General features: G+C 63.0%; 60 protein-coding genes. 34 read left to right on the top strand and 26 right to left on the bottom strand.

From position 1 onward, the window contains the following. Positions 1–26 precede the first annotated feature (26 nt). From A8B82_RS20835 to A8B82_RS20805, 7 genes are all read left to right on the top strand, one after another. A complete protein-coding gene (locus tag A8B82_RS20835) occupies positions 27–587 on the top strand; it encodes a NifU family protein (RefSeq protein WP_067296907.1) in 561 nt (186 codons plus the stop codon). Next, complete coding sequence (gene tsaB, locus A8B82_RS20830) at positions 580–1206, top strand: tRNA (adenosine(37)-N6)-threonylcarbamoyltransferase complex dimerization subunit type 1 TsaB (RefSeq protein ID WP_067296905.1); 627 nt, start codon at positions 580–582, stop codon at positions 1204–1206. Before A8B82_RS20835 ends, tsaB begins: the two co-directional genes overlap by 8 nt. Then, a complete protein-coding gene (gene rimI / locus A8B82_RS20825; protein WP_082899411.1) occupies positions 1203–1631 on the top strand; it encodes a ribosomal protein S18-alanine N-acetyltransferase in 429 nt (142 codons plus the stop codon). The genes tsaB and rimI overlap by 4 nt, the downstream gene beginning before the upstream one ends. A gap of 127 nt (positions 1632–1758) precedes the next feature. Next, the gene (locus A8B82_RS20820; RefSeq protein ID WP_067296903.1) at positions 1759–2754 is read left to right on the top strand and encodes a BMP family lipoprotein; all 996 of its coding nucleotides are present in this window, start codon (positions 1759–1761) and stop codon (positions 2752–2754) included. A gap of 2 nt (positions 2755–2756) precedes the next feature. Next, positions 2757–4382, top strand: a complete 1626-nt coding sequence (locus A8B82_RS20815; protein WP_067296900.1) for an ABC transporter ATP-binding protein — start codon at positions 2757–2759, stop codon at positions 4380–4382. Between the two features lies 1 nt (position 4383). Then, the gene (locus A8B82_RS20810) at positions 4384–5514 is read left to right on the top strand and encodes an ABC transporter permease (RefSeq protein WP_067296899.1); all 1131 of its coding nucleotides are present in this window, start codon (positions 4384–4386) and stop codon (positions 5512–5514) included. After that, the gene (locus A8B82_RS20805) at positions 5514–6482 is read left to right on the top strand and encodes an ABC transporter permease (RefSeq protein ID WP_067296896.1); all 969 of its coding nucleotides are present in this window, start codon (positions 5514–5516) and stop codon (positions 6480–6482) included. The genes A8B82_RS20810 and A8B82_RS20805 overlap by 1 nt, the downstream gene beginning before the upstream one ends. A gap of 93 nt (positions 6483–6575) precedes the next feature. Here A8B82_RS20805 and A8B82_RS20800 read toward each other — a convergent pair whose 3' ends face one another. Further along, complete coding sequence (locus tag A8B82_RS20800; protein ID WP_067296893.1) at positions 6576–7715, bottom strand: endonuclease/exonuclease/phosphatase family protein; 1140 nt, start codon at positions 7713–7715, stop codon at positions 6576–6578. Between the two features lie 171 nt (positions 7716–7886). On the opposite strand from A8B82_RS20800, the gene A8B82_RS20795 reads away from it, so the two are divergent. After that, the gene (locus tag A8B82_RS20795; protein ID WP_067296997.1) at positions 7887–8801 is read left to right on the top strand and encodes a sulfite exporter TauE/SafE family protein; all 915 of its coding nucleotides are present in this window, start codon (positions 7887–7889) and stop codon (positions 8799–8801) included. Next, positions 8798–9565 carry a TIGR02186 family protein gene (locus tag A8B82_RS20790; RefSeq protein ID WP_082899410.1) on the top strand — a complete coding sequence of 256 codons (768 nt, stop codon included), beginning with the start codon at positions 8798–8800 and terminating at the stop codon, positions 9563–9565. The genes A8B82_RS20795 and A8B82_RS20790 overlap by 4 nt, the downstream gene beginning before the upstream one ends. Positions 9566–10082: 517 nt before the next feature. Here A8B82_RS20790 and A8B82_RS20785 read toward each other — a convergent pair. From A8B82_RS20785 to A8B82_RS20755, 7 genes are all read right to left on the bottom strand, one after another. Next, the gene (locus tag A8B82_RS20785) at positions 10083–10778 is read right to left on the bottom strand and encodes an SDR family oxidoreductase (RefSeq protein WP_067296891.1); all 696 of its coding nucleotides are present in this window, start codon (positions 10776–10778) and stop codon (positions 10083–10085) included. Then, on the bottom strand, positions 10775–12316 hold the full coding sequence (locus A8B82_RS20780) for an ATP-dependent DNA helicase (RefSeq protein WP_067296888.1): 1542 nt from the start codon (positions 12314–12316) through the stop codon (positions 10775–10777). The genes A8B82_RS20785 and A8B82_RS20780 overlap by 4 nt, the downstream gene beginning before the upstream one ends. A gap of 41 nt (positions 12317–12357) precedes the next feature. Further along, on the bottom strand, positions 12358–12993 hold the full coding sequence (locus tag A8B82_RS20775; protein WP_067296885.1) for an acyl-homoserine-lactone synthase: 636 nt from the start codon (positions 12991–12993) through the stop codon (positions 12358–12360). A gap of 249 nt (positions 12994–13242) precedes the next feature. Next, positions 13243–13944 (bottom strand): helix-turn-helix transcriptional regulator, encoded by a 702-nt coding sequence (locus tag A8B82_RS20770; RefSeq protein ID WP_235604759.1) that lies wholly within the window; start codon positions 13942–13944, stop codon positions 13243–13245. After that, on the bottom strand, positions 13910–14116 hold the full coding sequence (locus A8B82_RS20765; protein ID WP_067296880.1) for a hypothetical protein: 207 nt from the start codon (positions 14114–14116) through the stop codon (positions 13910–13912). Before A8B82_RS20765 ends, A8B82_RS20770 begins: the two co-directional genes overlap by 35 nt. A 215-nt stretch (positions 14117–14331) precedes the next feature. Next, a complete protein-coding gene (gene ccrA, locus A8B82_RS20760) occupies positions 14332–15612 on the bottom strand; it encodes a crotonyl-CoA carboxylase/reductase (RefSeq protein ID WP_067296877.1) in 1281 nt (426 codons plus the stop codon). Positions 15613–15726: 114 nt separating this feature from the next. Continuing rightward, on the bottom strand, positions 15727–17127 hold the full coding sequence (locus A8B82_RS20755) for a 1-acyl-sn-glycerol-3-phosphate acyltransferase (RefSeq protein WP_067296875.1): 1401 nt from the start codon (positions 17125–17127) through the stop codon (positions 15727–15729). A 193-nt stretch (positions 17128–17320) separates the two neighbouring features. Here A8B82_RS20755 and A8B82_RS20750 point away from each other — a divergent pair, with 193 nt between their 5' ends. From A8B82_RS20750 to deoD, 3 genes are all read left to right on the top strand, one after another. Then, entirely contained in the window at positions 17321–19288 is a 1968-nt protein-coding gene (locus A8B82_RS20750) for a protein meaA (protein ID WP_067296872.1), read from the top strand. Positions 19289–19369: 81 nt separating this feature from the next. Further along, complete coding sequence (locus A8B82_RS20745; protein ID WP_067296869.1) at positions 19370–19711, top strand: H-NS histone family protein; 342 nt, start codon at positions 19370–19372, stop codon at positions 19709–19711. A gap of 148 nt (positions 19712–19859) precedes the next feature. Further along, positions 19860–20570, top strand: a complete 711-nt coding sequence (deoD, locus tag A8B82_RS20740; RefSeq protein WP_067296866.1) for a purine-nucleoside phosphorylase — start codon at positions 19860–19862, stop codon at positions 20568–20570. Positions 20571–20835: 265 nt separating this feature from the next. Here the strand turns inward: deoD and A8B82_RS20735 are convergent, their stop codons facing one another. Continuing rightward, positions 20836–21552 (bottom strand): MBL fold metallo-hydrolase, encoded by a 717-nt coding sequence (locus A8B82_RS20735; protein ID WP_067296864.1) that lies wholly within the window; start codon positions 21550–21552, stop codon positions 20836–20838. Between the two features lie 91 nt (positions 21553–21643). Here A8B82_RS20735 and A8B82_RS20730 point away from each other — a divergent pair, with 91 nt between their 5' ends. Beyond that, on the top strand, positions 21644–21985 hold the full coding sequence (locus A8B82_RS20730) for a winged helix-turn-helix transcriptional regulator (RefSeq protein ID WP_067296861.1): 342 nt from the start codon (positions 21644–21646) through the stop codon (positions 21983–21985). 434 nt (positions 21986–22419) lie between these two features. Here the strand turns inward: A8B82_RS20730 and A8B82_RS20725 are convergent, their stop codons facing one another. Next, on the bottom strand, positions 22420–23265 hold the full coding sequence (locus tag A8B82_RS20725; RefSeq protein WP_067296859.1) for an urea carboxylase-associated family protein: 846 nt from the start codon (positions 23263–23265) through the stop codon (positions 22420–22422). A gap of 135 nt (positions 23266–23400) precedes the next feature. Between A8B82_RS20725 and A8B82_RS20720 the strand changes: the two genes are divergently transcribed. Beyond that, on the top strand, positions 23401–23841 hold the full coding sequence (locus A8B82_RS20720; RefSeq protein WP_067296856.1) for a hypothetical protein: 441 nt from the start codon (positions 23401–23403) through the stop codon (positions 23839–23841). Between the two features lie 2 nt (positions 23842–23843). Here A8B82_RS20720 and A8B82_RS20715 read toward each other — a convergent pair whose 3' ends face one another. From A8B82_RS20715 to A8B82_RS20665, 11 genes are all read right to left on the bottom strand, one after another. Continuing rightward, positions 23844–25496: an FAD-binding dehydrogenase gene (locus A8B82_RS20715; RefSeq protein WP_067296854.1), complete on the bottom strand. Its 1653-nt coding sequence runs from the start codon at positions 25494–25496 to the stop codon at positions 23844–23846. A 60-nt stretch (positions 25497–25556) separates the two neighbouring features. Next, complete coding sequence (locus tag A8B82_RS20710) at positions 25557–26276, bottom strand: hypothetical protein (RefSeq protein ID WP_067296852.1); 720 nt, start codon at positions 26274–26276, stop codon at positions 25557–25559. Positions 26277–26317: 41 nt separating this feature from the next. Beyond that, positions 26318–26533: a hypothetical protein gene (locus A8B82_RS20705; RefSeq protein WP_067296993.1), complete on the bottom strand. Its 216-nt coding sequence runs from the start codon at positions 26531–26533 to the stop codon at positions 26318–26320. Between the two features lie 69 nt (positions 26534–26602). Continuing rightward, a complete protein-coding gene (locus tag A8B82_RS20700; protein ID WP_067296849.1) occupies positions 26603–27382 on the bottom strand; it encodes a succinate dehydrogenase iron-sulfur subunit in 780 nt (259 codons plus the stop codon). Positions 27383–27456: 74 nt separating this feature from the next. Then, positions 27457–28257: an FkbM family methyltransferase gene (locus A8B82_RS20695; protein ID WP_067296846.1), complete on the bottom strand. Its 801-nt coding sequence runs from the start codon at positions 28255–28257 to the stop codon at positions 27457–27459. A gap of 3 nt (positions 28258–28260) precedes the next feature. Beyond that, on the bottom strand, positions 28261–28590 hold the full coding sequence (locus A8B82_RS20690) for a hypothetical protein (RefSeq protein WP_067296844.1): 330 nt from the start codon (positions 28588–28590) through the stop codon (positions 28261–28263). Position 28591: 1 nt separating this feature from the next. Beyond that, positions 28592–30397 carry a succinate dehydrogenase flavoprotein subunit gene (sdhA, locus tag A8B82_RS20685; protein ID WP_067296842.1) on the bottom strand — a complete coding sequence of 602 codons (1806 nt, stop codon included), beginning with the start codon at positions 30395–30397 and terminating at the stop codon, positions 28592–28594. 28 nt (positions 30398–30425) lie between these two features. Next, positions 30426–30797, bottom strand: a complete 372-nt coding sequence (gene sdhD / locus A8B82_RS20680) for a succinate dehydrogenase, hydrophobic membrane anchor protein (protein WP_067296840.1) — start codon at positions 30795–30797, stop codon at positions 30426–30428. A 10-nt stretch (positions 30798–30807) separates the two neighbouring features. Further along, complete coding sequence (gene sdhC / locus A8B82_RS20675; protein ID WP_067296837.1) at positions 30808–31191, bottom strand: succinate dehydrogenase, cytochrome b556 subunit; 384 nt, start codon at positions 31189–31191, stop codon at positions 30808–30810. Between the two features lie 685 nt (positions 31192–31876). Next, positions 31877–32839, bottom strand: a complete 963-nt coding sequence (gene mdh, locus A8B82_RS20670; protein ID WP_067296834.1) for a malate dehydrogenase — start codon at positions 32837–32839, stop codon at positions 31877–31879. A 169-nt stretch (positions 32840–33008) separates the two neighbouring features. Then, the gene (locus A8B82_RS20665; RefSeq protein ID WP_067296832.1) at positions 33009–33938 is read right to left on the bottom strand and encodes a PRC-barrel domain-containing protein; all 930 of its coding nucleotides are present in this window, start codon (positions 33936–33938) and stop codon (positions 33009–33011) included. A 115-nt stretch (positions 33939–34053) separates the two neighbouring features. Between A8B82_RS20665 and A8B82_RS20660 the strand changes: the two genes are divergently transcribed. Then, positions 34054–34809: a sulfite exporter TauE/SafE family protein gene (locus A8B82_RS20660; protein ID WP_067296830.1), complete on the top strand. Its 756-nt coding sequence runs from the start codon at positions 34054–34056 to the stop codon at positions 34807–34809. A 60-nt stretch (positions 34810–34869) separates the two neighbouring features. Here the strand turns inward: A8B82_RS20660 and A8B82_RS20655 are convergent, their stop codons facing one another. Then, the gene (locus A8B82_RS20655) at positions 34870–35190 is read right to left on the bottom strand and encodes a hypothetical protein (RefSeq protein ID WP_443069351.1); all 321 of its coding nucleotides are present in this window, start codon (positions 35188–35190) and stop codon (positions 34870–34872) included. Between the two features lie 350 nt (positions 35191–35540). Here A8B82_RS20655 and A8B82_RS20650 point away from each other — a divergent pair, with 350 nt between their 5' ends. From A8B82_RS20650 to lpdA, 18 genes are all read left to right on the top strand, one after another. Next, positions 35541–36398 carry an HpcH/HpaI aldolase/citrate lyase family protein gene (locus tag A8B82_RS20650; protein WP_067296991.1) on the top strand — a complete coding sequence of 286 codons (858 nt, stop codon included), beginning with the start codon at positions 35541–35543 and terminating at the stop codon, positions 36396–36398. A gap of 4 nt (positions 36399–36402) precedes the next feature. Next, positions 36403–36960, top strand: coding sequence for an NnrU family protein (locus A8B82_RS20645; protein ID WP_067296825.1), 558 nt, complete (start codon positions 36403–36405; stop codon positions 36958–36960). 16 nt (positions 36961–36976) lie between these two features. Next, complete coding sequence (locus A8B82_RS20640) at positions 36977–37180, top strand: DUF1737 domain-containing protein (protein ID WP_067296822.1); 204 nt, start codon at positions 36977–36979, stop codon at positions 37178–37180. After that, positions 37180–38211 carry a MaoC family dehydratase gene (locus tag A8B82_RS20635; protein ID WP_067296820.1) on the top strand — a complete coding sequence of 344 codons (1032 nt, stop codon included), beginning with the start codon at positions 37180–37182 and terminating at the stop codon, positions 38209–38211. The genes A8B82_RS20640 and A8B82_RS20635 overlap by 1 nt, the downstream gene beginning before the upstream one ends. Before the next feature lie 333 nt (positions 38212–38544). Beyond that, positions 38545–39432, top strand: a complete 888-nt coding sequence (locus A8B82_RS20630; RefSeq protein ID WP_067296818.1) for a sulfotransferase domain-containing protein — start codon at positions 38545–38547, stop codon at positions 39430–39432. Between the two features lie 274 nt (positions 39433–39706). Further along, a complete protein-coding gene (gene sucC / locus A8B82_RS20625) occupies positions 39707–40900 on the top strand; it encodes an ADP-forming succinate--CoA ligase subunit beta (protein WP_067296816.1) in 1194 nt (397 codons plus the stop codon). Positions 40901–40968: 68 nt separating this feature from the next. Next, a complete protein-coding gene (locus A8B82_RS24260) occupies positions 40969–41106 on the top strand; it encodes a hypothetical protein (RefSeq protein WP_161489490.1) in 138 nt (45 codons plus the stop codon). Then, entirely contained in the window at positions 41103–41609 is a 507-nt protein-coding gene (locus A8B82_RS20620) for a hypothetical protein (protein WP_235604758.1), read from the top strand. Before A8B82_RS24260 ends, A8B82_RS20620 begins: the two co-directional genes overlap by 4 nt. Next, positions 41606–42400: a class I SAM-dependent methyltransferase gene (locus A8B82_RS20615; RefSeq protein ID WP_067296813.1), complete on the top strand. Its 795-nt coding sequence runs from the start codon at positions 41606–41608 to the stop codon at positions 42398–42400. The genes A8B82_RS20620 and A8B82_RS20615 overlap by 4 nt, the downstream gene beginning before the upstream one ends. A 16-nt stretch (positions 42401–42416) precedes the next feature. Further along, positions 42417–42683, top strand: coding sequence for a hypothetical protein (locus A8B82_RS20610; RefSeq protein WP_067296811.1), 267 nt, complete (start codon positions 42417–42419; stop codon positions 42681–42683). A 59-nt stretch (positions 42684–42742) separates the two neighbouring features. Further along, positions 42743–43630 (top strand): succinate--CoA ligase subunit alpha, encoded by an 888-nt coding sequence (sucD, locus tag A8B82_RS20605; RefSeq protein WP_067296809.1) that lies wholly within the window; start codon positions 42743–42745, stop codon positions 43628–43630. 126 nt (positions 43631–43756) lie between these two features. Next, entirely contained in the window at positions 43757–45034 is a 1278-nt protein-coding gene (locus A8B82_RS20600) for a hypothetical protein (protein WP_235604757.1), read from the top strand. Beyond that, entirely contained in the window at positions 45031–47994 is a 2964-nt protein-coding gene (locus A8B82_RS20595; RefSeq protein ID WP_067296804.1) for a 2-oxoglutarate dehydrogenase E1 component, read from the top strand. Before A8B82_RS20600 ends, A8B82_RS20595 begins: the two co-directional genes overlap by 4 nt. Positions 47995–47997: 3 nt before the next feature. Continuing rightward, complete coding sequence (gene odhB / locus A8B82_RS20590) at positions 47998–49191, top strand: 2-oxoglutarate dehydrogenase complex dihydrolipoyllysine-residue succinyltransferase (RefSeq protein WP_235604756.1); 1194 nt, start codon at positions 47998–48000, stop codon at positions 49189–49191. A 92-nt stretch (positions 49192–49283) separates the two neighbouring features. Further along, complete coding sequence (locus A8B82_RS20585) at positions 49284–49667, top strand: MAPEG family protein (RefSeq protein ID WP_067296802.1); 384 nt, start codon at positions 49284–49286, stop codon at positions 49665–49667. Between the two features lie 13 nt (positions 49668–49680). Then, complete coding sequence (locus tag A8B82_RS20580; RefSeq protein ID WP_067296799.1) at positions 49681–49944, top strand: hypothetical protein; 264 nt, start codon at positions 49681–49683, stop codon at positions 49942–49944. Continuing rightward, positions 49941–50336, top strand: coding sequence for an MAPEG family protein (locus tag A8B82_RS20575; RefSeq protein ID WP_067296797.1), 396 nt, complete (start codon positions 49941–49943; stop codon positions 50334–50336). Before A8B82_RS20580 ends, A8B82_RS20575 begins: the two co-directional genes overlap by 4 nt. A gap of 101 nt (positions 50337–50437) precedes the next feature. Continuing rightward, positions 50438–51826, top strand: coding sequence for a dihydrolipoyl dehydrogenase (lpdA, locus tag A8B82_RS20570; RefSeq protein ID WP_067296794.1), 1389 nt, complete (start codon positions 50438–50440; stop codon positions 51824–51826). A 103-nt stretch (positions 51827–51929) separates the two neighbouring features. Here the strand turns inward: lpdA and A8B82_RS20565 are convergent, their stop codons facing one another. From A8B82_RS20565 to A8B82_RS20550, 4 genes are read right to left on the bottom strand one after another with little or no spacing between them, the layout of a single operon-like run. Further along, complete coding sequence (locus A8B82_RS20565; RefSeq protein ID WP_067296791.1) at positions 51930–52535, bottom strand: pyridoxamine 5'-phosphate oxidase family protein; 606 nt, start codon at positions 52533–52535, stop codon at positions 51930–51932. After that, entirely contained in the window at positions 52522–53247 is a 726-nt protein-coding gene (locus A8B82_RS24630) for a lysophospholipid acyltransferase family protein (RefSeq protein WP_067296986.1), read from the bottom strand. Before A8B82_RS24630 ends, A8B82_RS20565 begins: the two co-directional genes overlap by 14 nt. After that, complete coding sequence (locus A8B82_RS20555) at positions 53247–54119, bottom strand: FtsX-like permease family protein (protein WP_201120868.1); 873 nt, start codon at positions 54117–54119, stop codon at positions 53247–53249. Before A8B82_RS20555 ends, A8B82_RS24630 begins: the two co-directional genes overlap by 1 nt. Positions 54120–54148: 29 nt before the next feature. Continuing rightward, positions 54149–54826 carry a cell division ATP-binding protein FtsE gene (locus tag A8B82_RS20550; RefSeq protein ID WP_067296786.1) on the bottom strand — a complete coding sequence of 226 codons (678 nt, stop codon included), beginning with the start codon at positions 54824–54826 and terminating at the stop codon, positions 54149–54151. Between the two features lie 172 nt (positions 54827–54998). Between A8B82_RS20550 and A8B82_RS20545 the strand changes: the two genes are divergently transcribed. Continuing rightward, on the top strand, positions 54999–55278 hold a 280-nt coding region (locus A8B82_RS20545; RefSeq protein ID WP_201120863.1), incomplete at its 3' end, for a zinc-ribbon domain-containing protein.

The raw sequence follows: 55278 nt of genomic DNA, 5'->3' as shown, positions 1-55278 counted from the left end.
TACCAACCAGAGCTTAGGGGAAAACCATGTTCATCCAGACCGAATCCACGCCAAACCCCGCGACACTGAAATTCCTGCCGGGACAGTCCGTGCTTGACATGGGCACTGCCGATTTCCCAACCGCGGATACCGCGCAGACCTCGCCGCTGGCGACACGGCTGTTCGCGGTTGACGGTGTGACCGGTGTCTTTTTCGGCACCGACTTCGTGACCGTGACAAAGGACGACGCGGTGGAATGGGACCATGTGAAACCCGCCCTGCTGGGGGCGATCATGGAACATTTCCAATCCGGCGACAGCGTCATGGCCGAGGATCACAAAGCCACCTCCGGCCATGCCGAACACAGTGGTGAAGACGGTGAAATTGTCGGCCAGATCAAAGAGTTGCTGGACAGTCGCGTGCGCCCTGCCGTGGCACAGGACGGCGGCGACATCACCTTTCACGGGTTCGAGCGTGGCGTGGTCTATCTGCACATGCAGGGGGCCTGCGCGGGCTGCCCCTCCTCCACACTGACCCTCAAGATGGGGATCGAGAACCTGCTGCGCCACTACATCCCCGAAGTGACAGAGGTGCGTCCGGTTGCCTGACAGGCACGGCGCAGGGCCTTTGGTACTGGCATTCGACACATCGGCCGCGCATTGCGCGGCCGCTTTGCTGTCGGGCGACCGGATGCTGGCCAGCGCGCATGAGGACATGGCCAAGGGCCAGGCAGAGCGCCTGATGGGCCTCTGCGCCGAGGTGCTGGAAAGCGTCGGCAAGACCTACAGCGATCTGGACGCCATCGGCGTCGGCATCGGGCCGGGCAATTTTACCGGCATCCGCATCGGCGTTTCCGCCGCACGGGGCCTTGCGCTGGGTCTGGGCATTCCCGCCGTCGGCGTGTCGAACTTTGACGCCCTGCGCCATGGCACAAGTGGCCCCTGTGCCTGTGCCGTCGATGCGCGGCGCGGGCAGGTCTATCTGCAAGGTTTTGAAAACCCGTCTCTTTCAGACGCCCCGGCGTTGTTCGATAGCACCACCCTGCCCGCCTTCGACGGCCCCTTGATCGGCGCGGGCGGCCAACCGCCGGTCCATCCGGTGGCAGAGGCCATCGCCCATCTGGCAGCCCAGCGCCACGCCACCACCACCACACGTCCCGCACCGCTTTACCTGCGGCCCGCCGATGCCGCCCCGGCGCGCGACGCCCCGCCGACCATCCTGCCGTGACCCCGGCACGGCTGGCAGAATTGCACGCGGCGGCCTTTACCCATGAACGCCCCTGGACAGCCGATGAAATGGGCGGCCTTCTGGACAGCCCGCATGTCACCCTGCTGCCACATCCGCACGGCTTTGCCCTGACCCGCCTGATCCTGGACGAGGCGGAATTGCTGACACTGGCCGTGGACCCGGCACAGCAGCGCCAGGGCATCGGGGACAGCCTGATGCGAACCTGGCTCGATCAGCTTGAATCCCGCGCCGCAACCGCCTTTCTGGAAGTGGCCGCCGACAATACCCCGGCCCGCGCGCTCTATCACCGGCACGGCTTTGCGGTAATCAGCACGCGCCCGGCCTATTACCGCCGCACCCAGGGCCCGGATGCCGACGCCCTGATCATGCAGCGGTGCTTTCCGTATGGTAAGCCCCGCGATTAACCCCCCGGAGTCACAGAAAGCTGTTGACCCTCCCCCCTGCCTGCGCCCTAAATTGATCCTGATCATCTGATCTTGGGCCGGGTGCCACGCGCGCCTAGCCCCAACATGAAAAAACCGGGAGACTGATATGACCCTTATGACCAAATTCATGGGCGCCGCTGCCGCCACCGCGCTGTGCGCCGGTGCCGCACTGGCCGAACCCGCACTGATCTTTGACCTTGGCGGCAAATTCGACAAATCCTTCAACGAAGCCGCATTCGGCGGTGCACAGCGTTGGGCCGAGGAAACCGGCGAGACTTTCCGCGAAATCGAACTGCAATCCGAAGCGCAGCGCGAACAGGCCCTGCGCCGTTTCGCCGAAGCGGGCAACAACCCCATCGTCATGACCGGCTTTGCCTTTGGTGACGTTCTCAGCCAGGTCGCGCCCGATTATCCCGATACCGATTTCGCGATCATCGACATGGTTGTGGATCAGCCCAACGTCCGTTCCGTGGTGTTCAACGAACACGAAGGCTCCTATCTGGTTGGCATGATGGCGGCGATGGCGTCTGAATCGAACACGGTCGGCTTCATCGGCGGCATGGACATCCCGCTGATCCGCAAATTCGCCTGCGGCTATGCCCAGGGCGTCAAGGCGGCCAACCCCGACGCGACCGTCGTTGCCAATATGACCGGCACCACACCTGCGGCGTGGAACGACCCGGTGAAAGGCTCCGAACTGACCAAGGCGCAGATTTCCCAGGGGGCTGACGTGGTCTATGCCGCGGCTGGCGGCACCGGCGTGGGTGTTCTGCAAACCGCCGCCGACGAGGGCATCCTGTCGATCGGCGTGGACAGCAACCAGAACCACCTGCACCCCGGCAAGGTCCTGACCTCCATGCTCAAGCGCGTCGATAACGCTGTCTATCAGGCGTTCACCGACGGCCCCGGCATGGAAAAGGGCTTTAACGTCATGGGCGTCGCCAATGGCGGCATCGGCTATGCGATGGACGAAAACAATGCCGACCTGGTCAGCGCCGACATGCAGGCCGCAGTCGACGATGCCGCGGCCAAGATCGCGGACGGCTCGCTTCAGGTGCATGACTATATGTCCGACGACAGCTGCCCGGCGCTGAGCTTCTAAGCGTGAACGCGGACAAGACCACGGGGCAGCCGGACACGGCTGCCCCGGCCATTGAGCTGAAAGGCATTTCCAAGGCTTTCGGCCCGGTTCAGGCCAACAAGGACATTTCCATCCGCGTGATGCCCGGCACGATCCACGGCGTCATCGGCGAAAACGGCGCGGGCAAATCCACGCTGATGTCGATCCTCTATGGCTTCTACAAGGCCGACAAGGGCGAGATTTTCGTCTCCGGCCGCAAGGCCAATATCACCGACAGCCAGGCCGCCATCGCCAGCGGCATCGGCATGGTGTTCCAGCACTTCAAACTGGTCGAGAATTTTACCGTCCTCGAAAATATCATCCTCGGGGCCGAAGACGGGCGGATGCTCAAACCCTCGCTGGCCAAGGCGCGCCGTTCTCTGGTGGAACTGGCGGCGGATTACGGGCTGAACGTGGACCCGGACGCGCGGATCGAAGACATCGGCGTCGGCATGCAGCAGCGGGTGGAAATCCTCAAGGCGCTTTACCGGCAGGCCGATATCCTGATTCTGGACGAGCCCACAGGCGTGCTGACCCCGGCAGAGGCGGATCAGCTGTTCCGCATCCTTGCGCGCCTGCGCGAAGAGGGTAAGACCATCATCCTGATCACCCACAAGCTGCGCGAGATCATGGAGATCACCGATACCGTCAGCGTGATGCGGCGCGGCGAAATGACCGCCACGGTCAAGACGGCAGAAACTTCCCCCGCCGAACTGGCCGAACTGATGGTGGGCCGCAAGGTCTTGCTGCGGGTGGATAAGACCCCCGCCACAGCGGGCGCGGTTGTGCTTGATATACAAGGCCTGCGCGTGGTCGACGAACACAAGGTGGAACGCCTGCGCGGCATCGACCTTCAGGTCCGCGCGGGCGAAATCGTTGGCATTGCCGGCGTCGCGGGCAACGGGCAATCGGAACTGCTCGAAGTGCTGGGCGGCATGCAGTCGGGCCAGGGCAAGATCGCGCTGAACGGCACCCCGCTGGACCTGACGGGCCGCCAGTCCGACGGCAAGACCCGGCGCAGGAACGGCATTGCCCATGTGCCCGAGGACCGCCAGCGCGAGGGCCTGATCATGGATTTCCAGGCCTGGGAAAACACCGCATTCGGCTATCACGACGATCCCGCCTACAACAGCGGCATCCTGATGAACAACGCCGCGATCCGCGAGGATACCGCGGGCAAGATGGAACGTTTCGACGTGCGCCCCCCGAATCCGCGACTTGCGGCCAAGAATTTTTCCGGCGGGAACCAGCAAAAGATCGTGCTCGCCCGCGAGATCGAGCGGAACCCCGACCTGCTGCTGATCGGCCAGCCCACGCGCGGCGTTGACATCGGGGCCATCGAATTCATCCACGAACAGATCGTCGCCCTGCGCGATCAGGGCAAGGCGATCCTGCTGGTCTCGGTCGAGCTTGAGGAAATCCTGGCCCTGTCGGACCGCATCGCGGTCATGTTCGACGGCCGCATCATGGGCGAACGCCTGCCCGACCAGACCGATGAAAAGGAGTTGGGCCTGCTGATGGCGGGCATCACCGACACCGAACAGGCGCATTCCGTGGAAGAGATCGAAGCCAACCTCGCCCATGTGCACGCTGCGGAAAAGGGAACCTGATATGGACGTGATGCCAAAATGGGCCGAAGTGGTCCTTGTCCCGCTGATCTCGCTCCTGCTGGCGGCGATCCTCTCCGCGCTGGTGATTCTGGCCATCGGCGAAGACCCGGTGGCAGCAACCAAGCTGATGGTCGAAGGCGCGGTCGGATCGGTGCGCGGCTGGGGCTATACGCTGTATTACGCCACGAATTTCATCTTTACCGGGCTTGCCGTCGCGGTGGCCTTCCATGCGCGCTTGTTCAACATCGGCGGCGAGGGGCAGGCGATGCTGGGTGGTCTTGGCGTGGCGCTGGCGCTGCTCTTCATCCCTTGGCCGCATTGGACCATCGGCCTGATTGCCGCCTCGCTGGGCGCAGCGGTATTCGGGGCCTTCTGGGCCTTTATTCCCGCCTATCTTCAGGCCAAACGCGGCAGCCATATCGTGATCACCACGATCATGTTCAACTTTATCGCCTCCGCCCTGTTGATCTATCTGCTGAACGAATTCCTCAAGCCCGTGGGCCAGGCCGACCCGTCAAGCGCGCGCTTTGCGCCGCACCTCGACCTGCCGACGCTGAATTCCGTGCTGAACGGCATGGGCATCAAGGCGTCCAAGGACGACAGCGTGAACGTCACCTTCCTGATCGCCCTGGCAAGCGCTTTTGCCGTCTGGGTGCTGATGTGGCGCACAAGGCTGGGCTACGAGATCCGCGCCTTTGGCCATTCGGAATCGGCGGCGAAATATGCCGGCATCAACCCCGTGCGCATCACCGTGATCACCATGCTGATCTCGGGCGGGCTGGCCGGGCTGATGGGCGTGAACACCGTCATGGGCGAAAGCGAAAAACTGCTGCTGAACTCGACCGAAGGGGCCGGTTTCATCGGCATCGCCGTGGCGCTGATGGGGCGCAGTCATCCGGTGGGTGTGGTGATCGCTGCGATCCTCTTTGGCTTTCTCTATCAGGGCGGTGCCGAACTGGCGCTTTGGACCAGCATCCCGCGCGAATTGATCGTGGTGATCCAGGCGCTGGTGATCCTGTTCACCGGGGCGCTGGACAACATGGTGCGGATGCCACTTGAACGCATGTTCCTGGCCGCCCGCCTGCGCCGCGCGCCCGGCCCCGAACGCAAACCGGTGGAGCCTGCAAAATAATGGATTACACCACCCTCATCCAATTGCTCGACTCCACCGTGCGTTTCGCCACGCCGCTGCTGCTGGCCTGCCTTGCGGGCCTGTTCAGCGAACGCGCGGGCATCTTCGACATCGGGCTTGAAGGCAAGATGCTGGCCGCCGCCTTCTTTACCGCCGCCGTCGCCTCGCTGACCGGGTCGGCCTGGATCGGGCTGCTGGGCGGCATCGGGGCGTCACTGGTGCTGGCGGGCATCCACGGCGTCGCCTCGATCACCTTTCGCGGCAACCAGTTGATTTCCGGCGTGGCCATCAATGCGCTGGCCGCCGGGATGACCGTGCTGATCGCGCAGGACTGGTTCCGCCAGGGCGGACGCACCCCGCCGCTGGCCGGCAATGCCCGGTTCGAAGGGATCACCCTGCCCGGGGCGCAAGCCATGGCCGATGTGCCCCTGATCGGCCCGCTTTATGCCGAGCTGATCTCGGGCCATTCGGTGCTGGTCTATATCGCCTTCCTCGCCGTGCCGCTGACCTGGTGGGTGCTGTTCCGCACCCGATTTGGCCTGCGTCTGCGCGCGGTCGGCGAAAACCCCGCCGCCGTCGATACCGCAGGCGTTTCGGTTGTCGGGCTGCGCTATGCCGCCGTGATGATCTGCGGCGTACTCTGCGGCATTGCGGGCGCCTACCTCAGCACCGCGCTGCAGGCCGGTTTCGTCAAGGACATGTCGGCAGGACGCGGCTTCATCGCCCTGGCCGCGCTGATCTTTGCCAAATGGCGGCCCTGGTACGCGCTCTGGGCGACCCTGCTCTTCGGGCTCTTCGGCGCGCTTGAAACCCGCCCCGACGTGATCCAGGCGGTGATTGGCCTCAAGGTCCCCGGCCCCCTGCTGGGCGGGCTGCCCTATATCATGACGGTTGTTATCCTCGCCGGTTTCGTGGGCAAGGCGATCCCGCCCCGCGCCGGTGGCGACCCCTATGTGAAGGAACGCTGACGGCGGCGGGTGCCGGAGTTTTCGAAAACTCCGGTCCGAATTATTCGAATAATTCGCCCGCTCCGTCGGCCTGGCCGGCGCAGCGCCCGCGCCTCAGAGGTCGATGTCGGCCCAGATCAGATGATGGTCCGAGGCCGCGTGATGCCGCGCCGTCAGCTCTGCATAGACCGCCCAGCGCGGCGGGCGCGATCCGGGCCATGCCCCCTTGCGCAACAGCCCCCCGCCCGTCACCCGGTCAAACAGCGCGGGCGACAACAGCAGATAGTCGATCTTGTCGTCATCGTTGCCAAGGCCAAAGGTCCCGATCCCGCGCTGACCGTTGTTGGCACCGAATTCGAAATCCGTGAAATGCGGATGATCCGACACATCGCGCAGATCGGTGGCCAGCAGCGGGGCCAGTTCCGCGCTGTCAGGCGTGTCGTTCAGATCGCCCAGCACCACGACATGTTCGTGCCCCTCATCGCGCAGCCGCCGGTAATAGCCCGCCACCGCCTGCGCCTGCGCCAACCGTTTGGCGCGTGAGGCAGGGTCGTTGCCGCCGAACTTGCTTTTGAAATGGTTGGCCAGCACCATGACCGTCGCACCGGACGGAGTCGTGACCTCATATTCCGGGCAATCGCGGCTGAAAATCGGGTGGCCATCGGGCTTGCGGTCATCCGCATGGCTACGCATCTGCCCGATGGGAAAGCCCGCGCGGGTGGCAAGACCCACGTCAATGCCGCGCTGGTCATTGCCGTCGATCAGCATCACATGGGCATAGGTCTCCGGCAGGTCCAGCTTTCTGGCCATGATCTCCTGAAAGGTCTTCAACACCGGGCGGCTCTCTGCCTCGATCATCGCCAGAATATCGGCACCTGCATCAAAGATCACCTTGGCGGTCAGCAGGATCGCCGTGGCATCGACGGTTTCTGTCTTCAACTCGACCCAGCCGATCCAATCCTCGCGCCCGTCCGCCACGATCTTGCGCGGCTTGCTGCGGTCGCGCGGACGCCGGATCAACTGACCCCTGATCTTGCGCAGGCGCACAAAGGGACCTTCATTGTCGTTCAGCATCCCAAGGTCGGTCAGCAGTTCCAGCATCCGCGCCTTGTCGGCATCCGTATACACAGGCTTTTCGAAAAGCGTGTTGATCTCGGCATGGGCATCCAGAACCTGCTGGTGGCTGTCGTTTTCGTCGTTGAACACACGGGCGCGGTCGAACAGGTTCTCGACGTTGTAGGCGGCAATACGCATCTGAGTAATCCTTTGGCTTTGAATGGACCGAGGATAACACGAAACGCGGTAAAACCTCAGGTTGAATTGCCGCTTCGGGCATAGAGCCAGTTCATTCCATTTCATCGGTCCTATTGCTGCGCAGCAGCGAGGGTAGTTGATTTTGTGAAGGGACCTGCGCTAATGGAGCGCATGCAAATCTACCTCCCCATTGCGGAAGTCTCGGTCAACGCGTTCCTTGTGCTGGGACTGGGTGGCCTGGTTGGCGTGCTCTCGGGCATGTTCGGTGTGGGGGGCGGCTTTCTTCTTACCCCGCTGCTGTTCTTCATCGGCATCCCCCCTGCGGTTGCCGTGGCCACCGGTGCCACGCAGATCGTCGCATCCTCCTTCTCAGGGGTGCTGGCGCATTTCAGGCGACGCACGGTGGACCTGCGCATGGGGTCGGTGCTGCTGATCGGCGGGCTTTTCGGGGCCGCGCTGGGGATCATCCTGTTCAACTACCTCAGATCGCTTGGCCAGGTCGACCTGCTGGTCCGGCTGTTCTATGTCGTCTTTCTGGGGATCATCGGCGCGCTGATGTTCGCGGAATCCCTGCGCGCGCTGCGCAATGTCAACAAGGGGAAACTTCCACCGCGCAAGAAACACAACTGGGTGCACGGGCTTCCCTTCAAGATGCGCTTCCGGGTTTCGGGGCTCTATATCTCGGTGATGCCACCGATCGCGGTCGGCATTCTGGTCGGCATTCTGGCCGCAATCATGGGGGTCGGCGGCGGCTTCATCATGGTGCCCGCCATGATCTATCTGCTGGGAATGCCCACCAAGGTGGTGATCGGCACATCCCTGTTCCAGATCATCTTTGTCACCGCCTTTACCACCATGCTGCATGCCACGACCAACTATACCGTCGATGTGGTGCTGGCCGTGCTGCTGCTGATCGGCGGCGTGATCGGGGCCCAGGTCGGCACCCGCATCGGGGTGAAGATGAAGGCAGAGCAGTTGCGCATCCTGCTGGCCCTTCTGGTCCTGGTGGTCTGCGGCAAGCTGGCCCTTGAATTGCTGCTGGAACCGGCAGAACTTTACTCCATCGCCCCGGTGGAGCTGAAATGATGCGTCTGATCGCCACCCTGATATCCCTGATGATGGCCACGTCCCTCTCCGCGCGGGCCGAAGAGATCGTGCTGGGCCTCAGCCAGGCGGAAGTCTCCATCACCACCAATTTCGATGGCTCCGAAATCCTGGTCTACGGTGCGGTGAAACGCGACGCGCCCGCGCCCGACAGCGGCCCGCTTGGCGTGGTTGTCACCGTCTCCGGCCCTTCCGTGCCGGTGCTGGTCCGGCGCAAGGAAAAGAAGTTCGGCATCTGGCTCAATGCCGACGCGGTCGAGGTGGACCGCGCGCCCAGCTATTACGCCGTTGTCACTTCGGCACCGCTGAACCGTGTGTTGACCCGCGTGGAAGACCTGCGCCACAAGATCTCCATCCCCCGCGCGATCCGTTCTGTCGGCGCACCGATGAACATCTCCAATGCAGCACTTTTTACCGAAGCGCTGATCCGCATCCGGACCCGGTCCGATCAGTACCAGGTGATCGAGGGCGGTGTGAAACTGGATGAAGACACGCTGTTCCGCGCCGCCATACGCCTGCCCGCCGCCCTGACAGAGGGCGATTACGCCGCCCGCATCTTTCTGACACGGGCGGGGCAGGTTGTGGCCAGCTATGACACGGTCATCGACGTGCGCAAGGTCGGCCTGGAACGCTGGCTGTTCAACCTGTCACGGGAAAACGCCCTGCTTTACGGGCTGATGTCGCTGGCCATTGCCATCGGCGCCGGCTGGGGTGCCTCCGCCGTCTTCAACATGTTGCGCCGCTAGAATCCGGGCGCGCTCCGCTCTGTTTGAAGCACGGTATAGTGACACTCCGCAGATTTGGCTGCGCCGGGAAATCCGGTGCTGTTGAACGTCATAAATCGCCCCAAACTGGAAAACCGGACCTTCGCGCAGATCGCAGCTAAGGGCAGGTTTGAGCACTTTCCACTTACTCCTGCGCGGAACCAAGGCCGCAGGCCGCCGCGCATCATGCCAGAGGCATGTCTGCGACATGACGGGCCGTCCCCTGGCACGGCGATTTGGCTGCTGTCGTGTGCCACGCATCACTGGGAAGTGCGTGGCTGCCATAAAGTGCCAGTCACGACGGTCGGATCGCCGCACCACGGCCCGTCGATGCGCGGCTTGGCGTTTCGATGCTAACGGCGGTTTCGTCCCGCCTCTCCAACATTAACCCATACCGCAACCAAGGTCTGGTTTGGGACAATATAGCGGGACGCCGCCTTCTGACAGGATTCAGAGAATCCGCGGTATCGGGTCGACGATGTACCGCGTTTCAAAGATGCTAACCGCGCCCGATAAAAGGCATGTTCGTCGCCATGACTGTCAGGAACTGCACATTCGCCTCCGGCGGCAGTTCCGCCATATGCAGCACCGATGCCGCTGCGTGCCGGACGTCCATCGTATCCATCTGCGGGTTTTCCGCCTTCAGCGATGCAACCAGTTCGCTTTCCGCATTGCCGATGTCGATCTGGCCACAGGCAATGCCAAAAGGCCGCCCGTCCAGCGACAGCGACCGGGTCAGCCCGGTGATCGCGTGTTTCGTGGTGGTATAGCAAACCGATCCGGGGCGCGGCACATGGGCCGAGAGCGAGCCGTTGTTGATGATCCGCCCGCCGCCCTGCGCCCGCATCGCCCCGAAGGCCAGCCTTGCTGCAATGAACATGCCATGCAGGTTGACGCTCAGCACCTGCTCCCAGTTTTCCAGCGGGATCTCGTCAATGGGGCCCGCCATGCCAAAGGCACCCGCATTGTTGAACAGAACGTCCAGCTTGCCAAACGCTTCGAACGCGCCTGCCATGGCATCGGCATCGGTCACATCCGCCGGCAGGGCCACGGCATTGGCATGGGCCTTCGCCATCTCCGCCAGCAATTCCGCACGCCGCGCGATCAAACCCACGCGCCAGCCCTTTTCAAGGAAAAGCTCCGCCGTGGCCCGCCCGATCCCGGAACTGGCCCCGGTGACAATGATACTCTTCATCCAAAATCCTCCATCGTGGGTTCCAGGGACAGGGGGGCCACCGGCTGACTGCGCAGGTCATCCACCACCAGCGGCCCGCTCGGTTTTGACAGGCGGTTGCGCACCACCCAGATCAGCCGCTCCTGCGCGCGGGTGATGGCGACATAGGCAAGCCGCTTCCACAGCGGTTGACCCGCCTCCATCCGGCCCATGCGCGCGGCGGCATAAAGGTCGGGGGCAAAGACCTGCACCGTTTCCCACTGGCTGCCCTGCGCCTTGTGAATGGTCACCGCCGCCCCATGCAGAAAGGTCGCCCCCATGCGCGCGGCAAAAGGGATAAAAGGTTCTTCCTCATCCGGTTTTTCGATCTTCACGATGCTGGCGGCACTCACCTGCGGGTCCTCCGCCCCGATCACATGCAACCGGCTGAAGCCGGGCTTGCGGCCATCGCCCAGGAAAATCACCTGCGCGCCCTTGATCAGGCCGCGCGCCTCAAGGTCCAGCCGCTTCTTGCGGTGCTTCAGCGGCAGTTCCAGCCCGTCGCAGATCAGCGGCTCCCCCTCCAGCAGCGCATCCTCCGGCGCGCCATGCACATTGCGAAAGGCGTTGATCAGCCGGATTCGCGTGGCATTGCGCCAGACCAGAACCGGGCTGCGCGCCATCAGGTCGACCTCGACCCGCTGGCCCCAGACCACGCGGTCATCGCGGCGCGCGGCCTCCTCCACCATCCGCTCGAACTGTTCAAAGCCCAGGTCAGGGTCGGCCAGCGCATGGGCCAGATCAAGGATCGGATTATCCGCATCCTGCCGGAAAATCCGGTTCAGGTTCATCACCCGCTTCTGTGGCAGTTTTTCGAATACCATGGTGCCCGACTGGTTCACCGGGGCCAACTGCGCCGGGTCCCCGAACAACAGCAGGGTCGGGAAAATCTCTTTCAGATCCTCGAACTGCTTGTCATCCAGCATCGAGGCCTCATCGACAAAGCCGATGTCCAGCGGCTCCTCCCGCCGTTTCCAGCCGGTGATGAAATCCGACCCGCGCAACCCCGCCGCCGCCAGCGCGCCGGGGATCGACTTGTTGCCCGCATAAAAGGCCGCCGCCCGGTCCAGCGCCAGTTCCGTCAGCCCCTCCACGTCCACCGGCCGCTCGCCATTGCCCGCCAGCCATTCCGCGATCCGCTCGTATTCCGGGTCATAGACGGGGGTATAGAGAATGCGGTGAATCGTGGTGGCAGGCACCCCGCGCAGCCGCAGCACCGAGGCCGCCTTGTTGGTGGGCGCCAGAATCGCCAGCGTGCGCTTGTCGCGGCGCTTGCGGCTTTCGTAATCGCCCGACACCACCTCGACCCCGGCCCCCTCCAGCGCCTTGTAAAGCTCTGCCAGCAGCAGCGTCTTGCCCGATCCCGCCTTGCCGGTCACCGCCATCACCTGATCGGCCCCGCCGGGCGGCGGCATCAACAGGCTGTCGGCCAGGTCGATCCCGGCCCCGCGCAACATTTCGGCCACGCCATCATAGGCGCTGGCCTGATCGTCGGAATATATGAGGCTGGGCACATTCATGCCCCGACATTAGGCGAGCCCGCCAGCGGGGGCCAGACGGTTCAGGCGCTTTGCTGCAAAACAGCGGGCATCCGGCTGCCAAAAGCCTGATCGAACCAGAACCGCGATTGTTCCGGGCTGATTCCGGCGCGCCGCGCCACCTGCATCTGCGCGGCGTCAGAGAAATCCCACAGGCCCACGCTGATCCTGTCGCGTCCCTGCCCGGCACTGCCCAGAACCTCGGGGCTAGCCCCGATCATCCGGTAGATCCGCACCATCCGCGCATCGAAAACCCCGACGAAATGCCGGATGCCAAAGCCGCGCATGATCTCGCCGCCGCCCAGCATCAGCGCCGCCGCCACATGTGCGCCCGCCCCCCGCGCCAGACAGAACCGCGTGCATTCCCAGATCAGCGGGCTGCGCAGCGGTCCGGACAACAGATGCGCAAAATGGTCGTTCACCATCACCGGTCCGGAGGTGGGCAGAAACCGCATCGACCCGCCGTGGCTGCCATCTGCCTGTTCCCAGATCACATAAAGCGGGTTCATCGCATCATAGGCGTCGCGCTCCTCTCCCGCCGCATCCACCTGCACCTCCCAGCCCAACCGGTTGCGAAACTGGTCGGCCCGGTCCCGGAACATCTGCCCGGCCAGACGGGGGTGATTGTGCAATTGATCGGCATGAAGGTAACGCAGCATGGGCTTCTCCGCTCTGACAAGATGCCCAAGCCCTAGCCGCGCGCCCGTTAACACAGCGCTGGCACCGCGCGCGCCCCTCACCCGACGCGCGCAACACCTTTCATTCTTTTTGGCCCCAAAGCGTCCCGCCTTGAACTTGAATCGCCAATACCCTGCCGCGCTGCGCGCTTTCGGGACATTGGCGACGTGATATGCTTCAGGTTAAAGGCGGGACGCTGTAAATATTCCCGGGGGGCAGCGCCCCCAGGATCACACCACGATCAATCCCCGGCTCAACGCGCGGGCCACCGCATGGGTGGTATTCAGCGCGCCCAGCTTGAAGCGCGCGCTTTCGATATAGACCCGCAGGGTATGCTCCGAAATCTGCAACTGGTCCGCCACCTGTGCGCGGCTTTGACCGGACGCCAGAAGGGTCATCGCGTCCGCCTCACGCGGGGACAGGGCCGGCGCTGTTTCCGGCAGGCGACCCGGCTCGAACTCCAGCGCCTTTTCGTTCAGGAAATGCGCGATCAGGATCAGCTCGTGCCGGTGGACCGCAACAAAGACCTCCCACTCTGCGTCAGTGCAACTGTGGTTGATCGTGAACAGCGCAAACTGGCCGTTCGGCCCGCGCAACGGCACCGACAGCCCCTGATTCCCGACACCATATTCCAGCGCCTCTGCAAAAAATGCGCGCGCGGCTTTTGACGACCAGTCCAGCTGCTTCCAGTCGACCGCATGAAAGCGCTGGAAACAGCCCAACACCACCGGATCAATGCGCAGATAATTCTGCGCGATATAGCGTTCCTGCCAGGCAATCGAATAGGTGCCACAGCCATATTGTTCGCCTGTCGAATCGACCCAGTGATACAGCACGTGATCAATGCCCAGCAGATCGCGCAGCGCCTCCGTCGCGCTTTGCAATCCGGCGAGGGAGTCAGCCTGCTCCAACGCCCCCATTATGGAATCCATTTGCCGTGTCTTGACCATCTACCGTACCCTGCGTTCCTTGCTCCAGAGCGGCGATCTCGGCCATGGCGACAAGGGCCGTGTCATCCAGCTGTTCCGCCAGGGCGGGCAGGCTGCTTGACAGGGCAAATGTCTTGAGGTCGGCAAGAACGTCCAAAATCCAGTCACTACGCATGCACAGACTCGCTTTCAAATGGTTAATTGCGGGTTAATGCAATCATAGCATGCAGACGATTTTGTCGAAAATTCACCGCTTTCCCCTCCCCAGAAATGGCGGGGGCGCATTCTGCAACTCCCCGGAATGAAACAGGGCACCCCGCCACAATGGAAAACACCCGCGAAATCAAGGTGATTCGCGGGCGTTCAGATGGCCGTCAGAGGGTCGTGGTATCAGCCGCGGGCGTCCAGCGCGTCTTCCAATGTGCGCAGCCCGGTGGTCGGGGCCTGCACCAGCACCGACATGTTGCCGGGCTTGTGTTCGTTGCGCATCATCTTCATATGCGCCTCGGGCAGGTCGGCCCAGGTGAACACCTCTGACATGCAGGGGTCCAGCCGCCGCTCCAGCATCAGCTTGTTGGCAGAGGCGGCCTGCTGCAAATGGGCAAAGTGGCTGCCCTGCAGGCGTTTCTGATGCATCCACATGTAACGCACGTCAAACGTCAGGTTGAACCCCGACGTGCCGGCGCAGATCACAACCATGCCGCCCTTTTTGACCACGAAAGTGGACACCGGGAACGTCGCCTCGCCGGGGTGTTCGAACACCATATCGACATTGTTGCCCTTGCCGGTGATCTCCCAGATCGCGCCGCCGAACTTGCGCGCTTCCTTAAACCAGGTGGCATATTCCGGCGTGTTGACCGTGGGCAATTGCCCCCAGCAGTTGAAGTCCTTGCGGTTCAGCACGCCCTTGGCACCCAGGTCCATCACAAAATCGCGCTTGGATTCGTCCGAGATCACCCCGATGGCATTGGCCCCGGCGGTGTTGATCAACTGGATCGCATAGGACCCCAGACCACCCGACGCGCCCCAGACCAGCACGTTCTGGCCCGGCTTCAGGTCATGCGGCTCGTGGCCGAACAGCATCCGGTAGGCCGTGGCCAGCGTCAGCGTATAGCAGGCCGATTCCTCCCAGGTCAGATGCTTGGGGCGCGGCATCAGCTGCTGGGCCTGCACGCGGGTGAACTGGCTGAACGACCCGTCCGGGGTCTCGTATCCCCAGATCCGCTGGCTGGGCGAATACATCGGATCACCGCCGTTGCAATGTTCGTCGTCGCCGTCGTCCTGGTTGCAGTGGATCACCACTTCATCCCCGACTTTCCAGCGCTTTACCTTGTCGCCCACGGCCCAGACGATGCCAGAGGCATCCGATCCCGCGATGTGATAGGGCTGTTTGTGACCGTCAAAGGGGCTGATCGGCACGCCCCGCGCGGCCCAGACCCCGTTGTAGTTGATCCCCGCCGCCATCACCAGAACCAGCACGTCCTGGCTGTCGAGTTGCGGCACATCCACCACTTCCTGCAACATCGCCGTGTCCGGGTCGCCGTGACGTTCGCGGCGGATCGCCCAAGCATACATCTGCTTGGGGACATAGCCCATCGGGGGCATTTCGCCCATCTCGTAGAGGTCCTTTTCAGGTGCGTCGTATTGCGCGATGGTCGTGTCGAGTGCCATGCGGGCCTCCTGTCCGTAGATTGCTTGTGCCGCGATGCAGAATCGCCGGTTGGTCAGGACGGAATATGACCGGATGCGTAATAATGCAACCTCTCAGGGGTCATTTTTGTAATTTTATGACCTCGCAGTTGCAGAAACTTCCGCTGCGGGCGCAGCATCCTCCTGCAAAAGGTGGGCAATCGAATTGGCATAGAACCGCAGCACGGCGGTTTCATCCGGGTTGGCGCGCCAGCTAGATTGCTCAAAGAGGACCACACCGCGCGCGCGCAGCCCCTTCAGCGCCTGGCGCAATTCGGTTTCCAGTTCTGCTGCGTCCACCGCACGATTGCCCGGCGGCACCCGTGCAAGCATCGCCCCGGCCCGGTCAAGCAGCGCCTGCGTGTCCAGCGCGGCACCGTCCAAGTCCAGCATCACCGCACTGATCAACGGCACGCTCAGCACCGGCATGGCCCCGGCGATCCGGTCCATCACCTCGCCCGACAGGGCCTCCACCGTTGCGCCATGCCCCGCCTCGCGCAGCGACAGGGGCGCACCAAAGGCCACCGCCGCCGTGCCGAACCTGGTTTCCTGAAAGGTCAGCCGCTGCCAGAGCTTGCGCAGGATGAACCCCACCACCACCGTGATCCGCGCGCCAAAGCGTCTGTCGCCGCGCTGGTCGGCGGCAATCAGCACCTTGTCTTCCAGCACCCGGTCATAATTGATCGCCACCGGCATCAGCACCACGTCGCGCTCACCCTCGGGGTCGAAATCCTCAACGACATAGGACAGCAGCCCCATCTTCGGCGGTTGCAGCGCGCCGGTCAGGCTCAGCCCGCCCTCGGGGTACATCGCCTGGTTGACGCCCCCTGCCGTGGCCATCTGCACGTAACGCGCCAGCACCTTGCGATAGAGCGCCCCGCGCGACCTGCGGCGGATGAAATAGGCCCCCAGCGACTTGATCAGCCAGCTCAGCGGCCAGACCCGCGCCCATTCCCCCACCGCATAGGCCAGCGCCGAATCCCGCGCCGCAAGATAGGTCACCAGCACGTAATCCATGTTCGACCGGTGGTTCATCACAAAGACCACCGTCGCATCCTTGGGAATCGCATCAAAGGTCGCATCATTGCTGTCAGCCGTCTTGATCCTATAGACCGAATTCGCCAGCAGCCGCGCCACCCTGATGCCGAAGCTGAAATAGGCAAAGGCCGAGAAACTGGGCACGATCTCGCGCGCGTAATCGCGGGCCCTTTGAAAGGCCACGTTTTCCGGCACGCCATTCTTGGCCGCGTAATTGACAATCTCGCGGGTGACTTCCGGGTCGTAGATCAGCCGCTGGATCATATCGTGCCGCCGCGCCAGCTTGAACGGCTCGATGGGGCGTTTCAGCCGCCGGTTCAACCGCTTGACCGCGCGTTCCAGCCGCAGGCGGAAAAACCAGCGCACCGAGGGCAACAGAAGATGGCTCAATGCCGTGACCGCGGCAAAAAGCAAAATCAGGATAAAAAGCCACAGCGGCAGTTCGACAATCTGCGTCATGGGCGCACATTCGCAGGGCAATAGGCCGAGAACAATAACTATATCTGCCCCGGACTCCGGGCCTCCCTATGTGATGCCCCGAAGGTTAGCTATATTTGCCATGCCGCGTTGCAGCGAATTGACAGAGGCATTATATTTCCTCTAGACACACCCCAACGCAACAATATTGCCGACCAAAATCGAGGATTGCCCGATGACCGAGACCCAGAAAGACCGCCCCTGGCTGATCCGGACCTACGCCGGTCACTCCACCGCCTCAGCGTCGAATGCGCTGTACCGGTCAAACCTGGAACGCGGCCAGACCGGCCTTTCCGTAGCCTTCGATCTGCCGACGCAAACCGGCTATGACAGCGATCACATCCTGTCGCGCGGCGAGGTCGGCAAGGTCGGCGTGCCGGTCAGCCACCTGGGCGACATGCGTGCGCTGTTCGACCAGATCCCGCTGGAACAGATGAACACCTCGATGACGATCAACGCGACCGCGCCCTGGCTGCTGGCGCTCTATATCGCGGTGGCCGAGGAACAGGGTGCCGATATATCGCAATTGCAGGGCACCGTGCAGAACGACCTGATCAAGGAATACCTCAGCCGGGGCACCTATATCTGCCCCCCTGCCCCGTCCCTCAAGATGATCGCGGATGTGGCGGAATACTGCTATACGCATGTCCCGAAATGGAACCCGATGAACGTCTGCTCCTATCACTTGCAAGAGGCCGGTGCGACGCCTGAACAGGAATTGGCATTCGCCCTGGCCACCGCCACCGCCGTGCTGGACCAATTGCGCCCCCGCGTGGCCGAAGAGGATTTTCCAAAACTCGTGGGCCGTATTTCATTCTTTGTGAATGCGGGCATCCGATTTGTGACCGAAATGTGCAAGATGCGCGCCTTTGTCGATCTTTGGGATGAAATCTGCGCCACCCGCTATGGTGTCGAAGACCCGAAACACCGTCGCTTCCGCTATGGCGTGCAGGTCAATTCGCTGGGGCTGACCGAACAGCAACCGGAAAACAACGTCTACCGTATTCTGATCGAAATGCTCGCCGTTACCCTGTCGAAAAAGGCCCGCGCCCGCGCCGTGCAATTGCCCGCCTGGAACGAGGCTTTGGGCCTGCCGCGCCCCTGGGACCAGCAATGGTCCATGCGGATGCAACAGATCCTCGCCTATGAAACCGACCTGCTGGAATTCGATGACCTTTTCGACGGCAACCCGGCGGTTGATGCCAAGGTCGAAATGCTGAAAGAAGGCGCGCGCGCCGAATTGGCCAATCTCGACGGCATGGGCGGGGCGATTTCCGCCATCGACTATATGAAAGGCCGGCTGGTCGAATCAAATTCCGAACGTCTTTCCCGGATCGAGGCGGGCGAAACCGTGGTTGTCGGCGTGAACAAATGGCAAAAGGGCGAACCCTCGCCGCTGATGACCGGCGACGGCGGCATTTTGGTGGTGGACCCGGCAACCGAAGCCGAACAAATCGAGCGGCTGAACGCCTGGCGAGCAGAGCGTAACGAGGGCGCGGTCAAGGCCGCGCTGGCCGACCTGCGCGCCGCCGCCGCCGACGGGCGTAACGTCATGCCTGCCTCGGTCGCGGCGGCCAAGGCCGGGGTGACCACCGGCGAATGGGCTGAACAGATGCGCGCCGTGCATGGCGAATACCGTGGCCCGACCGGCGTTGCAAAAGGCCAGTCGAACAAGACCGAAGGGCTGGACGAGTTGCGCGCCGCCGTGGATTCCGTCAGCGACCGCCTGGGCCGCCGGTTGAAATTCCTGGTCGGAAAACCGGGTCTCGACGGCCACTCCAACGGGGCCGAACAGATCGCAGTGCGGGCGCGCGACTGCGGCATGGACATCGCCTATGAAGGCATTCGGCTGACTCCCGCCGAAATCGTCGAAGCCGCGCGCAACGACAAGGCGCATGTGATCGGTCTGTCGATCCTGTCGGGCTCTCATATCCCTCTGGTCGAGGACCTTATGAACCAGATGCGCGAGGCGGGTCTGGGCGAAATACCCTTGATCGTTGGCGGCATTATTCCCGAGGAAGACGCGAAAAGGCTCAAGGCGATGGGCGTTGCACGGGTCTATACCCCCAAGGATTTCGAATTGAATACCATTATGGCCGACATTGTCACACTGGTTGATCCCGCAGCGGTTGCAGCGGAATAGACCTGACACAAATTTTAACTGGTATTCCGTGCTCTTTGTATTAGAGGCTTGTGGTCTAGGCAGACTACAAGGAAAAAACCAATGGAATTGGATCTCAAATCGAAAAGCGCGAAAGAATTGGAGAAGATTCTTTCTGACGTAAAAAAGGCACTGGCCAATGCGCAGGCCCGCGATCGTCGTGACGCACGCAAGGCGGCTGAAAAGGCCGCAGCGGAATTCGGCTTCTCGCTCAGCGAATTGGCCGATGACGAGAAGCCCGCGCGCAAAACCAAGAAGGCGGCCGCAAAGCCGAAAACAGTGTCCAAGCCGAAATTCGCAAACCCTGCGGACCGGTCGCAAACCTGGACAGGAAAAGGGCGTCAGCCGAATTGGTATCGCGCTGAAGTTGAAAAAGGCACCGACCCTGCGAAAATGAAAATCTAGGGTCTGCGCCCAGGCGGATTTCAAGCATTCCGGGAATTGGTGCAGGAACCGCCAATTCCCGGAATTGCATTAGGGTCAGGACCCATTGCAACTTGCCCCTGCCTGGCCGGTTCTGCATTCTCGTCCCCAGACAACACAGGAGAACGCCTTGACCATTCATATCGGCGCAAAGCCCGGAGGTATTGCCGAAACCGTCTTGATGCCGGGCGATCCCTATCGCGCGAAATGGGCGGCCGAGACGTTTCTGAAAGACGCAAGGCTGGTCAACGAAGTGCGCGGGATGCTGGGATTTACCGGCACATGGCAGGGCCACACCGTCACCATCCAGGGCTCCGGCATGGGCATGCCCTCTCTGTCGATCTACGCCAACGAGCTGATCCGCGACTACAATGCGCAGACCCTGATCCGCATCGGTTCATGTGGCGGGATGCAGCCCCATGTGGGCATCCGCGATGTGATCATCGCGATGACGGCCACCACGATCACATCACCGTCCTCGGGTATCTTCCGCGAGGTGAATTTCGCCCCCTGCGCCGACTGGTCGCTGCTGCGCGCTGCCGTGGCGGCGGCGGAAGCCAAAGGGACCACAACCCACGTCGGCGGCATCTATTCATCAGATGTCTTTTATGCCGAACGACCCGATCTGGACGAACAGATGGTGCGCCATGGCATCCTGGGGGTCGAGATGGAGGCGGCAGAGCTTTACACCCTCGCCGCGCGTCACGGCCGCCGCGCGCTGGCCGTGCTGACGGTATCGGACCACCTGCAAACCGGCGCGGCCCTGCCCGCCGAGGACCGCGAGCGCAGTTTTGGCGACATGGTCGAGATCGCTTTGAAGGCGGCGTTTGACGGCGGTTAGGGTGCAGTGGGGACCGGTGCTGAGCGGCAGGGCATGGGGGGTTCAGGTTTGCCGCGACATGCCACAGCCCCTGGAACTTTACCTGCCCGCCCCCGGTTCTTTGCAAATGATGACATGTCATTTTTGACATGTCATCATTTACGGATCAGCACCGGGCGCATGACGCAGGTTCATGGATGTCGCTGCGGAAGTCCGGAAAGAGCCCATTATTGACCGTGCTTCGTGGTGGCAGCGAAGGACGTATTTGCACGTGGTGACGCATAGTTCACACTTGAGCGCGTCTCAGAGCTGACATGTGTTCTTCTATCCGATCCGCGCTCAAAGGCCCTCCGTGGCCAAGGTAGAACGTCTTGCACCCTCGCTGCAACAATTGCCCCAATGAGGTTGCCACCGCCAATTGGTCTTCTTCAAAAGGGGGGCGCTTGGGTTTGCTTCGCATCAAAATACCGCCGAGCAGCACGCCGGAAGCTGCCAAATCTCCCGCAATAACGCGGCCATCTTCCAACAGCACCGAAACCGATCCCGGCGTGTGCCCAGGAGTGTGGATGATTTTCAGTGGAAACCCGCGATCCTCAAGGCCCATCTCCCCTACCGTCATGATCTCATCCGGTTTGAAATAGGGAAACGGTCTTTCAATCGCCCCGGTCTTTTGGAAAGCCCTTCCGAACGGACCCGTTGCTGCAAGCCTGGGTGGCTGACCAGAACAATATGGAACTTCAAGGGCATGGGCGCAGATCGGAGCGGCGGTCAATGCCTTTATTCCGATGGCAGACCCGGCATGATCGATATGCGCGTGCGTCAGAACGATCAATTTTACATTGAGCCAACTCAGGCCAAGTTTCTTCAACGTCTTGAAAATCTTTGCTTCGGACCCGGGTAGCCCGGTGTCCACAAGAATGGCATCGTCTCCATGTACTATGAGGAAGGAATTAAGCATCCCCAAAGGCAGAATTGGGATAGTCTCAATATGGGGCTTGGTCATGAGTGCGGTCCGCTGTTGCTAAGGTCAAGTGACATTGCCTCGAACCGAGGAGGCGCGAAATTGGGCACCTTTTTGTAACCGGAGATCAGAGATGAAAGACGCAACTCCAACGACCCGCCCATGGGCTGACCCGGTGACCGGGCAATGTCCGGTGGCAGACACTTTGCGCATTTTGGGCGGAAAGCACGGGCCAAAAATCCTTCATTGCCTCACCGCAGGAGAGCGTCACTTTCTTGAGCTTCAGCGGGAGATGGAAGGCGTCAGCCGAAAGGTGCTGCGGGCCCAGTTGAAAGATTTCGAAGAAAGCGGGATGGTTGCGCGAACCCCCAAAGGTGACGCGCGTCAACGTGTCGGTTACTCCCTGACGCGCAAAGGCGCCGCGCTTGGTGATATTCTCGGACAACTCTACGATTGGCAACAGACCTTCGGTTGACGGATTTCCACGCGGCTCTCTGCGTTGTCTTGGCGACCACAGCAGTGCTTTGGTTCGGTATGATCAATGTCCCTTCCGTCCCGCACAGCGGCGCTTCGCGCAACCCGCGCCAAAGGTCCGGGCCGGAAATGCCTGGCAGCCGGGTCAGGATAGCTCGGCACGGCCTGTTGACAGGATTCAGAAAACGCGCCGGCAAGAATTCCATTTGCGCGACTTGCCAGCCCCCCTGGGACTTTACCTGCCCGCCCACTGTTCCTTGCAAATGATGACATGTCATTTTTGACATGTCATCATTTGCGTCTCAGCACCGGGCGCATGGCGCTCAAAAACGGGAACCGGTTCCGGGTGCCCCGGATAAGCGGTTCCAACAGGTTACAACGCGGTGTGAAGCCGTATGAAGACAATACGCTCCCGGCGCGACCACTCACGGCAGCTTAACTGCCATGACCCCCCGCATAGGCATTCCGCGCGGGGCTTTGCCACCCGGTCAGCGTCGCAGGCTCCGGTGCGAAGACCTGCACCAGCAGCGGATGGCAGCGGGCAACGTCCGAGGAATGCAGGGTCGAACAATCGCCGCCCGGACAGGCGCTGAGCGCGCCCAGCAGATCCACCTCAGCAAAGAATTCCAGATAATCGCCGGGCCGCACCGGGCTGGCCTTCATGAAATACTGCCCGGTGTCGCGGGTGAACCCCGTACACATGAAAACATTCAGCACATCATGAACATGGCGCTCGGCCTCGGACAGCCCCACCCCCAGATGCCCGGCGAGGGCGCGGGTCAGGTTGGAATGGCAACAGTGGTGATACTGACCGCCCGACAGCAGGTTATGGGTATAGGGATCGCAACGGGTGCCGATCACATCATGCACCGACCCGCCGAAAGCGTCGATGCCGTACCAGCCCAGCGTATCCGCGGTGATCGTGGCCAGTGGCCGCAAATGGGGAAAGGCCGACCACATGCGGTCCCCCCGCGTCAGATGCGTGCCATGCAGGGCGCGGGTCTTGCCGGAATAGAACCGCTCGGACAGGTCATTCAGATGCCACAGGTTCAGGTCCCCTACCTGCGGCCCCTCGACGCTGGTGATCCGAAAGAAGTGGCCGGCAGGCACCGTGAACATGCCTGCCTCGCGGGGCGGCACAATGACCTCTGCCGTCTTTGCAAGCGTGGCGCGCGCGGCGTCATAAAGCGCCATGTCCGGCAGGGGCAATGTCTCAACCGGATAGCAGATCACGGGTGACACCTTGCGGCGGGCATCGGCATCGGGCGGGGCATTGGACATGGCGGATCTCTGGATCGGTTGCCGGAACCTGACCCGTCGCGCAGCCAGAGTAAAGACGCGACGGGCAGCGCGGGGCTTGCCAGTCCTTCCGGTCGGCGCAATCATGGCCCCCGATCAACAAGACGGAGCAAGCCCATGCGTTTCATCGGACCGATACTGGCGCTGCTGCTGGCAGCAAAGGGCGCAGTGGCGCAGGAGGGCTGGGGCAATCTCGACGCGTTGCTGCTGAACAGCCTGTCGACCACCGGCAGCATGGAGGCCTCCTATTGGCTGCCCGACAACCCCGATCCGGCTCAGGCGCAGCTCGGCCTTGGCATCGCCTATATCCACATCCCCGGCTCGGCGGGCAGCGTGTCGATTGAGGCCGGGATATTCCGACGCACCCAAAACGGCTGGCAATACACCGCACCCGTCGTCAATCTTTTCGGACACGAGCCGCGCGACCCACTCTTCCAGAACGGTCAGGTCCAGTTGCTGACCACCATGCTTGGCCCCGGAGAGCCGCGCTGCTGCCCCACGCAGGAAGCAAAGTGGCAAATCGACCTGACCACCGGGCAGGCGCAGCGCCTTTATTGACCTCAGGCGTTCTGCCCGGCCATCCGGCCCGAATGCAGGCAACCGCCCAGAAAGGTCCCTTCCAGCGCATTGTAACCGTGATAGCCGCCGCCGCCGAAGCCGCAGACTTCTCCGGCCGCGAAAAGCCCCGGCAACACCGCGCCTGCGGGCGTCAGGACGCGGCCCTGCACATCCGTATGCAATCCCCCCAGCGACTTCCGGGTCAGCACATTCAGCCGCACAGCGATCAGCGGCCCATTGGCCGGGTCAAGAATGGCATGCGGTTTCGCAGTCCGGATCAGCCTGTCGCCCCGGTAGGCCCGCGCGCCCCGGATCGCAGTAATCTGCGCATCCTTGGAAAACGGATTGGTCAGTTGCAGGTCGCGCGCCCTGATCTGGGCGCGGATGTGATCCAGCGCCAGCGGCTGTTCCGGCGTCAGCCGGTTCATGCCCGCCACCAATGCCTCCAGATCATCGGCCACGACAAAATCCGGCCCCTTCTCCTTGAAGGCTTCCACCGCCGGGGTCGCCCCCTTGCCCAGCCGCGCCTGCAAGACCTCGCGCCAGCCGCCCTCGGTCAGGTCCGCATTCTGCTCTGACCCCGACAGCGCAAATTCCTTTTCAATGATTTTCTGCGTCAGGATGAACCAGCTGTGCTCTCCCGCCTGCAGGATCCGCTTCAGCGTCCCCAGCGTGTCGAAACCGGGCAGACAGGGCGCTTCCATCCGCACGCCATTGGCATCAAACCAGAGCGAGGACGGCCCCGGCAGGATGCGGATGCCATGGTTGGGCCAGATCGGGTTCCAGTTCTCGATCCCCTCGCAGTAATGCCACATGCGGTCGGTGTTGATCGTGCCTGCCCCGGCCTGCACCGCGATGCCCTGCATCTTGCCATCGACATAATCCGGCACCCCCGCCACCATCCGCGCGGGCGGCGCACCCAGTCTGTCGCGCGGCCAGTTGGCCCGCACAAGGTCATGGTTCCCGCCGATCCCCCCGGTGGTCAGCACAACGGCCTCTGCTGCATGTTCAAACTGCGCCGTCACGCCGCGCGAGGTGCTTTCTCCCCGCGCGGCGGTGCTGTTTTCCAGCATGTCGCCCCGCACCCCGGTCACACAGCCATCGGTGGTGATCAACCCGGTCACCCGATGCCGAAACGCCAGTTTCAGATGCCCTGCGGCGGCATGTTCCGTCATCAGCCGGACAAAGGGTTTCACCACGCCGGTGCCGGTGCCCCATGTGATGTGGAAACGCGGCACCGAATTGCCATGCCCGCCCGCCAGCGCGCCGCCACGCTCGGCCCAGCCCACCACCGGAAACCAGCGCATCCCCAGATCGTGACACCACTGGCGCATCCCCCCTGCCGCCCAATCGACAAAGCTTTCGGCGCAGGCGCGGGGGTTGGAGTCTTCTTCCCGGTCGAATTGTGCCGACCCCATCCAGTCGCTCAATGCCAGTTCGGCGCTGTCGCGGATGCCCAGACGCCGCTGCTCGGGCGTGTCGACCATGAACAACCCGCCCAACGACCAGAACGCCTGCCCGCCCAGTGACTGCGGCCCCTCCTGATCCAGCAACAGGACCCTGCGGCCCCGCAACACCGCCTCATGCGCGGCCACCATCCCGGCCAGCCCTGCGCCCACGATGATCACATCAGCCTTGAAATCTTCTTGTGCCATCCGATCCCCCCTTGGTCGATCCTGCCCCTGGCACGTCCCCCTGTCGAGACTGACCCGCCGTCACCCCGCAGGCGACTTTTCGTGACGCCGCCGCCATTCGCGGGCATAGACCGATTCCTCGCTGTGCTTGCGGGTATTGGCGGCCTGACGGCGGGCCTGTTCCTCGGCGGTTTCCGCGCGCACCTCGGATTGGCGCATCTGAGCCGCTCGTTCAAACGGGATCACCTGCACCATCGGCGTGCCTGCGGGCATCCGCAGCGCACCGCGGGTGCTGGTCCACAGAAACGGGACATTGACCGGCACATCCAGCGCATCACAGTCAACCGTCCCGTTGAACGCGGCAAAGGGCAGTTCAAAATGGTTGATCGGATGCAGAAAGCTGGCCGACCATCCCGGCGGCAGCACCACCCGCCACGGGTTGATCAGCTTGAGCGGCTGCGCCCCCTCGAAGGGCGGATACTGCGCGCCGATCTGGTCAGGATGATGCGCATCAATCGGGGCAAAGGGCAGATCAGCGGCCCAGCGAAACTCCATCGCGCGGGTCTGCGGGTCCACCACCGTCCAGATGTCAAAGGGCGTCGGAATGATCCAGCCCTGCGCCATCACATCGGCCACCGGCAGGCAGGCACGCACCGTCAGCCCCGGCAGCCCATGGGCATCCTTCATATCCATTTCCCGATCCAGATCGCGAAACCATTCGGGCAGGAATTTCGCCGCAGGCTGCGGGGCGGGGATGTGACCCAAAAGGCCGGGCGGGCAGAGGAATTCAATCTTGGTCATCACCGCAGCCTGCGCGGGTCAGGGCCGGAAAGCAACTGTGTTCACAGGCCGGGCCGGTTCAGATTTGACAGGCAGCGATCCGGCTTGCCATTGGCGCGAAACGCCTCGGCCCCGCAGGTGACGCAATTGTATTTCATCAACGCGCCCTTGGCCCCCGCCCGATCCTCGCGCCAGCGGCATTGCCGGGTGCCGGCGTGACGGTGGGCATAGATGGCGACGGCGATGATCGCGATGACGAAAAAGATCGGTGCAAGCATGTGTCTGACGTAAGACGCGCGGCGGGATATGCCACCCGCCGCGCGCCCCATATATTCAACAGTTCGGGATCAAACGGTCCGTTCGACCATCAGCTTCTTGATATTGGCAATGGCCGCCGCCGGGTTCAGCCCCTTGGGGCAGGTCTTGGCGCAGTTCATGATCGTGTGGCAGCGATACAGCTTGAAGGGGTCCTCAAGGTCGTCCAGACGCTCACCCGTCGCCTCGTCGCGGCTGTCGATGATCCAGCGGTAGGCGTGCAGCAATGCCGCTGGCCCGAGGTAGCGGTCGCCGTTCCACCAGTAGCTCGGGCATGAGGTCGAGCAGCAGGCGCACATGATGCATTCATACAGACCGTCCAGCTTGGCCCGGTCATCCACCGATTGCTTCCACTCCTTCGCGGGGGCCGGTGTCTCTGTCTCCAGCCAGGGCTGGATGGAGGCGTGCTGCGCATAGAAATGGGTCAGGTCCGGGATCAGGTCCTTGACCACCGGCATATGCGGCAGCGGGTAAATCTTGACCACGCCCTTCACCTCGGCCACGCCATAGGTGCAGGCCAGCGTGTTGATCCCGTCGATGTTCATCGCGCAGGAGCCACAGATGCCCTCGCGGCAGGACCGGCGGAAGGTCAGGGTCGGGTCGATCTCGTTCTTGATCTTGATCAGCGCGTCCAAAATCATCGGACCGCAGGTGTCCATATCGACGAAATAGGTGTCCAGCGCCGGGTTCTTGTCGTCATCCGGGCTCCACCGATAGATGTGGAATTCCTTGAGGTTGCTGGCCCCTTCGGGCTTGGGCCATGTCTTGCCGCTGGTCATGCGGGAATTCTTGGGGAGCGTCAGCTGAACCATGTAGCATCTCCTGTTCTGGCGTCGCCGCCGGTTTCATTCAGGCCCCGCCGGGGGGCGTTCAATTGCTGCCTGCCCTAGCGGACAAACAATGTGTTCTGTTCGGCCTGCATCGTCGCCTTGTATCCAAGGCCGTCGATCATGCCCAAAAGGTCGCTGTCCCAATCCGCCGCGTGATCGGTCTCGATCAGCATCACGTCCGGCAACCAGCCGCCCGCCGCCAACAGCGGTCCAAGGGCCGCAGGCTCCGCGCCCTCGACGTCGATCTTCAACACCGATACGTCGTGCCCCTCGGCCTCGACCACAAAATCCAGCAGGGGCCGCACCGGCACCAGCCTGCCCCCATTCTGCGACCGCCGCCTGACCGGCAACAGCGAGGCCTGGCCAAAGTTGGTGCCGTGAAAGTTCAGCACCGCCTCGCCGCGTTCCGCGCCCAGCGCGCAGCCCTCGATCCGGACCACATGACACAGACCATTCAGCTGCACGTTATGGCCCAGCCGCCCGATCATCACCGGGTTCGGCTCAAACGCGATCACCCGGCTGCCCTTGCCCGCCGCCACGGCCAGCGGCACCGCAAAGGCCCCGCAATTGGCCCCGATATCCAGGATAAAGGCATTCTTGCCCTCGACCACTTCGGTCAATGCGGTCAGCGACTTCATCTCGGGTGGCTGGCCATAGAGCCAGATCATCCTGTCGGTGTAATTGTCGCGCGGGTCCACATACATGCGGATGCCCGCAAATTCGACCTCCGCAGGCGGCAGCGCCGCCATCAGTTTTTGCCGCAATGGCCGGTCCGCCGCCCGGAACGCCGCGCGCATCGCCTCAAGGGTCAGCGATTCCGCGACCGGTTCCAGCGTGGGATGCGGCAGGGCATTCATGGATCAGCTCAACCCGGCTTCGAGCGTGCGCGCCTTCAGACAGGTCTGCGTATCGGGCCGCGCCAGGATGTTGCGCACGATGGTCACTGTCGTGTCGTCCACGCCAACAACGGCGGCACGGGCAAATTCGCGCACCTCCATCGCATCGGCATAGTCGATGATGCAATCGGTGAAGGGCGTGATCAGTTTCTTGGGCACCTGAGGAAAGCGGGTGGCGAGGGTTTCGGTGACAACACCCTTCGCGCCTGCGCGCGCGGTGCTGTCCACCGCTTCGGTCACTTCGGCACAGCCCGCCAGGGCCAGGGCAAAAATGGCGATGCCTGCAAGGCGCATCTCAGTACACCCGCGCCTTGGGGGCGATCTTCTTGAGGTCGATGCCGCCTTCGTTGTGGCTGGTCAGCGGCTTCAGATGCACACCCCGGAACCCCAGCGACGCCTCGTTGCCCTTGAACCAGATCAGGCTGTGCTTGCGCCAGTTCTCGTCGTCGCGGTCGGGATAATCTTCATGCGCATGGGCACCCCGGCTTTCCTTGCGCGCGGCGGCTGCCGTGATCGTGGCGACCGCATTGGGCATCAGATTGGTCAGTTCCAGCGTTTCCATCAGGTCGGAATTCCACACCAGAGTCTTGTCGGTCACATGCAGGTCATCCAGCTTGCCCGCCACGCCCTTCATCTTTTCCTCACCCTCGGCCAGCGTCTTGTCAGTGCGGAAGACGGCAGCATCGGCCTGCATCGTCTTTTGCATCTCAAGGCGCAGTTCCGCCGTGGGCACATGGCCATTGGCATAACGCAAACCGTCGAACCGGCTGAACGCCGCCTCGACCGACCGCTTGTTCGGCGTCGGCACCGGCGCGCTGGCATCCACCACTTGCTTGGCGCGGATCGCCGCGGCACGGCCAAAGACCACCAGGTCGATCAGCGAGTTCGAGCCGAGGCGGTTGGCCCCGTGTACGCTCGCACAGCCCGCCTCGCCCACAGCCATCAGGCCGGGCGACACATTGTCGGGCTTGTCCTTGGTCGGTGCTAGCACTTCACCCCAGTAATTCGTGGGGATTCCGCCCATGTTGTAGTGCACGGTCGGCAACACCGGGATCGGTTCCTTGGTCAGGTCCACACCGGCAAAGATACGCGCGGATTCCGAAATGCCCGGCAGGCGCAGGTCCAGCGTTTCCGGCGGCAGGTGGTTCAGGTGCAGGTGGATGTGGTCGGCATTTTCGCCCACGCCGCGCCCTTCGCGGATTTCCATGGTCATGCAGCGCGATACCACGTCGCGCGACGCCAGATCCTTGTAGGTGGGCGCATAACGTTCCATGAACCGCTCGCCTTCGGAGTTGGTCAGGTAACCGCCCTCGCCCCGCGCACCTTCGGTGATCAGACAGCCCGCGCCGTAAATGCCGGTCGGGTGGAACTGCACGAATTCCATGTCCTGCAACGGCAGCCCGGCCCGTGCAGTCATGCCGCCGCCGTCGCCGGTGCAGGTATGCGCCGATGTGGCGCTGAAATAGGCGCGGCCATAGCCGCCGGTCGCCAGCACCGTCATCTTGGCCGAGAACAGGTGCATCGTGCCATCGTCCAGCTTCCAGCACAGCACGCCCTGGCAAACGCCGTCTTCGGACATGATCAGGTCGATGGCGAAATATTCGATATAGAACTGCGCGTTCTGCTTCAGGCTCTGACCATAAAGCGTATGCAGAATCGCATGGCCGGTCCGGTCGGCAGCGGCACAGGTGCGCTGCACCGGCGGGCCTTCACCGAATTCGGTGGTATGGCCGCCAAAGGGGCGCTGGTAAATCTTGCCCTCTTCGGTGCGCGAGAACGGCACACCGTAATGCTCAAGCTCATAGACCGCCTTGGGGGCTTCGCGCGCGAGGTATTCCATCGCGTCCGTGTCACCCAGCCAGTCCGACCCCTTGACGGTGTCATACATGTGCCACTGCCAGTTGTCCGGGCCCATGTTGCTCAGCGATGCCGCGATGCCACCCTGTGCGGCCACGGTATGCGACCGGGTCGGAAACACCTTGGAGATACAGGCCGTGCGCAGCCCCTGCTCCGCCATCCCCAATGTCGCGCGCAGGCCCGCACCGCCCGCCCCAACAACAACCACGTCATACTCGTGGGTTTCATACTCATATGCAGCCATCTTCGGTCTCCCCTCGGGAATGAATGGATCAGAGCGCCAGGCGCGCGATGGCGAAAACGCCAACCGCCGCCGCGCCGTAGCTGAGGCAGGTCATCAGGATGATCGCGATCTTCTGCGCCATCCCGTGCACGTAATCCTCGATCAATACCTGCACCCCGTCATTGAAGTGCTTGAAGCCGACCACAAGCGTCAGCGCCGCGATGATCGCGGGGCCCGGACGGCTGTAATAGGCCAGGATTTCGGCATAGGTGCCGCCCAGGGCGGACCCGAAGGTAAAGACGAACAGCGGGATCAGGATCAGCAGCGCGACGGAGCTGACCTTCATCGCCCAGAAATGGGCGGTCCCGGTTTTGGCAGAGCCGAGGCCGGTGGCGCGTTTGCGGTCTGTCAGATAAGCCATCAGTCTCTCCTTACACAATCAACACGGTCAGCAGCGTCAGCAGGACAGAGCCGCCGATGCAGGCCCAGCCCAGCTTTTCCGCCGTGGGGATGTCCAGCGCATAGCCATTGTCCCAGATCAGGTGCCGGATGCCGGCCAGCGTGTGATACCAAAGGCCCAACACGCTGAAGAACATGATCAGATCACCGAACCAACTGGTCACGAAACCGTTGACCACGTCGAAATAGGCTTCGCTGGTCGCTGCCGCCAGAAACCACCACACGATCAGCAGTGCCGCGATCAGCATGGCATTGCCGGTGATGCGCGTCAGGATCGACGTCATGGAGGTCAGTTGCGGGCGGTAGATTGTCAGATGCGGTGACAGCGGGCGATTGCCCCGGTTTACATCGGCCATAAGCTGGTCCTTTGATGTGAGTGGCTGTATTTTGGTCCTTGGCTGCCCTAGTGATACCGTTTTTTGCAGGAGTGTCACGAGGGCTGAACGCGCTAACATGCGGTTTTATGGCGAAGCTTGGCGGAAAAATGCGTAAATCCGCAAGAATTTCAGCTTTGTGATCACACGGATATTTTGTGTGATCACAGACCCGCGACTCACTTGCCCATTTTGACGTCAGACCTGCGCCTGATGTCCTGCCGGGTGCATTCCTGCCGGTAATGTCAGCGGATAACGCCTCGTCGCGATGGTGCCGCGCCAGTGCCCCAAGCGTCCGCCAGAGTGCCAAGCGTTTCCGACCACAACCAGACCTGCGCTCTGAGACGCGCGAGGGTCCGCTATGCGGGACGAAGCAGTCGCCCACCTTTACCACCAAAGCCCGGAACAAGCCGAAGGCGCCGGGCCATCGCCTGCCCGCCGGTCGGGCGGGCGATTTGGTGAGGCTGGGTGATACTCTGAGAGGTATCATCACAGCTGAGAAATCAAGTGGCATGGACAGAGGTCAGGATCGCCCACCCCGGGCAGGCGCTGGCCCGGCTTGCGCTCACTCTCACACCGGCCCCCAAACGCAAATGCCCCCGCAGATATCTGCGGGGGCATTGCACATCATCCTGCCAGACCGGACGGTCTGGCGTCGCGCCGCCGATCAGCTCAGGCTGCCGTCGATGCCCTTGCAGGCGTCAACCAGACCTTTGACCGCCTTGACGGAGCTGTCGAACATCGCCTGTTCGTCCTTGTTCATGGAAATCTCCACAACACGCTCCACGCCGCCGGCACCGATCACTGTCGGCACGCCGACATAGAAACCGTCCAGACCATAGGCACCGTCCACATAGGCCGCACAGGGCAGAACGCGTTTCTGGTCTTTCAGATAGCTTTCCGCCATCTCGATGGCGCTGGTCGCGGGCGCATAAAAGGCCGAACCGGTCTTCAGCAGGCCAACAATCTCGGCACCGCCGTCACGGGTACGCTGCACGATCGCATCCAGCTTGTCCTGCGTGGTCCAGCCCATCTTGACCAGATCGGGCAGCGGGATACCGGCAACCGTGGAATAGCGCACCAGCGGCACCATCGTGTCGCCATGGCCGCCCAGCACAAATGCGGTGACGTCTTTCATCGACACGTTGAACTCGGAAGCCAGGAAATGCCGGAAGCGCGCCGAATCAAGCACGCCCGCCATGCCGCAGACCTTTTCATGCGGCAGGCCCGAGAATTCGCGCAGCGCCCAGACCATCGCGTCCAGCGGGTTGGTGATGCAGATCACAAAAGCATCGGGCGCATGGGCCGCAATGCCCTCGCCCACGGACTTCATGACCTTGAGGTTGATGCCCAGCAGGTCGTCCCGGCTCATCCCCGGCTTGCGGGCGACACCGGCAGTGACGATGCAGACGTCGGCACCGGCAATATCGGCATAATCCTGGGTGCCGGACAGTGTCGCGTCGAACTTGCCCGCCGGGCCCGATTCCGCGATGTCCAGCGCCTTGCCCTCAGGCGTTCCTTCGGCAATGTCGAACAGGACGACATCGCCCAATTCCTTGAGCGCCGCGAGATGTGCAAGTGTACCGCCGATTTGCCCCGCGCCGATCAGCGCGATTTTGGGTCTGGCCATGGTATGTTCTCCGTCAGGGTTGCATTTCGTTGCGGCATAGCGAAATGCGGCCCGTGCTGCAAGTTCGGCCTTTCACCAGCCCGTTTCAGACGCCCCTGACGGAAAAAGGCCGCCCCGAAGGGCGACCTTTTCGAACAGAATGACTGGTTTTCAGTCATGTTCCGGGCGTTCAGTCCTGATGTTCAGGCATCTGCTCCAGCTGTTCCTTGGTGCTGTTGATGTAGAAACGATAATCGCTTCCGTCTTCGTTCCTCAGCACCTGGATCTCTTCAAAGTTGACCAGAACCGGCTTTTCACCAATCCCGAGGAACCCACCGACATTGATCACGGCGCCGGTCAGCTTGCCGTCATCGCCAACCATCAGGTCGTCGATTTCGCCCACGGTCTCGTCATTGGAACCATAGACGTAAGAGCCGTTGATCTCTTCCGCCGTCAGCTTCTCGACCTCGGCCATTTCAGCGTTCTGGTAACCTTCGCGCTCATAGGCCGGGCGGGTCATTTCGTCCTGCGCAGTGGCAGCCGTGGTCGCCACGGCATCACCGGCTTCCTCGGCGGTCTGCTCAGTTGCTTCGGCGGCATTGTCGGCCATGTTTTCAGCGTCCTGCGCAGTGGCTTCCGCGTTCTGCTCCATGGTGTCGCCGTTCATGGCTGCGTCACCCATGTTGCGGTCAACCTCGGGCATGGCTTCAAGAGCCTCCTTGGTGGTGGACACCACCAGGAAACGGTCGTTCATGTCGCCGTCCTGCTGAACAACAGTGATGTCGTCCATGGACACCGCCACGTCACGTTCGCCCAGGCCAAGGAACCCGCCGACGCCAAGAATCACGGCACGCACGCTGCCATCCTTGGCAACGATGATGTCGTTTATCTCGCCGATGTCGTCCCATTCGGCCTCAGCGCCCGCCGCGATGGGCTGATCCGCTTCAACACCCTGCTCCGCATTATAGATGCGCATGCCGATCAGGTTGCTGGCATAGAAATCGCCCTGTTCAAATGTCACCGCACCCATGCTTGTGTTCATGTCTGTGGAATTCGACTGCGCATAGGCACCGCCCGTCAGGGCAAGGATAACGGCAGTTGTGCTCAGAAAGCGTTTCATAAATAGTTCTCCTTCGTATGTGTACGGTGTCAGGCACCGATTGAAGGACGAACAGACAGATGCCCCGCAAGTTCCACGGAAAAACTTCTGTTTTCAGGTAGATATAAACTAAGACATGCTGACTTTCGATGTGTTCTTCTTTCTGGTCGCGGGGCCTGCGGTGTTCTTTGCCGGGGTGTCCAAGGCGGGCTTCGGCTCGGGCGCGGCCTTTGCCGCCGCGACCATCCTCGCGCTGGTCGTCGAACCCGGCCTGGCACTTGGCGTGATGCTGCCGCTGCTGATGCTGATCGACGCCAGTTCCCTCAAACCCTATTGGAAAAAATGGAGCGCACCCGACGCAAGGCTGCTGATCCTCGGCGGGCTGCCCGGCATCGCCCTGGGGGCTGCGCTTTACCGGGTGGCCTCACCGGATGTGTTCCGCCTGCTGATCGGCGGCGTCTCCGTCGGTTTCGTGTTCTGGCAGGTCGGGCTTGCAAGGGGCTGGTTTCCCCTGACAAAACTGCGGCTGTCGGACCGCGCCGGGCTGTTCATCGGGTCGGTGACCGGCTTCACCACCTTCGTCAGCCACGCAGGCGGCCCCCCGGCGGCGGTGTTCCTGCTGACACGCGGCCTGACCAAGACGCAGTTCCAGGCAACCACGGTCCTGATCTTCTGCGTGTTCAACCTGATCAAGTTCTTCCCCTATGCCGCGCTGGGCATGTTCACCCGCCAGACCCTTCTGGCCAACCTCATGCTGGCCCCCTTTGCCCTGCTCGGCACCTGGGCAGGCGTGCGGGCGCATCATCTGGTGCCGGAAAAACTGTTCTTTGGCATCACCTATGCACTGCTTCTGATCACCGGGACCAAGCTGATCTGGGATGGCCTGACCTGACGCCGGACCACCCTGAAAATATGTCACCTGACATATCATTTTTATTCAACTTTTTTGACTTCAGGCGTCCTGCCCCCCGGCCGGCAGCGCCTCCGCCACCTGCTCGAACGCCTGACCCGAGGCCACAAGACAGGTCATGCCCCCCGGCACCGTCACCGTGATTGTCCAGCTGCCCGTCTCGTCAGAGGCAAAGACCTCGACCACGGCGTTGTTTGCGCCCAGCCCGATGGACTGGCGCGTCTCGCCGTATCCTTCTGCCAGCCGCGTCACCACCACGTCGCGCGGCCCGCAGTTGCGCCTGCTTTGCGCGGCGACATCCGTGGTTGCCGTCAGATAGGCCACCGCCCCCGCTGTCAGCGCGGCCAGATTGAAGATTTTCATCATGCGTTTCATTTCACTGCCTTCATTCGAAAGGCTGCACCCATGATCAGCGGACCTGTCCGGGCTTTGCCCGAGCGACCTGGGTGGGCCAGGTTATCATGCCAATGCGCCTGCTGACCGGGTGTCCGGCGGCCCTGCCGAAACGATCTTTGCCTGGACAGGCGACGGGGCAAAGGATGCGGGCAACTCCCTGAAATACTGGTTAACGATGCGTACGGAACCTGTTTAATTTGAATTTCGCTGCGCTGCGGCACGTTTCCCCTTGAACTTTTCAATCAAAAATGACCATCTGCGCGCAACAATATGTCCACGCGCCGCCGCCCGGCGCGACCAACCCCATCGGAGGCCCCATGTCCAAGATCACCCGCCCCCTGCGTTCCGCACTGTATATTCCCGGTTCAAAACCCCGCGCGCTGGACAAGGCGCGCAGCCTGCCATGTGACGCGATCATCTTCGACCTTGAGGATGCGGTCAGCCCGGATGAGAAATCCGCCGCCCGCGCCACACTGGCCGAGGCGCTCAGCGAAGGCGGTTATGGCGCGCGGCTCAAGGTCATCCGCATCAACGCGCTGGACACCGAATGGGGCAAGGACGACGCACAGGCTGTCAGGGACATGGACGCCGACGCGGTCCTGCTGCCCAAGGTCGGCAGCCCCGCCGACCTCGAAGCACTGGCCGAGATCGTCGGTGACATCCCGCTCTGGGCAATGATGGAAACCCCCGGTGCCATGCTCAATGCCCCCGCCATTGCCGCACACCGCCAGCTACAGGCCATGGTCATGGGCACCAATGATCTGGCCAAGGACCTGCAAACGCGGTTCCGCGCCGACCGCCTGCCGCTGATGACGGGCCTAGGCCTCTGCGTGCTGGCGGCCAAGGCGCATGATTGCGCCATCATCGACGGTGTCTACAACGCCTTCAAGGATGACGCGGGCCTCAAGGTTGAATGCGAACAGGGCCGCGACATGGGTTTTGACGGCAAGACATTGATCCACCCCGCGCAGCTTGACGTGTCCAATGCCGCCTTCTCGCCCACCGAGGAAGAAGCCGACCTCGCCCGCCGCCAGATCGCCGCCTACGAGGAAGTCATCGCCTCCGGCCAGAGCGTCGCGGTGGTGGACGGCAAGATCGTGGAAAACCTGCATGTTGCAACTGCCCGCGAAACACTGGCAAAGTTGGACGCAATCGCAGCCCTCAGCGCGGAGTAGCGCCATGTCCCTTCTGATCCTCGGCCTCATCCTCTGGGTGGGCGCACATTATTTCAAACGCCTCGCCCCCGGTGCCCGCGCAAAACTGGGCGAACCCGGCAAGGGGCTGGTGGCTGTCCTGATCGTGGCGGGCGTGGTGCTGATGATCATCGGCTACCGCGGTGCCGATTTCATCCCGGTCTGGAACCCGCCCGCCTTCATGACCCATATCAACAATCTGCTGATGCTGCTGGCCTTCTGGATCTTCGGCTCTTCCGCCGCCAAGGGGGCCAAGGCATGGCCCGCCAACAAGACCCGCCATCCGCAGCTGCTGGCGATCAAGACATGGGCGCTGGCGCACCTGCTGGTGAACGGCGATCTGGCCTCGATCATCCTGTTCGGCGGGCTGCTGGCCTGGGCCGTGGTCAGCGTCATCCTGATCAACCGCGCCGAACCCGGCTGGACCCCTCCACCCCACGCGGGGCGCGCAACCTATATCCGGCTGGTGGTCATCACCTCCGTCATCTTTGCCCTCGTCGTGACGATCCACGCCTGGCTGGGCGTCCCTCCCTTCCCCTCCTGAACCTGCCGGAGCCTGCATGAAACTCTATCGCTTCCTCTCGTCCGAGGACACATCCGCCTTCTGCCACAAGGTCACCGATGCCCTGAACAAGGGCTGGGAGCTTTACGGCTCTCCCACCCAGACCTGGGACCACGCCGCCGGGATCATGCGCTGCGGCCAGTCCGTCGTGAAAGAGGTCGAAGGCACCTACACCCCGGACACCAAGCTGGGGGACCACTGATGGCCAAGACCAACGCCGGACGCTTTTTCGAGGATTACACCCTGGGCGAGACGATCCGCCACGCGGTGCCGCGCACCGTCAAGATGGGCGAGCGCGCGCTTTATCACATGCTCTACCCCGCGCGCCACGCGCTCTATTCCTCAGACCAGTTCGCGCAGGGCTGCGGCCTGCCGTTCAGCCCGCTTGACGACATGGTCGCCTTCCATGTGGTCTTTGGCAAAACCGTGCCGGATGTGTCGCTGAATGCCGTGGCCAACCTGGGCTACGCGCAGGGCCGCTGGCTGACCCCGGTCTGGCCCGGCGACACCCTGCGCGCCGAATCCGAGGTGATCGGCCTCAAGCAGAACTCCAACGGCAAGACCGGCGTGGTCTATGTGCGCACCACCGGGTTGAACCAGCATGATGAGCCGGTGCTGGAATATGTCCGCTGGGTCATGGTCCGCAAGCGCGACACAGCGGCCCCCGCGCCCGACACAACGGTTCCTGACCTGCCCGCCGCACTCAACGCGGATGAACTGGTGATCCCGAAAGGCCTCGATTTCACCAGATACGACTTTGAACTTGCCGGAGAGCCGCACCGCTGGGGCGACTACGAGGTGGGCGAGCAGATCGACCACGTCGATGGTGTCACGGTGGAAGAGGCCGAACACATGCTGGCCACCCGTCTGTGGCAGAACACCGCCAAGGTCCATTTCGACACCTCCGCCCGCCCCGACGGCAGCCGCCTGATCTATGGCGGCCATGTGATCTCCATGGCCCGCGCCCTGTCCTTCAACGGGCTGGCCAATGCACAGATGATCGTCGGCCTGAATGGTGGCGCACATGCCAACCCCTGCCTCGCAGGCGACACCATCCGCGCCTGGTCCGAAGTGCTGGACAAGGCCGAAACATCCGCCCCCGGCGTCGGCGCGATCCGCCTGCGGCTTGTGGCGACCAAGGGCCGCGAGCCTTTCGCATTGAAAGGCGACGACGGCAAATACCTGCCCGACGTCCTGCTCGACCTCGACTATTGGGCGCTGATGCCGATGTGATGGGGCGCAGGCCGGGCCAGCGCCTGCCCGAGGTGGGCGATCTGATCTTGGCGCAAGCCGGGCCGTCGCCTGCCCGGGGTGGGCGATGCTGACCTATGTTCATGCCACTTTATTTCTCAACCATGATGAATCCCATCAGTGGGACACCCAGCCTCACCAAATCGCCTACCCGGGGCACGGGCAGGCGATGGCCCGGCGCCTTCGGCTTGTTCCGGGCCTGAGCGCCAATGGCATGGCAGCTTTACCTCGCACAGCCACCACCCCGGCCATTTTCTCATTGCATTCTGCCTGCCCAGCACTTTCCCTGTGCCGGACCCTGCAGGAGGCCCAGACATGACCAGCCGAAAACTCTACCTCGGTGCCCTGACCGACAACCGCCGCTGGGACAGCATCAGGATCCGCCCCGACGACGTCATCGTCGCCTCCCCGCCGAAATGCGGCACCACATGGATGCAGACCATCATCGCCCTGCTGTTCTCAGGCGATCCCGCTGTCGAAACCGAAGTGGCCCTCAGGATGCCATGGGTCGACATCCGCCTGCGCGAACTGCCGGAAGTGGCCGCGCGGATCGAAGCCATGTCCCACCGCCGCTGCCTGAAAAGCCACACGCCGATGGACGGTCTGCCGCTGGATGAGCAGGCGCACTATATCTGCGTGTTCCGCCATCCGCTGGATGCGCATTTCTCCTACCGCAAACACCTGGGCAACATCCCCCTGCATCTGCTCGACTTTTGGTATCCGGAGGACGATTCAGACGGCATCACCTTCCGCCGCTTCCTGGACGGCGGGGCCGAGGGGTTCGATACCGACGCCATGCCCCTCGCGCATATCCTGCAACACTACAAGGCCGCCGCCGCCCTGGCCGACCGCTCCAATGTCTCACTGTTTCACTATGCCGACATGACCCGCGATCTGCCCGGCACCTTCGCCAGGGTGGCTGACCTCATGGGCATATCACACCCCGCCGCCCTTATGGACAGCCTGATTGAGGCCGCCGGTTTCGACAACATGAAGGCACATGCCGCGCGCTATGCACCCGGCGGCGGCACCGGCTTCATGAAATCGGACTCCGATTTCTTCCACAGCGCAACGAACGGCAAGTGGATCGGCAAACTGGACGACCGCGAACTGGCCGCTTATGACAGCATGATGGATGCCCATCTCGGGCCACAGGATCGCGCCTGGCTGGAACATGGGTCGCAGGGAACATCCGGCGTATGACGCCCCGCTGTCATCTGCCCCCTCAGGCACAGAATCCCCCAGCCCCGCGCCAACCTCCCAAGGGGTAAAAAGTGAACCCCACAGGCGAATTCACCCATATTTCATTGACATCCGCTTAAACTTGCCGATTTTGTGATCACAGCATTTCCGCGTGTGATCACAAACAGCAGATTCCACTTTCAATATCCCCAGAACTCAGAAAGTCTGGTTCCCGACAGATAAGACTCGCGCGCGCTGCGCCCTGCTCTTGAACCAACTACGGGATCCTTTTGCGATGAACATCCACGAATACCAGGCCAAAGCCCTCCTGCGCAGCTACGGCGCGCCCGTCTCCGATGGCCGCGTGGTCCTCAAGGCCGAAGACGCCAAAAACGCTGCCGGAGAGATGGATGGCCCGCTCTGGGTGGTCAAGGCACAGATCCACGCCGGTGGCCGCGGCAAGGGCAAGTTCAAGGAAGCAGACGCCGGTGACGCCGGCGGTGTGCGCCTGACCAAATCCGTGGAAGAGGCCGCCGAACAGGCCAAGAAGATGCTGGGCCGCACCCTGGTCACACATCAGACCGGCCCGGCGGGCAAACAGGTCAACCGCATCTACATCGAAGACGGCTCCGGCATCGAGACAGAGCTTTACCTGGCCCTGCTGGTCGACCGCCAGACATCCCGCGTGTCCTTTGTCTGCTCCACCGAGGGTGGCATGGACATCGAAGAGGTCGCCGCATCGACCCCCGAAAAAATCCTGTCCTTCTCGGTTGATCCCGCGACCGGCTATCAGGCCTTCCATGGCCGCCGCATCGCCTTCTCACTCGGGCTGGAAGGCAAGCAGGTCAAGCAATGCGTCGGCCTGATGGGGCTGCTCTACAAGGCGTTCCTTGAAAAAGACATGGAGATGCTGGAAATCAACCCGCTGATCGTCACCGACGGCGGCGACCTCAAGGTGCTGGACGCCAAGGTCAGCTTTGACGGCAACGCGATCTATCGCCACGCCGACATCGCGGAACTGCGCGACACCACAGAGGAAGACCCCAAGGAACTCGAAGCCTCCAAATATGACCTGAACTATATCGCGCTGGACGGCGAGATCGGCTGCATGGTCAACGGCGCGGGCCTCGCGATGGCGACCATGGACATCATCAAGCTCTACGGCGCCGAGCCTGCCAACTTCCTCGACGTTGGCGGCGGTGCCACCAAGGAAAAGGTCACCGAAGCCTTCAAGATCATCACCTCCGACCCGCAGGTCAAAGGCATCCTCGTGAACATCTTCGGCGGCATCATGCGCTGCGATGTGATTGCCGAAGGTGTCATCGCCGCTGTGAAAGAGGTCGGCCTCAAGGTGCCACTGGTGGTCCGCCTCGAAGGCACCAACGTCGAAAAGGGCAAGGAGATCATCAACAACTCCGATGTTGACGTGATTGCCGCCGACGACCTCAAGGACGGTGCTGAAAAGATCGTGAAAGCGGTCAAGGGGTAAGGACCGGACCGGGGGGCGCAGCCCCCCAACCGGTTCCGCCCCCACAGGATCATTCCGCGAGGACAACCATGCAGAAACAGATGCGCATTTCCCCCCTGCTCTCCGGCCCCGCCCTTCCGGGCGCGGGTCTGTTTGTGCGGCCTGCGCATCGTGATCTGCTGCGGGTGGGTGACCAGACGGTCGCACCACGGGACCGACTGTCTTGATCCGGGCGGCGCTTCATATCGCACTGCTGGCCGCGCTGGCTGCCCCCGCCGCCGCCGCCAGCGACGGGCGCACCGCCATCGACACCTTCAACGCATGGTGCTTCAAGGCCGGTCAGACTCTGGCCGAGGCGCGGACCAACATGAAGGCGGATGGCGCGCCCTTTACCCTCATCTTCTGGGACGACAGCCTTGAGCCGCGCCCCGAAGATGCCCCGCGCGGCGTCGAACGGCGCTGCGAAGTGGCCTTTGACGGCGACCATACCGCTGCGGCGATCGAGGCGCTGCGCCTCCAGATGGCGACCCCGCCGGTCTTTGGCACGCCCATTCCGCTGCCCGACACCCATGCGGTAACCACCGGCACCAGCCTGATCGAGGGGCGCGAGCTGCTGCGCGGCCGCGTTGCCGTGGTCCATGTGGGCCTGCGCAACGCGCCAGATGCCCCGGTGACCTTCATGGCCGTTGACCGCCTTTATGACGGGCTTGGCCTGCCGGAGGGGTCATGACAGATACAAATGCCCCGCGCCCCTGCCCGGTCTGCAACATCACCGACGCCACCTTGCTGCCGGAGTATTCGCCAGAGCCCTGGCAGGTGGTCACCTGCAACGGCTGCGCCATGACCTACCTGCAAAATCCTCCCGCCTACGAGGCGCTGGAAGAGGATTTTGCCTGGGAAAAGACCTACGAGGACAAAAAGGCCGCCTCCAGGGGCTCCACCCCGCTCAGCCCCTATGTGCGCAAGCTGCGCAATGCCCTGGGCATGTACCGCGACAAGACCAAAAGCTTCCGGCGCTGGTTCAACGATGGCCATGTGCTCGACATCGGGTCGGGCTGGGGCCAGCGGATCACCGCGCCGATGACCCCCTATGGCATCGAACTGTCCAGGGAGCTGCACCGGATCTCGGATGAACGGATGCGCGCGCAGGGCGGCTATTGCCTGCATGGCGCGGGCGCCGAGGCGATCTGGGAGTTCGACGAACACCAGTTCGACGGGATCGTCATGTTCTCCTATCTCGAACATGAAACCGATGTGACGGGCGTGCTGAAAGGCGCGTACCGGGCCCTGAAACCCACCGGCGGAGTCTTTATCCGGGTGCCGAATTTCGGCACGCTCAACCGCCAGGTCATCGGGCCGAAATGGTGCGGCTTCCGCTACCCCGACCACGTCAATTACTTTACCCTGTCCAGCCTGCGCCGCTGCGCTGCCAAGATCGGTTTCCAGACCACGCTGGTCAACCGGTTTACCCTGCCGGTAGACGACAATATCTCGGTCCTGCTGCGCAAGGCCCCTGCCTGACCTCAAGGAGAAAACGATGAGCCACAAGAAACAAACCCCCGCCCGCCTCGTCGGTATCCTTGCCCTGGGTGCCGCGCTGTCGGGGTGCAACTACAACACCGCCAACGATGGTATCCGCAACGGGCCACAGGCCGTGCACCCCAGCGCCGGTGTCGTCTATGGCGGGCCCGCCGCCGCGCCTGCGACAGGCAGCTCCCAGCCCCTCGCCACCTGCGGCACGCCCGGACAGGCGGCCTGCTACACCCCGCAACCCGGCGACGGTTCCCAACCGATCATCGACTAATCACCCGGCGCACCGACCCGCGCCTCAGCCCTTACTCTCGGAATACCAAAGGAAGACCAATGGCCGTACTTGTAGACGAAAACACCAAAGTCATCTGTCAGGGCCTCACCGGCTCGCAGGGGACATTCCACACCGAACAGGCCATCGCCTATGGCACCAAGATGGTCGGCGGCGTCACCCCCGGCAAGGGTGGCCAGACACACCTGGACCTGCCCGTGTTCAACTCCGTCCACGAGGCGCGGCACGTCACCGGGGCGAATGCCTCCGTCATCTACGTGCCGCCCCCCTTCGCCGCCGATTCCATTCTTGAGGCCATCGACGCCGAGATGGAACTGATCGTCTGCATCACCGAAGGCATCCCGGTGCTGGACATGATGCGCGTCGCACGCGCGCTGGACGGGTCGAAATCCCGCCTGATCGGGCCGAACTGCCCCGGTGTCATCACCCCCGACGCCTGCAAGATCGGCATCATGCCCGGCCATATCCACAAGCGCGGCTCCTGCGGCGTTGTCAGCCGCTCCGGCACACTGACCTATGAGGCGGTCAAACAGACCTCCGACCTGGGCTATGGCCAATCCTCCGCCGTGGGCATCGGCGGCGACCCGATCAAGGGGACCGAACACATCGACGTGCTGGAAATGTTCCTGGCCGACGACGAAACCCAGTCGATCATCATGATCGGCGAAATCGGCGGTTCCGCCGAGGAAGAAGCCGCACAATTCCTGGCCGATGAACGCAAGAAGGGCCGCTGGAAACCCACCGCCGGTTTCATCGCGGGCCGCACCGCCCCTCCGGGCCGCCGCATGGGCCACGCGGGCGCCATCGTTGCCGGTGGCAAGGGCGGTGCCGAAGACAAGATCGAAGCGATGAAATCCGCCGGTATCGTTGTCGCCGACAGCCCCGCCACCCTGGGCGAGGCCGTCAAGGCCGCGATTGAAAAGGGCTGAACACCTCAGCTGAACTAGGCGAAGGGCCGACAGCAGGCCGGCCCTTCGCACCCGCCAAACCAACCCGCGAGACATGATGCGCCAGCCGCCCGCCCTTGCCATCCGCCCCCGACCGAGCATCATCCCGTGATGCGTCGGCTGATCCTGCATATCGGGCCGCACAAGACCGGCACCAGCAGTTTTCAGCACTGGCTGCGCGACAATGCGGATGCGTTTGCAACCGCGGGTCTGGTCCTTCCGCTGGATCTGCTGAATGCCAATGCAAATGGCGCACCGCTGGCCCACGCCTTGCTGGCGGCACCGCAGGACCGCACGGCAGAACAGACCGATCTGTTCGACCGTTTTGCCCGGCTCTGCGCGGCACATCCGGACACCTCGGTCATCCTCTCGGCAGAGCGGCTGTCACGGATGCTCCTTGTCGACGGCAGCATCCGAAAAGACTTAGACCCCAGCGAGGACAACACCCGCCGCCTGCGCGCGGCAGGCCATCTGCACAACGCGGTATCCGAGCTCGGCTTTGACCGGATTGATCTTCTGGTCCTGATCCGCGAACAAGCCGGTTTTCTGACCAGCGCCTATGTTCAGAAACTCAAGACCATGAACGCCCGCTGGGATCTCGGCGCGCGCGGGCTCGATGACTTTCCGGTCCAGCGCTATAAGGAAAGTTTCCAGCGGCTTTCAGACCTCGGCTTTCATGTGGTCGCCGCCCCCTACCGTGCGCCGGACACCTCGCGCCCGCTGTCCGAACGCCTGATGGCGATGGCCGGCTTTGACGGCCCCCTCAAGGGGCGCGTGACCTATGATGCCCCGCGCGAGAATGTATCACCAGGCTATCTGACAATGATCGGTCTGGGCCATGTTTTCTGGCACATCGAAACCCTTTCTCCGACGCTTGATGCCCGCAGCCTGACCCTGCTGCGGCGGCGTCTGTTTGCGATCACCCGCGCCGAAAATGTCGAAGCCGACAGCCCGCTGATCCTGTTTGCGCCGGATCGCGCGGCCAGGATAGCCGCCCGTCAGCGTCACTATCTGAACGGGGTCGCCCCCTGGGCGCAGGGAATGACCGGGGCCGACATCGCGGGCAGCTTTCCCGCCCATGGCATCCAGTCGCCGCTGTCACGCGACCATCTCGACCGGCGCGAACGGCAACGCGTCGACCACTGGCTGCGCAGGATCAGCGCCCAGGTTGAGCGTGACGACCGTTTGCGCCACCTGATCGACCGCACCACGCTGACCGATCTTGACGCCTCTCCGCCAGGGGTGCACAGCGCGCCACAGCGATCCGCCCCCTGCCTTGGGGGCATCTGGGCCGCCGCTGCACCCGACGGACGAAGGCCGGGGGCGCAAGCCCTCCAGACACCTGAATTTGACCATAACCCACGCCCGAACGAGGCCACATCATGACCGAACAACCCGGAAACGACCAGTTCCACGCGTCATCCTTCATGGAAGGCGAAAACGCTGAATACCTCGAACAGATGTATGCCAGATATGCCAGCGACCCCAATGCGGTGGATGAGGCATGGCAAGCGTTCTTCAAGGCGATGGGCGACGACGGCGACGCCGTCAAGGCAGAGGCCGCAGGCCCCTCCTGGGCGCGCAGCGACTGGCCCCCGGCCCCGGCAGGCGAGACCATCGGCGCGCTGACCGGCATCTGGCCCGACCCGGTAGAAGCAGACGCCGCAGGTAAGAAGATCAAGGAAAAGGCCGCCGAAAAAGGGGCCCGGATCACCGAGGAACAGGTCCGCAGCGCGGTGCTGGATTCAGTCCGCGCCCTGATGCTGATCCGCGCCTACCGGATCCGCGGGCACCTTGCCGCCGATCTGGACCCGCTGGGCATGCGCGATACCGGCACCCATGCCGAACTGGACCCGCAATCATATGGTTTCAACAAGGCCGACATGGACCGTCCGATCTTCATCGACAACGTGCTGGGCCTCGAAGTGGCCACCATGAGCCAGATCGTCGATATCGTGAAACGCACCTATTGCGGCACTTTCGCGCTGCAATACATGCATATTTCCAACCCCGAGGAGGCCGGCTGGCTCAAGGAACGGATCGAAGGCTACGGCAAGGAAATCACCTTTACCCAGAATGGCCGCAAGGCGATCCTGAACAAGCTGGTCGAGGCCGAAGGTTTCGAGAAATTCCTGCACGTCAAATACATGGGCACCAAGCGGTTCGGCCTGGACGGCGGTGAATCCCTGATCCCGGCGATGGAACAGGTCATCAAGCGTGGCGGCCAGCTGGGCGTCAAGGATATCGTGATCGGGATGCCGCACCGGGGCCGTCTGTCGGTGCTGGCCAACGTGATGCAGAAACCCTACCGGGCGATCTTCAACGAATTCCAGGGCGGCAGCTTCAAACCCGAGGATGTCGATGGGTCGGGCGATGTGAAATACCACCTCGGCGCCTCGTCGGACCGCGACTTTGACGGCAACACCGTGCACCTCAGCCTGACCGCCAACCCCAGCCACCTTGAGGCGGTGAACCCGGTTGTGCTGGGCAAGGTCCGCGCCAAGCAGGACCAGATCAACGACCACGAACGCACGAAGGCGCTACCGATCCTGCTGCACGGCGATGCCGCCTTTGCGGGTCAGGGCGTGGTGGCGGAATGTTTCGCCCTCTCGGGCCTACGCGGTCACCGCACCGGCGGCACCATGCATATCGTGGTGAACAACCAGATCGGCTTCACTACCGCGCCGCATTTCTCGCGCTCCTCGCCCTATCCGACCGACAATGCGCTGGTGGTCGAGGCGCCGATCTTCCACGTCAACGGTGACGACCCCGAAGCGGTTGTTCACGCCGCCCGCGTCGCCACCGAATTCCGCCAGAAGTTCCACAAGGACGTGGTCATCGACATCATCTGCTACCGCCGCTTCGGTCACAACGAAGGCGACGAGCCGATGTTCACCAACCCGATCATGTACAAGAAGATCAAGGGCCAGAAGACCACGCTCAGCCTCTACTCCGACCGGCTGGTCAAGGACGGCCTCGTCCCCGAGGGCGAGATCGAGGACATGAAGGCCAATTTCCAGAAATACCTCAATGAGGAATTCGAAGCAGGCAAGGACTACCGCCCCAACAAGGCCGACTGGCTGGACGGCAAATGGTCCCACCTCGACAAGTCCAAGGACAAAAAATACCAGCGCGGCAAGACCGCGATTTCCAAGGAAACCCTGGCCGATGTCGGCAAGGCGCTGACCACCGCGCCCGATGACTTCCCCCTGCACAAGACAGTGGGCCGTCTGCTTGAGGCGAAAGCGGCAATGTTCAAGGATGGCAAGGGCTTCGACTGGGCCACCGCCGAGGCGATTGCCTTTGGCTCCCTGCTGACCGAAGGCTACAAGGTCCGCCTGTCCGGTCAGGACTCGGCGCGCGGCACCTTCTCCCAGCGCCATTCGGCCCTGATCAACCAGGAAACCGAAGACCGCTACTATCCGCTCAACCACATCCGCGAGGGCCAGGCGGAATACGAGGTCATCGACTCCATGCTCAGCGAATACGCGGTGCTGGGGTTCGAATACGGCTATTCGCTGGCCGAACCCAACGCCCTGACCCTCTGGGAGGCGCAGTTCGGCGATTTCGCCAACGGCGCGCAGATCATGTTCGACCAGTTCATCAGCTCGGGCGAAAGCAAATGGCTGCGCATGTCCGGCCTCGTCTGCCTGATGCCACATGGCTACGAAGGGCAAGGGCCGGAACACTCCTCCGCCCGGCTGGAGCGTTTCCTGACCATGTGCGGCGGCGACAACTGGATCGTGGCCAATTGCACCACGCCCGCCAACTACTTCCACCTGCTGCGCCGCCAGTTGCACCGCAGCTACCGCAAACCGCTGATGCTGATGACGCCCAAATCCCTGCTGCGCCACAAGATGGCAATCAGCGAGGCCGAGGAGTTCACCACCGGCAGCAGCTTCCACCGGGTGCTGTGGGACGACGCGGAAAAGGGCAATTCGGAGACCAAGCTGGCGGCCGACGCCAAGATCAAGCGCGTCGTCATGTGCTCGGGCAAGGTCTACTACGACCTGCTGGAAGAACGCGACAGCCGCGGCATTGACGACATCTACATCCTGCGCTTCGAACAATTCTACCCCTTCCCCGCGCAATCCGCGGTCAAGGAACTGGAACGCTTCAAGAATGCCGACATGGTCTGGTGTCAGGAAGAACCCAAAAACCAGGGCGCCTGGAGCTTTATCGAACCGAACATCGAATGGGTCCTGGGCCGCATCGGTGCAAAACACGGCCGCCCAACCTACGTCGGCCGCGCCACAGCCGCCTCTCCCGCCACGGGTCTGGCGAGCCAGCACAAAGCACAACAAGCCGCTCTCGTTGACGAAGCGCTGACCATCAAAGGAAAGTAACCCATGACCGAAGTACGTGTGCCCACCCTGGGCGAATCCGTGACCGAAGCAACCGTCGCCACCTGGTTCAAGAAACCCGGCGACAGCGTGGCGGTCGATGAAATGCTCTGCGAGCTGGAAACCGACAAGGTCAGCGTCGAGGTCCCCGCCCCCGCCGCAGGCACCCTGACCAAAATCCTGGCCGAGGAAGGCAGCACCGTCGAGGCCAATGCCAGGCTGGCAGTGATCTCCGGTGGCGAAGGTGCCGCAACCACCGCAAAGGAAAGCGCCCCGGCCCCCGCCGCCGACAGCAAGGGCGGCAAGGATATCGAGGACGCGCCATCGGCGAAAAAGGCGATGGCGGAAAACAACATCAGCCGCGATGCCGTCACCGGCACCGGCCGCGATGGCCGGGTGATGAAAGAGGACGTGGCCAAGGCCATCGCCGCAGGCTCCTCCGCCGCATCGGCACCGGAGGCGAAATCCGCCCCCCGCGCCCCCTCCAGCGCCGATGACGCCTCCCGCGAGGAACGGGTCAAGATGACCCGCCTGCGCCAGACCATCGCCCGCCGCCTCAAGGAATCGCAGAACACCGCTGCGATGCTGACCACCTATAACGAGGTGGACATGTCGGCAGTCATGGAATTGCGCAATGAATACAAGGTGCTGTTCGAAAAGAAACACGGCGTCAAACTGGGCTTCATGTCCTTCTTCACCAAGGCCTGCTGCCACGCCCTGAACGAAGTGCCGGACGTGAACGCCGAGATCGACGGCACCGATGTGGTCTATAAAAACTACGTCCACATGGGCATCGCCGTGGGCACGCCCACCGGCCTTGTGGTGCCGGTGGTCAGGAACGCCGACGCGATGTCCTTTGCCGAGATCGAGAAAACGATCAACGGCCTGGGCGTCAAGGCACGCGACGGCAAGCTCTCCATGGCCGACATGCAGGGCGGCACCTTCACCATCTCCAACGGCGGCGTCTACGGCTCGCTGATGTCCTCGCCGATCCTGAACCCGCCGCAATCCGGCATCCTCGGCATGCACAAGATCCAGGACCGCGCGATGGTGGTGAACGGCGAAATCGTGGTGCGCCCGATGATGTACCTCGCCCTCAGCTACGACCACCGCATCGTTGACGGCAAAGGCGCGGTCACCTTCCTCGTGCGCGTCAAGGAAGCACTGGAAGACCCGCGCCGCTTGCTGATGGACCTGTAAACCGACAGGGTGGGGTGAAAACCCCACCCTACCGATCCACCGTAGGGTGGGGTTTCCACCCCACGATTTGTCTTTATCAAGGATCGCACCCAATGACCGAAATCTCCATCCTCATCGCCTATGGCCTGCTGGTCATGATCACCATCCTGTTGCAGGTGCTGGGGGTCATGACCCAGATTTCCATGGGCTACGTGATGTCCTCCCGCGACGACAACCGCGGCACCACGGGCATGGCGGCGCGTATCGAACGCGCGATGAACAACTCCATCGTGGCAATGACCCTCTTTGCCCCCGCCGTGCTGATCCTTGAGGTGCTGGACAAGACCAATGCCACCACCCTGCTGGCCGCCCAGGTCTTCATGATCGCGCGGATCATCTACCTGCCGGTCTATGCCCTTGGCGTGCCTGCGGTGCGCACATTGGCCTGGCTGGCCGGGTTCCTAGCCACCGCCGTTCTCTATTTCCAGGCGCTTTGAAAGGGCTCCCGCCATGCAGATGATCGTCCACCAGCACGTCAGCAACTTCACCGACTGGAAAGCCGCCTTCGACAAGGATGACGAGGCGCGGCGCAACGCGGGGCTGACCGTCTTGCAGGTCTGGAAAGACGCCGACAGCGACACCCACGCCTTTTTCCTGCTCAAGGTCAACGACCGCGACAAGGCGCAGGGCTGGATCGAAAGGTCCAACGCGCTGGCCGCCGATGATGGCGGCACGGTCACTTCCTCATCGGCGTATTTTCTGGAAACGAAATGACCCCCGAACTCACGGCCTTGACCCTCGCCGCGCTCCTGCAATACCTGCAATTCGCGCTCTACGCGGTGCCTGCCAACCGCGAGCTGGGGCCCGGCTTCACCATGTCGGCCCGCGACCGCCCCCCCAACAACACGATGTCGGACCGCACCGCCCGGATCGGCCGCGCCTTTGACAACCACTTCGAAGGGCTGATCCTCTTTGCCATCGCCGTGGGGGTGATCCAGATGTCGGGGCAGAACTCTGCGCTGACCGGGCTTTTCGCCTGGATCTACCTGATCGCGCGGCTGCTTTACGTCCCGGCCTATGCCTATGGCCTGCGGCCCTGGCGGTCGCTGATCTGGTTCATCGGCTTCATTGCCACCCTGCTGATGCTGCTGGCGGCGCTCTACTGATTTCATTGTTCAAATAAATACCACCGGGGGGTGGCGCTTGCGCCGGGGGGCTGGCCCCCCTACCCTCGGATCAAACACGCTCAACACCCAAGGAGACACACATGTCCACCTATGATGTCATCGTAATCGGCTCCGGCCCCGGCGGCTATGTCGCCGCCATCCGCTGCGCGCAGCTGGGCCTGAAAACCGCCTGCGTCGAAGGCCGCGAGACCCTGGGCGGCACCTGCCTGAACGTCGGCTGCATCCCCTCCAAGGCGCTGCTGCATGCCTCCCACATGCTGCACGAGGCCGAACACAACTTCGCGGAAATGGGGCTGAAGGGCAAAAGCCCCTCGGTCGACTGGAAACAGATGCTGGCCTACAAGGACAGCACCATCGACACCAACACCAAGGGCATCGAATTCCTGTTCAAGAAGAACAAGATCGACTGGCTGAAAGGCTGGGGCAGCATCCCCGAGGCCGGTAAGGTCAAGGTCGGCGACGAGGTGCATGAGGCGAAAAACATCATCATCGCCACAGGGTCGGAGGCATCTTCCCTGCCCGGCGTCGAAGTGGATGAAAAGGTCGTTGTGACTTCCACCGGCGCGCTGGAACTGGGCAAGGTGCCGAAAAAGATGGTGGTCATCGGGGCCGGTGTGATCGGCCTGGAGCTGGGCAGCGTCTATGCCCGGCTCGGCTCGGAAGTGACCGTGGTGGAATTCCTCGACGCGATCACGCCGGGCATGGACCCCGAGGTGCAGAAAACTTTTCAGCGGATGCTGAAAAAGCAGGGGCTGAACTTCATCATGGGCGCAGCCGTGCAAAAGACCGAAGCCACCAAGACCAAGGCCAAGGTGCATTACAAGCTGCGCAAGGACGACAGCGAACATGTGATCGACGCCGATGTGGTGCTGGTGGCGACAGGGCGCAAACCCTATCACGACGGGGTGGGCCTTGACGCCCTGGGCGTCGAGATGACCAAGCGCGGCCAGATCGCGGTCAATGACCATTGGGCCACCTCCGTCAGCGGCGTCTACGCCATCGGCGATGTGATCGAAGGCCCGATGCTGGCCCACAAGGCCGAGGACGAGGGCATGGCCGTGGCGGAGGTGATCGCGGGCAAGCACGGCCATGTGAACTATGGCGTGATCCCCGGCGTGATCTACACCCACCCCGAGGTCGCCTCCGTGGGCGAAACCGAAGCCACTCTCAAGGAGGCAGGCCACGCCTATAAGGTCGGCAAGTTCTCCTTCATGGGCAACGCGCGGGCCAAGGCGGTTTTTGCAGGCGACGGTTTCGTCAAGATCATCGTCGACAAGGACAGCGACCGCATCCTGGGCGCGCATATCATCGGCCCCGGCGCGGGCGATCTGATCCACGAGGTCTGCGTGGCAATGGAATTCGGCGCCTCCGCGCAGGATCTGGCGATGACATGCCACGCGCATCCGACCTATTCCGAAGCGGTCCGCGAGGCTGCACTGGCCTGTGGTGACGGGCCGATCCACATGTGAAGTGGCGGGCGCGGCCCGCGTTGCGCAGGGATATTTTTCAGCCAAAAAGAGAGGGGGGCGTGTCGCGATACATGCCCCCTTTTTTATTGCGCAGAGGTTGTCATTACCACATCGTCCTGGCGGCCCTCGCGCCCCAGGCGGCGTCATAGGGCGTGCCGCCCTCTTCGCCGCTGGTCATCTCGGCCAGAATATCGCCCACGCTGGGCAGATCGCCGCTTTCGTCCTTGCCCGCCCAGGTGCCTGCCCGCATCAGGGCACGGGCGCATTGGCTGTAGATTTCCTGAATCGTAATCACGATCACCGTGGCGGGCTGGCGGCCACCCTTTTCGAATCGCGCACGCAGATTGGCGTCGTCGGTCAGGATCGCGGTGCCATTCACCCGCACCACGTTGTTTGATCCCGGCACCAGGAACAGCAGCGACACCCTTCCATCCACCACGATATTGCGCAGCGAATCCAGCCGGTTGTTGCCGCGCCAGTCGGGCAGCGCCAGCCGCTGCGCATCCAGCTCCAGCACCACCGGCCCATCGTCACCCCGCGGGCTGCCATCGGTGCCTTGCGGCCCCACCGTGGTCAGAATGCACAGCTTCGAGGCCATGATCCACTTGCGGTAAAGCGGCGTCAGCCGGTCCGCCACCTTGCGCAGCGCAGGCGCGCCGGGCGGGCCGTAAAGCGCCTCAAGCGCCGCGACATCCTCAATCCGCCGCACGCCAGCCCGCCTCCGCCAGCAGGTTGTCCGAGGCGGTTTCGACCTCCTGTTCCAGCTTCTGCATAAAGGCCTCCCTGCCCAGCCCCGGCGCAATCGGATCAAGGAATTCGACCACCGCCACGCCCGGACGCCGGTACAGCCCCCGGCGCGGCCAGAAAAAGCCCGCATTGGTCGCCGCCGGGACGCAGGGCTGATGCAACTGGTCATAAAGCACGGCGCTGCCGACCTTGTAGGGGATACGCGTGCCGGGGGCGACGCGGGTGCCCTGGGAATAGATCACGATCTGCCCCGGCTCGATCTTGCCGGCCTCCACATCCGCGATCATCTTGGCAATCGCCTTGCCGCGCTTGCCCCGGTCCACCGCGATCATCTGCATCCGCTTGGTGTACTGGCCGATCACCGGGGTCCAGAGGATCTCGCGCTTCATGATGAACTTGGCGCGCGGGAGGGCGTGAAAGATCATGATGATGTCAAGGAAGGACTGATGCTTGGCCGCGATCAGCACCTCGCCCGTCGGCACCGCGCCACGCACCTCGCAGCGCAGCCCGATCAGCCAGCGCGCCGACCACATGCACCAGGCGGCATAGCTCTTGCAGGCGGTATAGGCGCCCCGTTTGGAGAACATCGCCCAGGGGGCAAAGGCCAGACCGATGACCGGCATCGCCACCGTGGCCTGCACCACATAGAAGATCGAGCGTATCCATTGCAGCATCATGAAAGCCCCCTCAGCGTGCGCCGTGCCGCGGCCCGCGTCGCGGCAAAGGCGACGCCACCCGCCAGCAGCGGGATCAGGAAGGGCAGCAGCCAGTGCAGCCCGCGAAAGCCCAGCCCGGTCAGGAAACCGCCGGTTTCAGAGGCGCTAGGCAGCAACACCACCGCGATCAGGCCCACAACCGTGCCCGCCGCCGCCCCCGACAGCGCCCGCAGGGTAAACCGGCGCACAAAGGCCTGCGCGATGTAATCATCTGTCGCGCCCACCAGGCGCAGCACCGCGATCACCTGCGCATTGGCGGCCAGGGCGGCCTGAGCGGCAAGGGTGATCATCGCCGCCACTGTCGCCGCGATCAGCGCGATCGAAACCCAGCCGATCAGCCGCAGCCGCGAGGCCGCCTGCACCAGCGGTTCGCGCCAGCGGCCATGATCATCCAGCACCGCGCCCGGCACCTCGGCGGCCAGCCGCAGGCGCAGACCGGCGGCATCCATGCCGTCGCTGTCCTCGATCACCTCGATCAGGCGCGGCACCGGCAGCGCGTCCAGCGCGAGGTCGGGGCCGAACCAGGGCGCCAGCAGGGCCTGTTGCTCCGCATCCGTCAGGGCGCGGGCGGTGGCCACCCCCTTGGTGGTTTCCAGAATCCGCAGCGCCGCCTCGGTCTGGGCGGTGCGCTGGTCCAGCGGGGCCACGATCCGCACGGTGGCGGTCCGGGCAAGCTCCGACCCCCAGCGTTCCGCCAGACGGCCCGCCGCCAGCGACAGCGCCAGCGCAAAGACCGCAAGAAACGCCATCGCGGCAGCGGCAAAAAGGGTCAGCTGCGCGGTGAAGCCCGAGGGCGGCACCACGCGGTCCGCCTGCCGGTCTCCCGCCATGAGGGCGCGCAGACTGCCGGGCCCCAGCTTCACAGGTCCGCCCCCGCCAACTGGATGCGCCGGTTCGCGATGCGCAACACCCGCGCCTGCACATGCGCCTTGGTGGCGCGGATCAGGCTCAGGTCATGGGTGGCGATCAGCACGGTCTTGCCCATCTTGTTCAACTCGATCAGCAGCCGCAGCAGGCGTTGCGACATGTCCCAGTCGATGTTGCCGGTGGGCTCATCCGCCAGCACCACATCAGGCGACATGATCACGGCCCGCGCCAGGGCGGCACGCTGGCGTTCGCCGCCCGACAGTTCCGGCGGCAGCGCCCCGGCGCGGTTGGTCAGGCCGACCCATGACATCAGCTCGGCCAGGTCATCGCCGGCCGCATCGGCACTGCGGCCCGATACGGTCAGCGGCAGGTTGATGTTTTCCGACACGTCGAGATGATCGAGAAACTGCACATCCTGATGCACCACCCCGACCCGGCGGCGCACCATGGCGATGTCATCCCGGCCCAACCCGCGCACATCCGCACCAAACAGGCGCACATGCCCCGCCGTGGGCAAAAGCGCGCCGTAACACAGTTTCATCAGGGTTGTCTTGCCCGCGCCCGAGGGACCAGTCAGGAAATGAAAGGACCCGGGCGCGAGTTTCAGCGTTATGTCCGACAGCAATTCGCCACCGCCATAGCTGTAGGCCACATTTTCCAGCTCGATCACGCACGTTCCCCGGATTTCGTTAACCTGTTGTGCCTGAGCACCGCCGGGGATTCAATGCACCACTTCGGAGCTTGCCGCCGAGATAGCACTTTTCCTGCGGAAAACTTGCACTATGCTGGTTGAAAATGGTTAACGGCCCGAAACGGGACCATGGAGAGCAGCGGGAACATCAATGAGGCTGACCTGTCCGAATTGCGACGCACAATATGAAGTGCCCGATGACGTCATGCCGACCGCCGGGCGGGATGTGCAATGTTCCAATTGCGGCCAGACCTGGTTTCAGCATCACCCGGACCATGCCCCCGAAGAGGTGATGGAAGACGACGCCGATGTGCCGCCGCCCGACGCGCCGACACCGGACGAGGAAACCGCACCCCCGCCACCGCCGACCCGGCCCGCCCCGGAACCCGAGCGGCGCAAGCTGGACCCGGCCGTGGCCGACATCCTGCGCC

The organism is Sulfitobacter sp. EhC04 (assembly GCF_001650875.1).
Classification (GTDB): Bacteria; Pseudomonadota; Alphaproteobacteria; order Rhodobacterales; family Rhodobacteraceae; genus Sulfitobacter.
Note: the sequence above shows the minus strand (reverse complement) of the source record. Positions and strands in the feature narration are given on the sequence as shown.

Excerpts from the sequence above, each read along its gene's own strand:
- A8B82_RS20835 (WP_067296907.1), top strand. The coding sequence starts at position 27 with ATGTTCATCCAGACCGAATCCACGCCAAACCCCGCGACACTGAAATTC.
- A8B82_RS20820 (WP_067296903.1), top strand. The coding sequence starts at position 1,759 with ATGACCCTTATGACCAAATTCATGGGCGCCGCTGCCGCCACCGCGCTG.
- A8B82_RS20810 (WP_067296899.1), top strand. The coding sequence starts at position 4,384 with ATGGACGTGATGCCAAAATGGGCCGAAGTGGTCCTTGTCCCGCTGATC.
- A8B82_RS20805 (WP_067296896.1), top strand. The coding sequence starts at position 5,514 with ATGGATTACACCACCCTCATCCAATTGCTCGACTCCACCGTGCGTTTC.
- A8B82_RS20800 (WP_067296893.1), bottom strand. The coding sequence starts at position 7,715 with ATGCGTATTGCCGCCTACAACGTCGAGAACCTGTTCGACCGCGCCCGT.
- A8B82_RS20795 (WP_067296997.1), top strand. The coding sequence starts at position 7,887 with ATGCAAATCTACCTCCCCATTGCGGAAGTCTCGGTCAACGCGTTCCTT.
- A8B82_RS20790 (WP_082899410.1), top strand. The coding sequence starts at position 8,798 with ATGATGCGTCTGATCGCCACCCTGATATCCCTGATGATGGCCACGTCC.
- A8B82_RS20785 (WP_067296891.1), bottom strand. The coding sequence starts at position 10,778 with ATGAAGAGTATCATTGTCACCGGGGCCAGTTCCGGGATCGGGCGGGCC.
- A8B82_RS20780 (WP_067296888.1), bottom strand. The coding sequence starts at position 12,316 with ATGAATGTGCCCAGCCTCATATATTCCGACGATCAGGCCAGCGCCTAT.
- A8B82_RS20775 (WP_067296885.1), bottom strand. The coding sequence starts at position 12,993 with ATGCTGCGTTACCTTCATGCCGATCAATTGCACAATCACCCCCGTCTG.
- A8B82_RS20770 (WP_235604759.1), bottom strand. The coding sequence starts at position 13,944 with ATGGATTCCATAATGGGGGCGTTGGAGCAGGCTGACTCCCTCGCCGGA.
- A8B82_RS20765 (WP_067296880.1), bottom strand. The coding sequence starts at position 14,116 with ATGCGTAGTGACTGGATTTTGGACGTTCTTGCCGACCTCAAGACATTT.
- ccrA (WP_067296877.1), bottom strand. The coding sequence starts at position 15,612 with ATGGCACTCGACACGACCATCGCGCAATACGACGCACCTGAAAAGGAC.
- A8B82_RS20755 (WP_067296875.1), bottom strand. The coding sequence starts at position 17,127 with ATGACGCAGATTGTCGAACTGCCGCTGTGGCTTTTTATCCTGATTTTG.
- A8B82_RS20750 (WP_067296872.1), top strand. The coding sequence starts at position 17,321 with ATGACCGAGACCCAGAAAGACCGCCCCTGGCTGATCCGGACCTACGCC.
- A8B82_RS20745 (WP_067296869.1), top strand. The coding sequence starts at position 19,370 with ATGGAATTGGATCTCAAATCGAAAAGCGCGAAAGAATTGGAGAAGATT.
- A8B82_RS20735 (WP_067296864.1), bottom strand. The coding sequence starts at position 21,552 with ATGACCAAGCCCCATATTGAGACTATCCCAATTCTGCCTTTGGGGATG.
- A8B82_RS20730 (WP_067296861.1), top strand. The coding sequence starts at position 21,644 with ATGAAAGACGCAACTCCAACGACCCGCCCATGGGCTGACCCGGTGACC.
- A8B82_RS20725 (WP_067296859.1), bottom strand. The coding sequence starts at position 23,265 with ATGTCCAATGCCCCGCCCGATGCCGATGCCCGCCGCAAGGTGTCACCC.
- A8B82_RS20720 (WP_067296856.1), top strand. The coding sequence starts at position 23,401 with ATGCGTTTCATCGGACCGATACTGGCGCTGCTGCTGGCAGCAAAGGGC.
- A8B82_RS20715 (WP_067296854.1), bottom strand. The coding sequence starts at position 25,496 with ATGGCACAAGAAGATTTCAAGGCTGATGTGATCATCGTGGGCGCAGGG.
- A8B82_RS20710 (WP_067296852.1), bottom strand. The coding sequence starts at position 26,276 with ATGACCAAGATTGAATTCCTCTGCCCGCCCGGCCTTTTGGGTCACATC.
- A8B82_RS20705 (WP_067296993.1), bottom strand. The coding sequence starts at position 26,533 with ATGCTTGCACCGATCTTTTTCGTCATCGCGATCATCGCCGTCGCCATC.
- A8B82_RS20700 (WP_067296849.1), bottom strand. The coding sequence starts at position 27,382 with ATGGTTCAGCTGACGCTCCCCAAGAATTCCCGCATGACCAGCGGCAAG.
- A8B82_RS20695 (WP_067296846.1), bottom strand. The coding sequence starts at position 28,257 with ATGAATGCCCTGCCGCATCCCACGCTGGAACCGGTCGCGGAATCGCTG.
- A8B82_RS20690 (WP_067296844.1), bottom strand. The coding sequence starts at position 28,590 with ATGCGCCTTGCAGGCATCGCCATTTTTGCCCTGGCCCTGGCGGGCTGT.
- sdhA (WP_067296842.1), bottom strand. The coding sequence starts at position 30,397 with ATGGCTGCATATGAGTATGAAACCCACGAGTATGACGTGGTTGTTGTT.
- sdhD (WP_067296840.1), bottom strand. The coding sequence starts at position 30,797 with ATGGCTTATCTGACAGACCGCAAACGCGCCACCGGCCTCGGCTCTGCC.
- sdhC (WP_067296837.1), bottom strand. The coding sequence starts at position 31,191 with ATGGCCGATGTAAACCGGGGCAATCGCCCGCTGTCACCGCATCTGACA.
- mdh (WP_067296834.1), bottom strand. The coding sequence starts at position 32,839 with ATGGCCAGACCCAAAATCGCGCTGATCGGCGCGGGGCAAATCGGCGGT.
- A8B82_RS20665 (WP_067296832.1), bottom strand. The coding sequence starts at position 33,938 with ATGAAACGCTTTCTGAGCACAACTGCCGTTATCCTTGCCCTGACGGGC.
- A8B82_RS20660 (WP_067296830.1), top strand. The coding sequence starts at position 34,054 with ATGCTGACTTTCGATGTGTTCTTCTTTCTGGTCGCGGGGCCTGCGGTG.
- A8B82_RS20655 (WP_443069351.1), bottom strand. The coding sequence starts at position 35,190 with ATGAAAATCTTCAATCTGGCCGCGCTGACAGCGGGGGCGGTGGCCTAT.
- A8B82_RS20650 (WP_067296991.1), top strand. The coding sequence starts at position 35,541 with ATGTCCAAGATCACCCGCCCCCTGCGTTCCGCACTGTATATTCCCGGT.
- A8B82_RS20645 (WP_067296825.1), top strand. The coding sequence starts at position 36,403 with ATGTCCCTTCTGATCCTCGGCCTCATCCTCTGGGTGGGCGCACATTAT.
- A8B82_RS20640 (WP_067296822.1), top strand. The coding sequence starts at position 36,977 with ATGAAACTCTATCGCTTCCTCTCGTCCGAGGACACATCCGCCTTCTGC.
- A8B82_RS20635 (WP_067296820.1), top strand. The coding sequence starts at position 37,180 with ATGGCCAAGACCAACGCCGGACGCTTTTTCGAGGATTACACCCTGGGC.
- A8B82_RS20630 (WP_067296818.1), top strand. The coding sequence starts at position 38,545 with ATGACCAGCCGAAAACTCTACCTCGGTGCCCTGACCGACAACCGCCGC.
- sucC (WP_067296816.1), top strand. The coding sequence starts at position 39,707 with ATGAACATCCACGAATACCAGGCCAAAGCCCTCCTGCGCAGCTACGGC.
- A8B82_RS24260 (WP_161489490.1), top strand. The coding sequence starts at position 40,969 with ATGCAGAAACAGATGCGCATTTCCCCCCTGCTCTCCGGCCCCGCCCTT.
- A8B82_RS20615 (WP_067296813.1), top strand. The coding sequence starts at position 41,606 with ATGACAGATACAAATGCCCCGCGCCCCTGCCCGGTCTGCAACATCACC.
- A8B82_RS20610 (WP_067296811.1), top strand. The coding sequence starts at position 42,417 with ATGAGCCACAAGAAACAAACCCCCGCCCGCCTCGTCGGTATCCTTGCC.
- sucD (WP_067296809.1), top strand. The coding sequence starts at position 42,743 with ATGGCCGTACTTGTAGACGAAAACACCAAAGTCATCTGTCAGGGCCTC.
- A8B82_RS20595 (WP_067296804.1), top strand. The coding sequence starts at position 45,031 with ATGACCGAACAACCCGGAAACGACCAGTTCCACGCGTCATCCTTCATG.
- odhB (WP_235604756.1), top strand. The coding sequence starts at position 47,998 with ATGACCGAAGTACGTGTGCCCACCCTGGGCGAATCCGTGACCGAAGCA.
- A8B82_RS20585 (WP_067296802.1), top strand. The coding sequence starts at position 49,284 with ATGACCGAAATCTCCATCCTCATCGCCTATGGCCTGCTGGTCATGATC.
- A8B82_RS20580 (WP_067296799.1), top strand. The coding sequence starts at position 49,681 with ATGCAGATGATCGTCCACCAGCACGTCAGCAACTTCACCGACTGGAAA.
- A8B82_RS20575 (WP_067296797.1), top strand. The coding sequence starts at position 49,941 with ATGACCCCCGAACTCACGGCCTTGACCCTCGCCGCGCTCCTGCAATAC.
- lpdA (WP_067296794.1), top strand. The coding sequence starts at position 50,438 with ATGTCCACCTATGATGTCATCGTAATCGGCTCCGGCCCCGGCGGCTAT.
- A8B82_RS24630 (WP_067296986.1), bottom strand. The coding sequence starts at position 53,247 with ATGCTGCAATGGATACGCTCGATCTTCTATGTGGTGCAGGCCACGGTG.
- A8B82_RS20555 (WP_201120868.1), bottom strand. The coding sequence starts at position 54,119 with ATGGCGGGAGACCGGCAGGCGGACCGCGTGGTGCCGCCCTCGGGCTTC.